The organism is Bacillus badius NBRC 15713, assembly GCF_001591605.1.
Lineage (GTDB): Bacteria > Bacillota > Bacilli > Bacillales > Domibacillaceae > Pseudobacillus > Pseudobacillus badius.
Map to the genome: position 1 here is coordinate 1 of NZ_BCVF01000032.1, position 48,969 is coordinate 48,969.

General features: G+C 44.7%; 52 protein-coding genes and 2 tRNA genes. 51 read left to right on the forward strand and 3 right to left on the reverse strand.

What is annotated here, in order from left to right:
• The first annotated feature begins 149 nt into the window (after nucleotides 1-149).
• The 11 genes from BBA02S_RS14715 to rsmI all read left to right on the forward strand — a co-directional run bounded on the left by BBA02S_RS14715 (nucleotide 150) and on the right by rsmI (nucleotide 7,676).
• The gene (locus BBA02S_RS14715) at nucleotides 150-341 is read left to right on the forward strand and encodes a sigma factor G inhibitor Gin (RefSeq protein WP_041101859.1); all 192 of its coding nucleotides are present in this window, start codon (nucleotides 150-152) and stop codon (nucleotides 339-341) included.
• 58 nt (nucleotides 342-399) lie between these two features.
• Nucleotides 400-1,830: an aminotransferase class I/II-fold pyridoxal phosphate-dependent enzyme gene (locus BBA02S_RS14720; protein ID WP_041101861.1), complete on the forward strand. Its 1,431-nt coding sequence runs from the start codon at nucleotides 400-402 to the stop codon at nucleotides 1,828-1,830.
• Between the two features lie 16 nt (nucleotides 1,831-1,846).
• Entirely contained in the window at nucleotides 1,847-2,488 is a 642-nt protein-coding gene (gene tmk / locus BBA02S_RS14725) for a dTMP kinase (RefSeq protein WP_041101863.1), read from the forward strand.
• A 112-nt stretch (nucleotides 2,489-2,600) separates the two neighbouring features.
• Complete coding sequence (locus tag BBA02S_RS14730; RefSeq protein ID WP_041101868.1) at nucleotides 2,601-2,930, forward strand: cyclic-di-AMP receptor; 330 nt, start codon at nucleotides 2,601-2,603, stop codon at nucleotides 2,928-2,930.
• Between the two features lie 14 nt (nucleotides 2,931-2,944).
• Entirely contained in the window at nucleotides 2,945-3,385 is a 441-nt protein-coding gene (locus BBA02S_RS14735) for a YaaR family protein (RefSeq protein WP_041101869.1), read from the forward strand.
• Between the two features lie 12 nt (nucleotides 3,386-3,397).
• A complete protein-coding gene (gene holB, locus BBA02S_RS14740; protein WP_041114447.1) occupies nucleotides 3,398-4,399 on the forward strand; it encodes a DNA polymerase III subunit delta' in 1,002 nt (333 codons plus the stop codon).
• Nucleotides 4,392-5,219 (forward strand): PSP1 domain-containing protein, encoded by an 828-nt coding sequence (locus BBA02S_RS14745; protein WP_041101871.1) that lies wholly within the window; start codon nucleotides 4,392-4,394, stop codon nucleotides 5,217-5,219. Before holB ends, BBA02S_RS14745 begins: the two co-directional genes overlap by 8 nt.
• A 13-nt stretch (nucleotides 5,220-5,232) precedes the next feature.
• On the forward strand, nucleotides 5,233-5,601 hold the full coding sequence (yabA, locus tag BBA02S_RS14750; protein WP_041101872.1) for a DNA replication initiation control protein YabA: 369 nt from the start codon (nucleotides 5,233-5,235) through the stop codon (nucleotides 5,599-5,601).
• A gap of 204 nt (nucleotides 5,602-5,805) precedes the next feature.
• Nucleotides 5,806-6,552: a tRNA1(Val) (adenine(37)-N6)-methyltransferase gene (locus tag BBA02S_RS14755; RefSeq protein WP_041114448.1), complete on the forward strand. Its 747-nt coding sequence runs from the start codon at nucleotides 5,806-5,808 to the stop codon at nucleotides 6,550-6,552.
• Nucleotides 6,536-6,811, forward strand: a complete 276-nt coding sequence (locus tag BBA02S_RS14760; RefSeq protein WP_041101874.1) for a GIY-YIG nuclease family protein — start codon at nucleotides 6,536-6,538, stop codon at nucleotides 6,809-6,811. Before BBA02S_RS14755 ends, BBA02S_RS14760 begins: the two co-directional genes overlap by 17 nt.
• The gene (gene rsmI, locus BBA02S_RS14765; protein ID WP_087903786.1) at nucleotides 6,804-7,676 is read left to right on the forward strand and encodes a 16S rRNA (cytidine(1402)-2'-O)-methyltransferase; all 873 of its coding nucleotides are present in this window, start codon (nucleotides 6,804-6,806) and stop codon (nucleotides 7,674-7,676) included. Before BBA02S_RS14760 ends, rsmI begins: the two co-directional genes overlap by 8 nt.
• A 186-nt stretch (nucleotides 7,677-7,862) precedes the next feature.
• Here rsmI and BBA02S_RS14770 read toward each other — a convergent pair whose 3' ends face one another.
• Nucleotides 7,863-8,147, reverse strand: a complete 285-nt coding sequence (locus BBA02S_RS14770) for an AbrB/MazE/SpoVT family DNA-binding domain-containing protein (RefSeq protein WP_041101882.1) — start codon at nucleotides 8,145-8,147, stop codon at nucleotides 7,863-7,865.
• Between the two features lie 409 nt (nucleotides 8,148-8,556).
• Between BBA02S_RS14770 and metG the strand changes: the two genes are divergently transcribed.
• From metG to BBA02S_RS14900, 25 genes are all read left to right on the forward strand, one after another.
• Nucleotides 8,557-10,590 (forward strand): methionine--tRNA ligase, encoded by a 2,034-nt coding sequence (metG, locus tag BBA02S_RS14775; protein ID WP_082040283.1) that lies wholly within the window; start codon nucleotides 8,557-8,559, stop codon nucleotides 10,588-10,590.
• 89 nt (nucleotides 10,591-10,679) lie between these two features.
• Nucleotides 10,680-11,450 (forward strand): TatD family hydrolase, encoded by a 771-nt coding sequence (locus BBA02S_RS14780; RefSeq protein ID WP_041114465.1) that lies wholly within the window; start codon nucleotides 10,680-10,682, stop codon nucleotides 11,448-11,450.
• An 8-nt stretch (nucleotides 11,451-11,458) separates the two neighbouring features.
• Nucleotides 11,459-12,016, forward strand: a complete 558-nt coding sequence (rnmV, locus tag BBA02S_RS14785; protein ID WP_041101883.1) for a ribonuclease M5 — start codon at nucleotides 11,459-11,461, stop codon at nucleotides 12,014-12,016.
• On the forward strand, nucleotides 12,013-12,891 hold the full coding sequence (gene rsmA, locus BBA02S_RS14790) for a 16S rRNA (adenine(1518)-N(6)/adenine(1519)-N(6))-dimethyltransferase RsmA (protein WP_041101884.1): 879 nt from the start codon (nucleotides 12,013-12,015) through the stop codon (nucleotides 12,889-12,891). Before rnmV ends, rsmA begins: the two co-directional genes overlap by 4 nt.
• 258 nt (nucleotides 12,892-13,149) lie before the next feature.
• Complete coding sequence (gene yabG / locus BBA02S_RS14800; protein ID WP_041101886.1) at nucleotides 13,150-14,028, forward strand: sporulation peptidase YabG; 879 nt, start codon at nucleotides 13,150-13,152, stop codon at nucleotides 14,026-14,028.
• Nucleotides 14,029-14,212: 184 nt separating this feature from the next.
• Complete coding sequence (gene veg, locus BBA02S_RS14805; protein ID WP_041101887.1) at nucleotides 14,213-14,467, forward strand: biofilm formation stimulator Veg; 255 nt, start codon at nucleotides 14,213-14,215, stop codon at nucleotides 14,465-14,467.
• 183 nt (nucleotides 14,468-14,650) lie between these two features.
• Nucleotides 14,651-14,827, forward strand: a complete 177-nt coding sequence (locus BBA02S_RS14810; protein ID WP_041114450.1) for a small, acid-soluble spore protein, alpha/beta type — start codon at nucleotides 14,651-14,653, stop codon at nucleotides 14,825-14,827.
• Nucleotides 14,828-14,990: 163 nt separating this feature from the next.
• Complete coding sequence (ispE, locus tag BBA02S_RS14815) at nucleotides 14,991-15,860, forward strand: 4-(cytidine 5'-diphospho)-2-C-methyl-D-erythritol kinase (protein WP_041114451.1); 870 nt, start codon at nucleotides 14,991-14,993, stop codon at nucleotides 15,858-15,860.
• Between the two features lie 67 nt (nucleotides 15,861-15,927).
• Nucleotides 15,928-16,761, forward strand: coding sequence for a pur operon repressor (gene purR / locus BBA02S_RS14820; RefSeq protein WP_041101890.1), 834 nt, complete (start codon nucleotides 15,928-15,930; stop codon nucleotides 16,759-16,761).
• A 12-nt stretch (nucleotides 16,762-16,773) separates the two neighbouring features.
• A complete protein-coding gene (locus BBA02S_RS14825) occupies nucleotides 16,774-17,148 on the forward strand; it encodes a RidA family protein (RefSeq protein ID WP_041101891.1) in 375 nt (124 codons plus the stop codon).
• A gap of 428 nt (nucleotides 17,149-17,576) precedes the next feature.
• Nucleotides 17,577-17,870 carry a septation regulator SpoVG gene (spoVG, locus tag BBA02S_RS14830; protein ID WP_041101893.1) on the forward strand — a complete coding sequence of 98 codons (294 nt, stop codon included), beginning with the start codon at nucleotides 17,577-17,579 and terminating at the stop codon, nucleotides 17,868-17,870.
• A 223-nt stretch (nucleotides 17,871-18,093) separates the two neighbouring features.
• The gene (gene glmU / locus BBA02S_RS14835; RefSeq protein WP_041101896.1) at nucleotides 18,094-19,467 is read left to right on the forward strand and encodes a bifunctional UDP-N-acetylglucosamine diphosphorylase/glucosamine-1-phosphate N-acetyltransferase GlmU; all 1,374 of its coding nucleotides are present in this window, start codon (nucleotides 18,094-18,096) and stop codon (nucleotides 19,465-19,467) included.
• A gap of 16 nt (nucleotides 19,468-19,483) precedes the next feature.
• Complete coding sequence (locus BBA02S_RS14840) at nucleotides 19,484-20,443, forward strand: ribose-phosphate diphosphokinase (RefSeq protein WP_041114453.1); 960 nt, start codon at nucleotides 19,484-19,486, stop codon at nucleotides 20,441-20,443.
• Nucleotides 20,444-20,658: 215 nt separating this feature from the next.
• Entirely contained in the window at nucleotides 20,659-21,285 is a 627-nt protein-coding gene (locus BBA02S_RS14845) for a 50S ribosomal protein L25/general stress protein Ctc (RefSeq protein ID WP_041101899.1), read from the forward strand.
• A gap of 137 nt (nucleotides 21,286-21,422) precedes the next feature.
• Nucleotides 21,423-21,989 carry an aminoacyl-tRNA hydrolase gene (pth, locus tag BBA02S_RS14850; RefSeq protein WP_041101901.1) on the forward strand — a complete coding sequence of 189 codons (567 nt, stop codon included), beginning with the start codon at nucleotides 21,423-21,425 and terminating at the stop codon, nucleotides 21,987-21,989.
• Nucleotides 21,990-22,059: 70 nt separating this feature from the next.
• On the forward strand, nucleotides 22,060-22,290 hold the full coding sequence (locus BBA02S_RS14855; protein WP_041101903.1) for an anti-sigma-F factor Fin: 231 nt from the start codon (nucleotides 22,060-22,062) through the stop codon (nucleotides 22,288-22,290).
• A 111-nt stretch (nucleotides 22,291-22,401) separates the two neighbouring features.
• Complete coding sequence (gene mfd, locus BBA02S_RS14860; RefSeq protein ID WP_041114454.1) at nucleotides 22,402-25,917, forward strand: transcription-repair coupling factor; 3,516 nt, start codon at nucleotides 22,402-22,404, stop codon at nucleotides 25,915-25,917.
• 131 nt (nucleotides 25,918-26,048) lie between these two features.
• Nucleotides 26,049-26,585 (forward strand): stage V sporulation protein T, encoded by a 537-nt coding sequence (gene spoVT, locus BBA02S_RS14865; protein WP_041101907.1) that lies wholly within the window; start codon nucleotides 26,049-26,051, stop codon nucleotides 26,583-26,585.
• A gap of 168 nt (nucleotides 26,586-26,753) precedes the next feature.
• A complete protein-coding gene (locus BBA02S_RS14870) occupies nucleotides 26,754-28,337 on the forward strand; it encodes a putative polysaccharide biosynthesis protein (protein ID WP_231557228.1) in 1,584 nt (527 codons plus the stop codon).
• Nucleotides 28,338-28,373: 36 nt separating this feature from the next.
• A complete protein-coding gene (gene yabN, locus BBA02S_RS14875; protein ID WP_041114455.1) occupies nucleotides 28,374-29,837 on the forward strand; it encodes a bifunctional methyltransferase/pyrophosphohydrolase YabN in 1,464 nt (487 codons plus the stop codon).
• A gap of 25 nt (nucleotides 29,838-29,862) precedes the next feature.
• Complete coding sequence (locus tag BBA02S_RS14880; protein WP_041101950.1) at nucleotides 29,863-30,123, forward strand: RNA-binding S4 domain-containing protein; 261 nt, start codon at nucleotides 29,863-29,865, stop codon at nucleotides 30,121-30,123.
• A 118-nt stretch (nucleotides 30,124-30,241) separates the two neighbouring features.
• On the forward strand, nucleotides 30,242-30,541 hold the full coding sequence (gene yabP, locus BBA02S_RS14885) for a sporulation protein YabP (protein WP_041101910.1): 300 nt from the start codon (nucleotides 30,242-30,244) through the stop codon (nucleotides 30,539-30,541).
• Entirely contained in the window at nucleotides 30,538-31,149 is a 612-nt protein-coding gene (yabQ, locus tag BBA02S_RS14890; RefSeq protein ID WP_041101912.1) for a spore cortex biosynthesis protein YabQ, read from the forward strand. The genes yabP and yabQ overlap by 4 nt, the downstream gene beginning before the upstream one ends.
• 16 nt (nucleotides 31,150-31,165) lie before the next feature.
• Nucleotides 31,166-31,564: an FtsB family cell division protein gene (locus tag BBA02S_RS14895; protein WP_041101914.1), complete on the forward strand. Its 399-nt coding sequence runs from the start codon at nucleotides 31,166-31,168 to the stop codon at nucleotides 31,562-31,564.
• Nucleotides 31,565-31,644: 80 nt separating this feature from the next.
• The gene (locus tag BBA02S_RS14900; RefSeq protein WP_041101916.1) at nucleotides 31,645-32,097 is read left to right on the forward strand and encodes a S1 domain-containing RNA-binding protein; all 453 of its coding nucleotides are present in this window, start codon (nucleotides 31,645-31,647) and stop codon (nucleotides 32,095-32,097) included.
• Between the two features lie 255 nt (nucleotides 32,098-32,352).
• On the opposite strand, the gene BBA02S_RS14905 is transcribed toward BBA02S_RS14900, so the two are convergent.
• Together BBA02S_RS14905 and BBA02S_RS14910 are read right to left on the reverse strand one after the other, a co-directional pair.
• Nucleotides 32,353-32,424 (reverse strand) — tRNA-Glu (locus BBA02S_RS14905).
• Nucleotides 32,425-32,492: 68 nt separating this feature from the next.
• Nucleotides 32,493-32,566: transfer RNA gene (locus BBA02S_RS14910), tRNA-Met, on the reverse strand.
• A gap of 254 nt (nucleotides 32,567-32,820) precedes the next feature.
• Here BBA02S_RS14910 and spoIIE point away from each other — a divergent pair.
• The 15 genes from spoIIE to lysS all read left to right on the forward strand — a co-directional run bounded on the left by spoIIE (nucleotide 32,821) and on the right by lysS (nucleotide 48,714).
• The gene (gene spoIIE, locus BBA02S_RS14915; protein ID WP_041101953.1) at nucleotides 32,821-35,316 is read left to right on the forward strand and encodes a stage II sporulation protein E; all 2,496 of its coding nucleotides are present in this window, start codon (nucleotides 32,821-32,823) and stop codon (nucleotides 35,314-35,316) included.
• An 87-nt stretch (nucleotides 35,317-35,403) separates the two neighbouring features.
• On the forward strand, nucleotides 35,404-36,138 hold the full coding sequence (locus BBA02S_RS14920; RefSeq protein WP_041101918.1) for a vWA domain-containing protein: 735 nt from the start codon (nucleotides 35,404-35,406) through the stop codon (nucleotides 36,136-36,138).
• A complete protein-coding gene (locus tag BBA02S_RS14925) occupies nucleotides 36,110-37,075 on the forward strand; it encodes a protein kinase domain-containing protein (RefSeq protein WP_041101920.1) in 966 nt (321 codons plus the stop codon). The genes BBA02S_RS14920 and BBA02S_RS14925 overlap by 29 nt, the downstream gene beginning before the upstream one ends.
• Before the next feature lie 75 nt (nucleotides 37,076-37,150).
• Nucleotides 37,151-38,530 carry a tRNA lysidine(34) synthetase TilS gene (gene tilS, locus BBA02S_RS14930; protein ID WP_041114457.1) on the forward strand — a complete coding sequence of 460 codons (1,380 nt, stop codon included), beginning with the start codon at nucleotides 37,151-37,153 and terminating at the stop codon, nucleotides 38,528-38,530.
• Between the two features lie 12 nt (nucleotides 38,531-38,542).
• Complete coding sequence (gene hpt / locus BBA02S_RS14935) at nucleotides 38,543-39,097, forward strand: hypoxanthine phosphoribosyltransferase (RefSeq protein WP_041101923.1); 555 nt, start codon at nucleotides 38,543-38,545, stop codon at nucleotides 39,095-39,097.
• 114 nt (nucleotides 39,098-39,211) lie between these two features.
• Nucleotides 39,212-41,209: an ATP-dependent zinc metalloprotease FtsH gene (ftsH, locus tag BBA02S_RS14940; RefSeq protein ID WP_041101924.1), complete on the forward strand. Its 1,998-nt coding sequence runs from the start codon at nucleotides 39,212-39,214 to the stop codon at nucleotides 41,207-41,209.
• Between the two features lie 254 nt (nucleotides 41,210-41,463).
• Complete coding sequence (locus BBA02S_RS14945) at nucleotides 41,464-42,228, forward strand: type III pantothenate kinase (protein WP_162301621.1); 765 nt, start codon at nucleotides 41,464-41,466, stop codon at nucleotides 42,226-42,228.
• A gap of 19 nt (nucleotides 42,229-42,247) precedes the next feature.
• Nucleotides 42,248-43,129: an Hsp33 family molecular chaperone HslO gene (gene hslO / locus BBA02S_RS14950; RefSeq protein WP_041114459.1), complete on the forward strand. Its 882-nt coding sequence runs from the start codon at nucleotides 42,248-42,250 to the stop codon at nucleotides 43,127-43,129.
• Nucleotides 43,130-43,279: 150 nt separating this feature from the next.
• Nucleotides 43,280-44,206: a cysteine synthase A gene (cysK, locus tag BBA02S_RS14955; protein ID WP_041101930.1), complete on the forward strand. Its 927-nt coding sequence runs from the start codon at nucleotides 43,280-43,282 to the stop codon at nucleotides 44,204-44,206.
• A 99-nt stretch (nucleotides 44,207-44,305) separates the two neighbouring features.
• A complete protein-coding gene (gene folP / locus BBA02S_RS14960; RefSeq protein WP_041114461.1) occupies nucleotides 44,306-45,121 on the forward strand; it encodes a dihydropteroate synthase in 816 nt (271 codons plus the stop codon).
• A gap of 4 nt (nucleotides 45,122-45,125) precedes the next feature.
• On the forward strand, nucleotides 45,126-45,497 hold the full coding sequence (gene folB / locus BBA02S_RS14965; protein ID WP_041101934.1) for a dihydroneopterin aldolase: 372 nt from the start codon (nucleotides 45,126-45,128) through the stop codon (nucleotides 45,495-45,497).
• Nucleotides 45,490-46,017, forward strand: a complete 528-nt coding sequence (gene folK, locus BBA02S_RS14970; RefSeq protein WP_041101936.1) for a 2-amino-4-hydroxy-6-hydroxymethyldihydropteridine diphosphokinase — start codon at nucleotides 45,490-45,492, stop codon at nucleotides 46,015-46,017. The genes folB and folK overlap by 8 nt, the downstream gene beginning before the upstream one ends.
• On the forward strand, nucleotides 45,969-46,181 hold the full coding sequence (locus tag BBA02S_RS14975) for a helix-turn-helix domain-containing protein (protein WP_041114463.1): 213 nt from the start codon (nucleotides 45,969-45,971) through the stop codon (nucleotides 46,179-46,181). The genes folK and BBA02S_RS14975 overlap by 49 nt, the downstream gene beginning before the upstream one ends.
• A gap of 13 nt (nucleotides 46,182-46,194) precedes the next feature.
• Nucleotides 46,195-47,193, forward strand: coding sequence for a tRNA dihydrouridine synthase DusB (gene dusB / locus BBA02S_RS14980; RefSeq protein WP_041101940.1), 999 nt, complete (start codon nucleotides 46,195-46,197; stop codon nucleotides 47,191-47,193).
• 36 nt (nucleotides 47,194-47,229) lie between these two features.
• Nucleotides 47,230-48,714: a lysine--tRNA ligase gene (gene lysS, locus BBA02S_RS14985; RefSeq protein WP_041101942.1), complete on the forward strand. Its 1,485-nt coding sequence runs from the start codon at nucleotides 47,230-47,232 to the stop codon at nucleotides 48,712-48,714.
• The last annotated feature ends 255 nt before the right edge of the window (nucleotides 48,715-48,969 follow it).

Consider the following 48,969-nt stretch of genomic DNA (forward strand, 5'->3'; position numbering starts at 1 on the left):
AACCGAAAAAGGTGATTCAAAAATCGTTTAAAAGCGATTTTTGAATCACCTTTTCTGTTAGGGCTCATATTTAAGAAGAAAATCAAAATCACTAGATTCGTATATTTTCCATACACAGGGGGCATACTAGCTTTCAGGAGGTGGAGAAGATGAAGGAATCAAATAAAATCAAAACCTGTATTGTCTGTGAAAAAGAAAAGAAAGAAGGCTTGTATCTCTATACAGCATTTATTTGCCATGAGTGTGAAAGAGAAATGGTCGAGACAGAGCCTGAATCGCCGAAGTATGCAGAGTTTGTAAAAAAACTAAGCAAAATAAGAAAGCCCCCTGTTTTTTCGTGATCCCGTTCCGTTAGTATGTTAGGCTAAGAGAAAAGTATAAGAAAAGGCAGGATGTTCATTGAAACAAACAGACACCCCAATTGTTGATGCATTACAGCGGCATATAAAGCAGCTCCCTCTGTCCTTCCACGTGCCGGGACATAAAAATGGTTTAGTGCCGAGGGAGAAGCTGCCTGCTGGCTTTCAGTCTTTCTTGCGCTATGATATGACTGAAATCACTGGAATGGATGATCTCCATTCACCTGAAGGCTGTATTTGGGAAGCACAGCAGCTATTAACGGACTTATACCAGACGAGAAAAAGTTACTTTTTAGTCAATGGAAGTACTGTGGGCAATTTAGCTATGATTATGTCCGTATGCAAAGAAGGAGATACTGTTTTCGTCCAGCGCAATGCTCACAAGTCTATTTTTCATGCATTGAAGTTGGCCAGGCTGAACCCGGTTTTTTTAGATACAGAGTATGATAGAGACCTGCAAGCAGCAGGCCATATAGGCCTTGATACATTAACAGCAGCCTATGACCGCTTTCCTTCTGCCAAAGCAGTGGTCTTTACGTATCCCACTTATTATGGAATGGCAGGAATGAAGGAGGATATCATTAAGCTGGCAAAGCAGCATGGCTCCTTTGTACTTGTGGATGAAGCCCATGGTCCTCACTTTATCTTGCCGGAGCCCTTTCCTGCAAGCTCTTTAGAATTGGGGGCAGATATCGTTGTTCATTCGGCTCATAAAATGCTTCCGGCAATGACCATGGGCTCCTATCTCCATGTGCAATCTGCCGATGTGCCGCTTGAAAAACTGGAGTTTTATTTACAGGCACTGCAGTCAAGCAGTCCCTCCTATCCTATTATGGCTTCTTTGGACGCAGCCCGTGCTTATTTAGCCGGCATGACAAAAGCGGATCAGTCATTTGCACTGCAAAGGAGAGACCTGTTAGCCTTGCTGCTGCACCGGAAAGGAATTGAGGTGATTTTTCCGGACGATCCGTTGAAAATGATGCTTAGAAAGTCAGGATACAGCGGTTATGAGTTGCAAAAGACGTTGGAGCAAGTACATATTTATACGGAGATGGCCGATGCGGCTCAAGTTCTCTGTACGCTTCCGCTAGTCAAACAAGGAGATGATGCTTTCTTTAATGAGGCAGCGCAAAAGCTCTCAGAACTTAAATTAGAAGAGAGACCCGCCTGTTTGTTTCCTGCGCCGATACTGTCTCAGCAAAAAGTGTCTGCGCTTGCTTTATCTTATAAAGAGCAGGAAACAGCGCCAATCGAATGGAAAGATATCCAGGAAGTGACGGGAAGAATTGCAGCAGAAACGATTATTCCCTATCCTCCAGGAATCCCATGTATTATGAGCGGAGAAAAGATAGCAGAAGAACAAACGCTGGCAGTGGAGGAGTGGCTTCAGCAGGGAGTTCATATACAAGGCGGACAAAAATTGAAGGAAAAGAAATTGGCTGTTTTCATCGACAACCAGATTAATAACTAATCAAGCGGAGGAAGATATGAAACAAGGATGGTTTATCACGATTGAAGGGCCGGAGGGGGCCGGTAAAACAAGTATTATCCAGCGTTTGACACAGGGCCTGGAAGAAGCCGGACAAACAGTTACCGCCACCCGTGAGCCGGGAGGCATTTCGATAGCAGAGCAAATACGGGAAGTAATTTTGAATAGGGAGAATGTATTAATGGACGGGCGGACCGAAGCGCTGCTGTATGCGGCTGCAAGAAGGCAGCATCTCGTCGAAAAGATCATGCCTGCTCTTGAAGAAGGCCGCATCGTCCTTTGCGACCGCTTTATTGATAGCTCTCTCGCTTATCAAGGATACGCAAGGGGATTAGGCATGGAGGCCGTCTATGACATTAACCGCTTTGCAATTGGAGATTTTATGCCCCACTTGACCTTGCTGTTTGATGTGCGCCCGGAGGTTGGCTTAGAGCGGATTAAAGCTCATAGGGAACAGGAAGTCAATCGCTTGGATTTGGAGGCTCTATCATTCCACCAAAAAGTCAGAGAAGGCTATTTGCAGCTGGCGAGCCAATTTCCTGAACGCATTGCCGTTATAGATGCAGAAGCATCTATTGAGTCCGTTTATCAGGAAAGTTTAAAGTTCATTTTGGCTAAGATCAAAAGCCGGCAAGAGTAAAAGAATTCCTGGAAAAGGAGTTCTTTTTTCATAATATTGTTTGTACAATTCAAAAAAACACTCTTTTTCTTGGTATAATAACAGAAAGAGGATAAAAAGAGGAGGAAAAGGAATGAAGTTAATTTTGGCAGTAGTGCAAGATCAAGATAGCCACCGTTTATCCCAGGCTCTGATAGAGAACAATTTCCGGGCAACGAAACTTGCTACAACAGGCGGGTTTTTGAAGGCAGGAAATACAACCTTTATTATCGGGACAGATGATATCCGTTTGGATCGGGCGCTTGCTATTATTAAAGAAAACTGCCAGTCACGGGATCAGATGGTCGCACCGGTTTCCCCGATGGGAGGCAATGCTGATTCATATGTTCCTTATCCTGTAGAAGTGCCGGTAGGCGGAGCGACTGTGTTTGTCTTGCCAGTAGAGCAATTTCATCAATTTTAATAGGGGATTAGACGATGAAAATCAACAAGGATTTGAACTTCAATATAGATAAGGTGCGGACAGATCAGAAGCCTGGACAGACAGGCTCTTCGAAATTTGCCGGACTTGTTCAGCATCAAGGCCACCAGATGAAAACAGAGCAGCTGGAGAAGCTGCTGGGCGATATTGAAGGGGCGGGAGAACGGTTGGCTCGTTCCCGGACATTTCAAGACATGGCCAAATATAAAACGCTCGTGCGGCGCTTTATTAGAGAAGCGGTCGACTTCGGCATGAACTTAAAGAATTCTCATACATGGAATCAATTTGGAGAAGGACGCAAGTTAAAAACGGTTGAAACGATTGATGAAAAACTAATCCAGCTAACAGAAGATATTATGAAACAGGAAAAATCATCTGTCGATTTGCTTGACCAGATCGGCGAAATTAAAGGATTAATTATAAATTTATACACATAGGCGGGGATGAAAGTGTCCGATATATGGAAAGATTTAAATGAACTGCAGCCTATTGTGCTCAAAATGATAATGAATGGCCTGGCAAAAGGCCGGGTAGCTCACGCTTATTTGTTAGAAGGAGATCCAGGAACAGGAAAAAAGCAAACGGCTCTCTACTTTGCCAAAAGCCTGCTTTGTGAAGAAGAGGGCATAATGCCTTGCAACGAGTGCAGCAATTGCCGGCGGATTGACAGCGGCAATCATCCCGATGTCCATATTGTTGAACCGGATGGATTATCTATTAAAAAGCAGCAGATTGTTTTTTTGCAGCAGGAATTCAGCAAAACAGCTGTAGAAGCGAACAGAAAAATATATATTATCAATCATGCGGATAAGATGACAGCTAGCGCTGCCAACAGTTTACTTAAGTTTTTAGAAGAGCCGGCAGCTGATACCGTTGCCCTGCTGTTAACCGAACAGGCACAGCGGATGCTGCCGACAATTATTTCCCGCTGCCAGCTTCTTTCTTTCAAGCCGCTGCCTCCAGATCTTCTTAAAAATAAATTGATTGAAAAAGAGGTTTCCCTGCCGATGGCTGCACTGGTTTCAAGGCTGACAAATAATTTTGATGAGGCGTTTCGGCTGGGCACTGAAGAGTGGTTTGCACAGTCACGCAAGATAGTGTTAAAATTATACGAAGTCCTGCTGAAGAACCCATTAGAAGCAATGGTAAAATTGCAGGAGGACTTTAACGGGCATTTTAAAGATAAACAACAAGTAAGTCTTGCATTGGATCTTTTATTGCTGCTTTTCAAGGATTTGCTGTCCATTCAGACAGGAAACGAACAAGGGTTGGCGTATCCTGATCAGCTGGCCTTGCTCAAGAACACAGCTCTTCATTCTTCCATTGTAAACACAACAGAGCAGATAACTGCTATTTTAGAGGCAAAGCGGAAACTTGATGCTAATATGAATCCACAGCTGCTAATGGAGCAGCTTGTGCTAAAATTGCAGGGGGGAGCATCCTTTGTATGATGTAGTAGGAGTACGCTTTAAAAAAGCGGGTAAAATATATTATTTTGATCCAATGGATCTGGGCGTTGAGAAAAACGACCATGTAATTGTAGAGACAGCTAGAGGCGTAGAGCACGGTGAAGTAGTCGTCGGGCCGAAAAAGGTAGAAGATGATGATATCGTTCTTCCTTTAAAAAAAGTCATCCGTAAAGCTGATCAGAAAGATCGGCTGATTGTGGAGGAAAACAAGGCGGCAGCGGCGGAAGCTTTCGATATTTGCTGCCAGAAAATCACTGAACATAAGCTGGATATGAAACTTGTTGACGTAGAATACACATTTGATCGCAACAAGGTGATTTTTTATTTTACAGCAGACGGAAGAGTGGATTTCCGGGAGCTTGTCAAAGATTTGGCAGCTATTTTCCGAACGAGAATTGAACTTCGGCAAATTGGTGTCCGTGATGAGGCCAAAATGCTTGGCGGGATTGGTCCATGCGGCAGAATGCTTTGCTGCTCGACTTTCTTGGGGGATTTCGAGCCAGTTTCAATTAAAATGGCGAAGGATCAGAACCTCTCATTAAACCCAACAAAGATTTCAGGTTTGTGCGGCCGGTTGATGTGCTGCTTAAAGTATGAAAATGATGAATATGAAGCAGCAAAAGAGCTTCTTCCTGATGTAGGGACGAAAGTGAACACCCCTCATGGTGCCGGAAAGGTAATCGGTTTGAATATTCTAGAACGGGTGCTTCAAGTAGAAGTATTCAACCACGAGCGGATCCTTGAATTCACTATTGATGAGATTGGGGCAGAAGGTGCCGTGTCAGTACAAGCCACAGAGTAATGGGGTGGAACGGGTGAACAAAAAAGAATTGCTTGATTCGGTCAGCGATATGGAAATGCAAATCAGCCAGCTGTACAAGCAGCTTGGAGATTTGAAAAAAGGTTTAGTGCATACGATGGAAGAAAATCATTCCTTGCGATTGGAGAATGAGCATTTACGGCGCCGGCTGGAAGAAATTGAGTTTTCGCATCAGCAAGCCGGCCGGGAGATGGACAAGGAGACCAGCGATAAGAGTTTTTCAAAGCTGATAGATATAGGCGAAGGTTATGATAACCTGGCAAGATTGTATCAGGAAGGTTTTCATATTTGCAATATTCATTTTGGAAGTCCGCGCAAAGACGAAGATTGCTTGTTTTGTTTATCATTTTTAAATAAAAAATAACTGAGTATGTTAGTGAGGCTGTCCACAAAGGCCGGTACCGAAGCTGTGCAGCATTTGGGGGGAAAGAGAATCTTCTTCCTGGATGAAGCGGCAGTGCGGCCTGTACGGACAGCTTTTCTTTTTGTAAATGCTTTGTTCACTAAGAAGGTTTGAGCCAACCTTCATACGATACTTTGCTTTTGGAAAAACAGGAGGAACGGAAGAATGGTTGTATTAAAGGATGATGAACGGCTTGATTATTTGCTGGCGGAGGAACTAAGAATTATTCAAAGCCCGTCTGTTTTTGCTTTTTCGCTTGATGCGGTGCTGCTTGCAAGGTTCGCCTATTTGCCGCTCAAAAAAGGCTCTATTGTCGATTTATGCTCCGGAAACGGGGTGGTGCCTTTGCTGATGAGTGCCAAAACCAATGTGCCGATCATCGGCGTGGAAATCCAGGAGCGTTTATATGATATGGCTGTGCGCAGCATTGAGTATAATGGACTCAATGAAAGAATTGCTATGGTGCATGGAGATTTAAAAGAGGCTCCGGCTCAATTAGGCTATGAAAAACATAGTGTCGTTACTTGCAATCCTCCTTATTTTGTCACGCCATCTAACAAAGAAGTAAATATGAATGAACACTTGGCTATTGCCCGCCATGAAATTTATTGTACGCTTGAAGACTGTATACGTTCGAGCAGCGAGCTGCTGAAGCAGGGCGGAAAGGCTGCCTTTGTCCACCGGCCAGGCCGATTGCTTGATTTGATCACCTTAATGAGAAAATATCGCCTGGAACCGAAGCGTCTTCGTTTCGTTTATCCGAAAATGGGAAGGGAAGCAAATACCGTATTGATTGAAGGAATGAAGGATGGAGCGCCTGATATCAAAATCTTGCCGCCGTTATTCGTGTATGATGAAAATGGCGAATACACCGAGGAAGTAAGAGAGATGTTATATGGAGAAAAGCACTGATCATTTTTTTTACGTGCTGGAATGCAGTGATCACTCCTTCTATGGAGGCTACACGACGGATTTAGAGAAGAGATTAAAAGCCCACAATTCCGGAAAAGGGGCGAAATATACACGAGGCAGAGGACCTGTGCGCCTGATTCACTGGGAAAGGTTTCATACAGTGACAGAGGCCATGCGGGCAGAATACGCCTTTAAACAACTGACACGAAAGCAAAAGGTGGATTATTTGCAGAGGGAGGGCAGCTGCTATGATAGATAGTCAAAAAAGTTTTATCCATGAGGGAGGGGCTCTTTACCTTGTCCCTACACCGATCGGCAATCTGGAAGATATGACCTTCCGGGCGATCCGGATAATGAAGGAAGCCAATGTGATTGCTGCTGAGGATACGCGCAATACAAAGAAGCTTTGCAATTATTTTGAGATTGCTACCCCGATTACAAGCTATCATGAACACAACAAGGAAACGAGCGGGCAGCAGCTGCTGGAGCGTATGAAACAAGGAGAAACGGTTGCTCTTGTCAGTGACGCTGGCATGCCTTCCATTTCAGATCCGGGATATGAGCTGACAGCTGCTGCTATCAGCCAGGGCATCACGGTGATCCCTTTGCCTGGCGCGAACGCCGCACTGACCGCTTTGATCGCTTCTGGTCTTGCGCCCCAGCCTTTTTATTTCTATGGCTTTTTAAGCCGGCACAAAAAAGAGAAAAAAGCGCAGCTGGCCGAGTTAAATAAAGCACGCAGCACGTTTATTTTGTATGAATCGCCCCATCGCCTAAAGGATACGCTTGCTCTCATGGCCGACGCTTTAGGAGCAGACAGGAAAATCGTACTATGCCGGGAGCTGACAAAGAAGTTTGAAGAGTTTTTGCGGGGGACAATTGAAGAAGCGCTGACTTGGTCAAGAGAAGAAGAAATCCTTGGAGAGTTTTGCTTGATTGTCGAAGGAAATGAAGCGCCGGAGGAGTTGGAGGAGAAAGAATGGTGGTCTTCTTATTCCATTGTCGAACATGTAGATCATTATATTCATGACAAACAGCTTTCCTCCAAAGAGGCGATTAAACAAACGGCCGTTGACCGAAGCATAGGAAAGCGGGAAGTGTACCAAGCTTATCATGTGGAGTAGCCGACTCGTTTCGGTTTAGCGACAAAAGGGGTTCGGAATGGCTTTATTCCGAACCCCTTGTTAATTTCCCGCCTGATTTGAAAGACAGACAGAGCTCTCTGCATAAAACCAAAGCGCTTGGAACGGGAACCAGCGACTTTCATCTATAAGCAAAATAAAAACGAGCCAGCGAGGCTCGTTTGTTTTTTATTTTTGAGAAGCAAATGACTCGGAAATTTCTTTTATAAGCTGTTCTGCACCCTCACGGCTAAGAATTAATTTTCCGCCTGCAAGTTTGATGTTATCGTCTGAAACTTCTCCTGTAATGTGGCAAGTCATGCTTGGTTTATACTTTTTAAGGATGATTTTATCATCGTCTACATAGATTTCAAGCGCATCTTTTTCAGCGATTCCTAATGTACGGCGAAGTTCAATTGGAATAACTACGCGGCCCAACTCGTCAACTTTACGAACAATACCTGTTGATTTCATTTTGTTTGCTCCTTCCAAAATGTTTTTATTAAAAAAACATAAAGCTTAATCGTCAATTTTCGACATATTTTTTACTTATGTCCTTATCATACCAGCTATTCCCAAGGTCGTCAACAAGAAAATGTAATTTTACCAAGGAATGTAAAGGTAATGAAATATTGATATATCAACGTTTCTGGGCTATTGGTTAAAATTGGAATGGTAAATTTCGAAAAAAATGTCGAATAGGACAAATGAAATGTCGAATCCACGAATTCAATGAAGATTAGGAGAGTTTAATATTTACAATTGGCTCTGAATAAGAGAAAATAAAAGAAGCGGTCCTTTTGCCGCTTGCTATGTATATTTTTTTTGTATAATAGTCATAATGTCAATAAATTTAAGTATGAATTGTCCGCTAGGGGCATGAATGGAAAAGAAAGCTCTCAACCGCCGGGTGAGGGCTTTTCTACATAAGAATCAGCGTTTTGAGGAGGGGTACAAAGTGAACGATCAAAAGAAAACTTTTTATTTGACGACACCTATTTATTATCCGAGTGGAAACCTTCATATCGGACATGCCTATACAACGGTAGCCGGTGACGCCATGGCGCGCTATAAACGGCTGCGCGGTTTTGATGTTATGTATTTAACAGGAACAGACGAGCATGGGCAAAAAATTCAGCGAAAGGCGGAGGAAACGGGAGTGACTCCGCAGCAATATGTCGACAATATTGTTTCCGGCATTCAAGAGCTGTGGAATAAGCTTGATATTTCCTATGATGACTTCATTCGCACAACGGAAGACCGGCATAAAGCTATCGTTGAAAAAATCTTTAAGCAGTTATTGGACCAAGGCGATATTTACCTTGATGAGTATGAAGGCTGGTACTGCACACCTTGTGAGTCTTTCTTTACTGAGCGTCAGCTGGAAAACGGCAATTGTCCGGATTGCGGCCGTGCGGTAGAAAAAGTAAAAGAGCAGTCTTACTTCTTCAAAATGAGCAAATATGCTGATCGCCTGCTTGAGTTTTATGAGGCCAACCCGGACTTTATTCAACCGGAATCCCGCAAAAATGAAATGATTAATAACTTCATTAAGCCGGGACTGGAGGATTTGGCTGTATCCAGAACAACGTTTGATTGGGGCATCAAGGTACCGGGTGATCCGAAACATGTCATCTATGTCTGGATCGACGCTCTTTCCAACTATATTACAGCGCTCGGTTATGGAACGGAAAATGATGAGAAATATCAAAAGTATTGGCCGGCCAATGTTCATCTTGTAGGGAAGGAAATTGTCCGTTTCCATACCATTTACTGGCCAATTATGCTGATGGCTCTGGATCTGCCTCTGCCTAAAAAAGTATTCGCCCATGGATGGCTGCTGATGAAAGACGGAAAAATGTCGAAGTCCAAAGGAAACGTAGTCGATCCGGTCACGTTAATTGATCGTTACGGCCTCGATGCGCTGCGCTACTATTTGCTTCGCGAAGTGCCATTCGGTTCAGATGGCGTATTTACGCCAGAAGGATTCATCGAGCGCATTAACTACGACTTAGCGAATGATTTAGGCAACCTGCTTAACCGTACAGTGGCGATGATCAATAAATATTTTGATGGCGTCATTCCAGTCTATAAAGGTTCAAATGGAGAGTTTGATCAGCAGCTCCAGCAAATGAATATGGAAACAGTCAGCCAATACGAGGAAGCTATGGAAAAAATGGAATTCTCCGTTGCGCTTTCTGCTCTCTGGCAGCTGGTCAGCCGGACAAATAAATACATTGATGAAACCCAGCCATGGGTGCTTGCCAAAGCGGAAGAGAAAGACAAGCTTGGCGATGTAATGGTTCATTTAGCCGAATCCTTGCGCCGGATCGCTGTTCTTCTGAAGCCGTTCCTAACACGTACGCCGCAGAAGATGTTTGAACAACTGAATATCCAAAGTGAAGAACTGCAGTCATGGGAAAGCCTGTCTGAATTCGGAATGATTCCAGAAGGAACGACAGTTGTCAAAAAAGGAGAGCCGATTTTCCCTCGTCTTGAGATTGAGGAAGAAATTTCCTACATCAAAGAGAAAATGCAAGGAGCTCCTGAGAAGAAGGAGGAGCCAAAAGAGGAATCGAAAGCGGAATTGGCGGATGAAATCAAAATTGATGATTTTATGAACATTGATTTACGCTCAGCGACTGTCCTTGCAGCGGAGCCAGTTAAAAAAGCGGATAAGTTATTAAAGCTTCAGCTGGATCTTGGCTTTGAAAAACGCCAAGTCGTTTCAGGCATTGCTGAATTTTATAAACCAGAAGAGCTTGTTGGACGCAAAGTGGTCGTTGTTGCTAACTTGAAACCTGTTAAGCTTCGGGGAGAGCTATCACAGGGCATGATTCTTGCGGGCAAGTCTGACGGCGTATTATCATTAGTCCGTGTAGACGAAAGCTTGCCGAACGGTTCACGGATTAAATAAATGATTAAATGGAAAAACATAGAATGTTTCACGTGGAACGATTATTCAACGGGAACGTCTATGTTTTTCTTTTAGAAAGGATGAAAAGATTGCTATTCGATACACATGTTCATTTAAATGCGGAGCAATATAAAGAAGATATAGAAGAAGTGATCGGGCGGGCTCAAGAAGCAGGGGTAGAAAACATGGTCGTTGTCGGCTTTGACCGTCCGACGATTGAGAAAGCAATGGAGCTCATTGAAAAGTATGACTTTTTGTATGCCAGTGTCGGCTGGCATCCGGTGGACGCGATTGATATGCAAGATGAGGATCTTGCTTGGCTGGAAGAACTGGCGGCGCATCCGAAAGTCGTAGCTTTAGGGGAGATGGGGCTTGACTACCACTGGGATAAGTCACCTGCCGATATTCAAAAAGAAGTATTCCGCAAGCAAATCCGCCTCGCCAAAAAAGTTAAGCTGCCGATCATTATTCACAATCGGGAAGCGACACAGGACATCGTTGACATCCTAAAAGCAGAGGGAGCAGAAGAAGTCGGCGGAATTATGCATTCTTTCAGCGGCAGCGTGGAAACAGCTCATGAATGTATCGGCATGAATTTTTACATTTCGCTTGGCGGACCCGTCACATTTAAAAATGCGAAAAAGCCGAAAGAGGTGGCTGCTGCTGTTCCTCTCGATAAGCTGCTCATTGAAACGGATTGTCCTTATTTGACGCCGCATCCATATCGCGGCAAGCGCAATGAACCGGCTTATGTGAAGCTGGTGGCAGAACAAATTGCTGAGCTAAAGGGCTTGGACTACGAAGAAGTAGCCAGCGCTACAACTGAAAATGCCCGTCAGCTTTTTCGCATCGGGCAGTGAGGGCTCCGATGAAAATCAAAGAGATTATTGTAGTAGAAGGAAAAGATGATACAACCGCCATTAAGAGGGCAGTAAACGCGGATACGATTGAAACCAATGGCTCGGCAGTTCCAGCGGCGGTGATTGAAAGCATCAAGCTGGCCCAAGAAACGAGAGGGGTCATCGTCTTTACAGATCCGGACTACCCGGGCGAGCGGATTAGACACATTGTGGCCGGCCATGTGCCCGATTGCAAGCATGCTTTCTTGCCTAAGCATGAGGCGATCGAGAAAAGAGGACGAGGCGTAGGGGTAGAGCATGCTTCTGCAGAAGCCATCCGTAAGGCGCTGAAAGATGCCCAGACAGTTGAGAAAGAAGCCGTCGAACAAATATCCAAGGAAGATTTAGTGGATGCCGGATTAATTGGCGGTGCACAGGCAAAAGAAAGAAGAAAAAGGCTTGGCGAAAAGCTGCGGATCGGCTATACGAATGGCAAGCAGCTTTATAACCGGCTGCTTATGTTCCAAATTACCCAGGAGCAGTTTGCCCAAGCTTTAAAAGAAGTGTTGCAGGAGGAAAGAACATGAAGGATATTGCTACTCCCACGCGAACGAAAGAGATACTGGAGAAGTATGGTTTTTCTTTCAAGAAAAGCTTAGGACAAAACTTTTTAATCGACCCTAATATTTTACGGCGGATTACTGAAACAGCGGAGCTGACGAAGGAGACCGGCGCCATTGAGATCGGGCCTGGCATTGGTGCTTTGACAGAGCATGTGGCCCGTTCTGCAGGAAAGGTCGTGGCTTTTGAAATTGATCAGCGGCTGCTGCCGATTCTCTCTGATACGCTGTCTCCTTATGATAATGTGAAAATTATTCATGAAGATGTGTTAAAAGCAGATGTCGCTCAAATAGTTGAGCAGGAATTTACTGATTTTGAACAGTTAATGGTCGTGGCCAACTTGCCTTATTATGTGACGACACCGATTATTATGAAGCTTCTTGAGGAAAAAGTCCCGATTAAAGGCATGGTTATCATGCTTCAAAAAGAAGTAGCCGACCGCATTTCGGCCAAGCCGGGCACGAAGGAGTATGGTTCCTTGTCAATTGCTATCCAGTATTACATGACAGCGGAAACCGCTTTTATTGTGCCGAAAACCGTCTTTATGCCGCAGCCCAATGTCGATTCTGCCGTGATCAAGCTGTTGAAAAGAGAGAAGCCGGCGGTTGAAGTGACGAATGAACAATTCTTCTTTACAGTTACCCGTGCGTCCTTTGCCCAGCGCCGGAAAACGATTTTAAATAATTTAACGAATCAGCTGCCTCAAGGCAAAGAGAAGAAGGAAGCGGTCATTGAGGCGCTCAGCCAGGCTGAAATTGAGCCTTTGAGAAGAGGGGAGTCCCTTTCTCTTGAAGAATTTGCCCGCCTTGCCAATGCCCTTTATCCTGTTTTTAAATCATAAATTGAGGATCGCTGGGGTGGCTGATTTCCACTCCAGTCTCTTCTCTCTGCGTTCTTGAAACAAACCAAGAATCAAAAGAGGTTCGGCGCAACACCTTTCCGGCCGCCCGTGATTGACAAACTGAGAACGGTCCTTCAGCCAAAGAATGGCTGAAGGACCGTTCTTTTTTGTTTTTCTCCCATTGCAGATTGGCATTCCCCAATTCCGGGCCTTTTGCATAAGATAATCGGAAGAGTAAAAATTAACGGGGATGATCACATGGTGATTCGTATTAATTCTATTGTCAGCCGCCCATCTTATGGGAATGACATACTGTTTCGGGTCATGGAGATTAAAGACACGGAGGAAGGCCAAATTGCTATTTTGTCGGGAGAGGACTATAGGCTGATCGCAGACGCCCCATTCTCCGATTTATTAGAAGTCGGACCTGATGAGCAGCAAAAAATGACGCGGGATACGAGAATGCGTGAAGAGCAGTCGCTGCATCTGTTCAGGCAAGAGCTGGAGCTAATCAAGGAAAGACAGGAATATCGAGCTACAAAATGCTATCGGAATGAAAATGATGTTTTTCAGATACCAGGCAGGGTTCTTCACATGGACGGCGATCCTAATTATTTAAAAAAGTGTTTAGACGCCTATGAAAAAATAGGTCTTCCGGTTTATGGCGTGCACTGTCTGGAAGAAGAAATGCCTAAGAAAATTTCCTCATTAATCGACGAATATCGCCCGGATATATTAGTCATTACCGGGCATGACTCTTATTCAAAAGTAAAAGGAAGCAAATCAGATATAAACGCTTACCGCCACTCTAAATATTTCGTGCAAACGGTCCGGCTGGCGAGGAAAAAGATTCCGCACTTAGACCAGCTCGTTATTTTTGCAGGCGCCTGCCAGTCTCACTTCGAGTCTTTAATCCGGTCGGGCGCCAATTTTGCCAGCTCGCCCTTTCGTGTGAATATTCATGCTCTTGACCCGGTGTATATCTCCTCGAAGATCGGTTTTACACCGTTCAGTGAAATGGTGGATGTCAGAGAAGTACTTAGAAATACATTAACGGGCAACAAGGGGCTTGGAGGAATTGAAACAAAGGGAGTTCTCCGGCTCGGCATGCCTTTTCAACAAACAGAAGAAGAATAATGGACGCAAAGAATAATTTTGTCATGGTTATTGGATTATTGGGAACGCTAAAAATATGATGAAAAAAGCAGGTTTTTGTAAAATAAAAAACGTTGACAAAAGGGGCTGCAGATTGATAAAATATTTTATTTATTTGACTTGCTATTTAAATCATGTTATCATAAAAATAGTGAGGTGGAAGCGGATGCCAAAAACATTAGCCGACATTAAGAAATCTCTTGACTCCAACCTGGGAAAAAGACTTTTGTTGAAAGCAAATGGAGGACGCCGTAAAACGATCGAGCGATCCGGGGTTCTTGCTGAAACATATCAAGCTGTCTTTGTAGTGGAGCTGGATCAAGAGGAAAACGCGTTCGAAAGAGTGTCATACAGCTATGCAGATGTATTGACAGAAACAGTAGAATTGACATTTGAAGATGCAGCAGGAAGTGCCGTTTAATTTTGCAGTAAACCACATTGTTTACTGCTTTTTTATTTGAAAAGAAAGTCCGGCTTGTTCGAAAGATGGTTGTCTGAAGGAGCCGATCAGGGCAACTTCACTTTTTCTGGTTCCCTTCATTTTCCGCTAATCGTTTTAAACTGGCTGGTTAAGCTATGAATAGCGGCAAAAGGAGGGCAACCAATGGGCAGAAGAAGAGGGATTATGTCTGGCCAATTGAAAGAAGAGCTTGCGAAAGAGTTAGGTTTTTATGACACGGTTCAACGAGAAGGCTGGGGCGGCATTACAGCCCGAGATGCTGGTAACATGGTGAAACGAGCAATTGAACTTGCAGAAAACCAGCTTGTCAACAAGCGCTGACACTGTAGCTGACTTCTAACTAAAAAGCCGCTAAGGGATCCGGGGAAACCCGGATCCCTTTTTGTGTAGAAATTTGTTCCATCATGCATCATATTTACAACTCCTAATGGACTTTGTGATAAAATAAGCTAAACTGTATTGTGCGCAAAGTAGGTGGCTTATTGTGAAGATAATGATGAAAGCACCAGCGAAAATTAATTTAACGCTAGATGTGCTGCATAAACGTGCGGATGGATATCATGAGGTTGAAATGATCATGACGACAGTTGATCTTGCAGACCGTATTGAACTAGAACCGCTTAAAAAAGATGAAATCAAAATCATCTCCCATAATCGCTTCGTTCCCGATGACAAGCGTAATTTAGCTTATCAGGCAGCTATGCTGCTGAAAGAAAGATATGGCATCCGCTCCGGTGTGTCGATCGGCATTGAAAAAGTGATTCCAGTAGCAGCTGGTTTGGCGGGAGGCAGCAGCGACGCCGCTGCGACCTTAAAAGGATTAAACAAACTTTGGAATCTGGGGCTCAGTTTAGATGAACTGGCGGAAATCGGAGCAGAAATCGGATCGGATGTTTCTTTTTGCGTGTATGGCGGGACTGCTCTCGCTACCGGGCGCGGAGAAAAAATACAGCATCTGCCGTCGCCCCCGAATTGTTGGGTGGTTTTGGCCAAGCCGACGATTGGTGTTTCCACAGCGGAAGTGTATAAGAACTTGAAAATTAACGGACTCCGTCATCCGGATACCCGGGCGATGATGGCTGCCATTGAAACGAAAAATTACGATGAAATGTGCGCACACCTTGGCAATGTCCTTGAGTCCGTCACACTAAAGCTCTACCCGGAAGTGGCCCAAATTAAAGAGCAGATGGAGCGGTTCGGCGCAGACGCCGTATTGATGAGCGGAAGCGGCCCGACTGTATTCGGCCTGATGCGGCATGACTCCAGAATGCACCGGGTTTGCAACGGATTAAGAGGCTTTTGTGATCAGGTATATGCAGTCCGGCTGTTAGGAGAAGGGATGCCTATTGATTGAATCCGTATATTAAGATATATTTAAAAATAAATATTCGGATTTACTCTTTAGGAGGGTAGAACAAAAGATGAAGTTTCGTCGAAGTGAACGGTTAATTGATATGACGCATTATTTACTCGAGCATCCGCAGCAGCTGGTTTCACTGACTTTTTTTGCTGAACGGTACGGATCGGCCAAGTCATCGATCAGTGAGGATTTATCTATTGTCAAAGAAACATTTGAACAGCGCGGTATCGGCTCGCTTCAAACGATTCCAGGAGCTGCTGGCGGTGTGAAATATTTTCCAAAGGTTGGCGAGATGGAGGCACGGCAGTTTATCGCCGACCTTTGTGAGCAAATTGAAAATCCGGAAAGGCTTCTTCCCGGCGGCTATTTGTACATGATGGATTTACTGGGCCATCCCCAGGTGATCCATCAAGTTGGCAAGCTCCTTGCCTCCGCCTATGCCGGAATGGACATTGATGCGATTATGACAGTTGCTACTAAAGGGATTCCTATTGCTCATGCAATTGCCTCCCACTTAAATGTGCCCGTCGTCGTCGTACGCAGGGACAGTAAGGTAACGGAAGGCCCGACAGTCAGCATTAACTATGTGTCCGGGTCCACGAAGCGGATACAGACCATGGTGCTGGCCAAGCGCAGCTTGAAGGAAGGCTCCAAAGTACTGCTCGTAGATGATTTTATGAAAGCAGGCGGAACCATTAACGGAATGATTAGCCTGCTCGCCGAGTTTAATGCCTCCGTAGCTGGAATTGCGGTATTAGTGGAAGCTGAGCATGATGAAGAACGTCTTGTAGAAGACTACATATCGCTTGTTAAGCTGCAAGATGTCAACGTTCGCACGTCTGCTATATCTGTAGTAGAAGGGAATTATTTCTCTAAAAATATACAGTTTTCATAAGGAGAGGGTAGAATGAAAGTAGTAGCGACTAATCAAGCACCAGCGGCCATTGGACCGTATTCTCAAGGCATCATTGTCAATAACTTGTTTTATAGCTCTGGACAAATCCCGTTGACACCTGCAGGGGAACTAATTGACGGTGATGTGACAGAACAAACCCATCAAGTATTTAAGAATCTGCAGGCTGTCCTGGCTGAAGCCGGCGCTTCACTTGATACCGTGGCAAAGGCTACTGTTTTCATTGCTGATATGAACGAATTTGCAGCTGTGAATGAGGTGTACAGCCAGTATTTTGGCGAACATAAACCAGCCCGCTCTTGTGTGGAAGTGGCAAGACTTCCAAAAGACGTGAAGGTTGAGATTGAAGTGATCGCACTCGTGAAATAATCGCCAGTATCGGTTTGTCGGCAAAAGGGGTTCGGAAGGTTCTTATTCCGAATTCCTTTTTTATTTTGTTTTATTTCAAGAGCGCAGAAAAAATAACCAATCCCTCCAAGCTCATGGGCCGGGCACCTCTAAACCCTTCCCTCCTTTGGCTCCCTCGGTCTTCAAACAGGTGCGGCTGTAAGTCTGTCCTATTCCTGTGAATCCTGCTGATTGAAATGAAGGGCACGAAGACTCCTGCGGGCTCACCGCCCGCCCTGCGGAAAGCGAAGCGCCTGGAAGACAAATCAGCCATCCCTCCGGCCATAGGCAGGATAAAAAGAATCTTCTTAAAATAAAGTAAATTTTTTTCAAAAAAAAGAAGGAATATTTTAAATATTATTGAATAGTTAGTTTAGGCTTTTTATATAGGGGAAAAAGGGGTGAACAGAATGGAAGTAACTGATGTGAGACTACGACGTGTCAATACGGATGGCCGCATGAGAGCGATTGCTTCTATTACGCTGGACAATGAATTCGTTATTCATGATATCCGCGTAATCGATGGCAATAATGGCTTATTTGTAGCAATGCCGAGCAAACGTACGCCAGATGGCGAATTTCGTGACATTGCCCATCCAATCAACTCCAACACACGCGGTAAAATCCAAGATGCTGTTTTAGCTGAGTATCACCGTCTAGGGGAATTGGAAGAAGTGGAACTGGAAGAAGCAGGAGCTTCATAAATTTAAGCGCAACAAGAGCCTACTTCATATGTATGGCTCTTTTTTAATTGAAAAAATCCCCAAGTTTCTCCTCTAATTGTCTAGTTTGGAATTTTCTTTCTTTTCTCCCTTTTTATTTATAGCTGATTCAATGACAAAAATTTGTCATTTTTTAAGCTGTCTTGAAATAAGAGACCTTTTAAGATATAGTCAATAAGGATAAAAGGTTATAGGGGGACCCTCAATGACGAATATTTATGCTGTCATTCTTGCAGCAGGCAAAGGCACTCGAATGAAATCCAAGCTTTACAAAGTGCTGCACCCTGTATGCGGTAAACCGATGGTAGAGCATGTAATTGATCAAATATCCGATTTACATACACATAAAATTGTGACGATTGTTGGCCATGGCGCAGAAAAAGTCAAAGGCTATCTTGGCGAAAAAAGCGAATTTGCTTTGCAGGAAGAACAACTGGGCACCGCCCATGCAGTGATGCAGGCAGAAGCAATTCTTGGAGAAGAAGACGGCTGCACACTTGTTGTCTGCGGCGATACACCGCTTATCAAGTCTTCTACTATGGAAAAGCTTGTAAACTATCACCAAGAGCAGCAAGCGAAAGCAACGATTTTGACGGCGTATACAGAGACGCCTGACGGCTATGGACGGATCATCCGCAATGAACAGGGAATGGTCGAGAAAATCGTTGAGCATAAAGATGCAACGGCTGAAGAACGTCAAGTAAAAGAAATTAATACAGGTACGTATTGCTTTGATAACCGTTATTTATTCGACACCTTGAAAAAGGTTTCCAATGACAACGCCCAAGGCGAATACTATTTGCCGGATGTCATTGAAATTCTTAAGAAGGCTGGAGAAAAAGTAGCAGCTTATCAGACAGAAGACTTTAATGAAACGTTAGGCGTCAATGACCGTGTGGCTCTAAGCCAGGCGGAGAAGATTATGCGTGACCGCGTGAATGAGCAGCATATGCGCAACGGCGTAACGCTCATTAGCCCGGAAAATACTTTTATTGGTCCGGATGTGGTGATCGGTTCGGATACGGTGATCCATCCAGGAACGGTGCTATCAGGAAACACGACGATCGGCGCCGGCTGCGAAATTGGCCCGAACAGTGAAATCAACAACTGCCAAGTAGGCGATGAAACCGTTATTCGCCACTCTGTAGCTGCTGATAGTGAAATCGGTGCACGCGTAGCGATCGGCCCGTTTGCTCACATCCGTCCGGCTTCTGAGATCGGCGACGAAGCAAAGATTGGCAACTTTGTTGAAATTAAAAAGACTGTTTTCGGCAAAGGCAGCAAAGCTTCTCATTTAAGCTATATCGGAGATGCGGAAGTAGGCAGCGGGGTTAATCTTGGCTGCGGCTCGATCACTGTGAATTATGATGGCAAAAATAAATTTTTAACCAAAATTGAAGACGACGTGTTCATCGGCTGTAACTCCAATCTAGTCGCTCCGGTGACGGTAGGCAAGGGAGCATATGTGGCAGCAGGTTCGACTATTACTGACGACGTACCTGGAGAGGCGTTATCTATTGCCCGTGCCCGTCAAGTAAATAAAGAAAATTATGTAGAAAAATTAAATTTTAAAAAATAAAGGCGGAGGTCCACCCATGCATAATCAGTATTTAGATCCGAAATTGAAACTCTTTTCCCTTAATTCCAACCGAAAACTTGCGGAAGAAATCGCTGAAATCATCGGTGTAGAATTAGAGAAGTGTTCCGTAAAGCGTTTTAGTGACGGAGAGATACAAATTAACATTGAAGAAAGTATTCGCGGCTGCGATGTATATGTCGTTCAATCGACAAGCGCGCCAGTTAATGAAAACTTAATGGAAATGCTTATTATGATTGATGCTCTAAAGAGAGCCTCTGCTAAAACAATTAATATCGTTATTCCTTATTACGGTTATGCACGTCAGGACCGCAAAGCCCGCGCCCGTGAACCAATCACCGCTAAATTGGTAGCCAATTTGCTTGAAACTGCAGGAGCAACCCGTGTGATTACACTTGATCTGCATGCACCGCAAAGTCAAGGATTCTTTGATATTCCAATAGATCATTTAATGGGTGTGCCAATTCTGTCTGATTATTTCAAAGGAAAAAATTTCAGCGGAGAAGACATTGTTATCGTTTCACCTGACCATGGCGGAGTTACGCGCGCCCGTAAAATGGCTGACCGCTTAAAAGCGCCGATTGCCATTATTGATAAGCGCCGTCCAAGACCAAATGTAGCTGAAGTAATGAATATTGTCGGTAACATCGACGGCAAAATTGCCATTTTAATTGATGATATCATTGATACAGCTGGCACGATCACACTTGCGGCTAACGCCCTCGTTGAAAACGGAGCGAAGGAAGTGTATGCATCTTGTACGCATCCTGTACTTTCAGGCCCGGCCATCGAGCGCATTCAAAACTCTAATATTAAAGAGCTTGTCATTACCAACTCCATTGCTCTTCCTGAAGAGAAAAAGACTGATAAAATCGTTGAACTGTCTATTGCTCCTTTAATCAGTGAAGCAATTATCCGCGTGCATGAAGAGCAATCTGTCAGCACACTATTTGATTAATAGAAAAGCGGCAGGACTGCCTTTGCACGAACAAAATAGCCTTCCCTCGAAAAAGCCCATATGACGGCTTCAAGAGGGAAGGCTATTTCCGTATGTGTTTAGAGAGAAGCGCTTGCCTGATCTTTTTCATGTTTATTTAGCAAGCAATGAGGGAATAGATGAATAAGACCAGATTTTCAGACAGAGATCATAATACAGGAAGGTGAGTTTCTCTAATGAATGCAGTACTTGAAGCAAAACAACGCAATCAATTTCAAAGGTCTGCCAAAACGGAACTTCGTGAAAATGGAAATTTCCCTGCTGTTGTTTATGGAAAAGATGTCGAGGCAAAATCTATTTTCATCAATGAAGGAGAGTTCTTCAGAGTCATAAAAGAGGTGGGCCGCAACGGCGTCATTTCTTTAACAGTAGATGGAAAAAAACAAAATGTGGTTTTACATGATTACCAGCAAGATCCAATAAAAAATGACATTGTCCATGCTGATTTTCTAGCGGTAGATTTATCATCCGAAATCACCTCCAATGTTCGGGTTGATTTGGAAGGAGAAGCCGCCGGAGCAACAGAAGGCGGTGTAGTGCAGCAACCGCTGTTTGAGATCTCGGTAACGGCAAAGGTAAGCGAGTTTCCGGAAAATATAAAAGTAGACATTTCCAACTTAGCTATCGGCGACAGTCTGTCTGTGGGCGATATTCGCGGCAGCCAGCCGTTCACCATCAACCATGAGGATGATGAAGTGATTGTATCTATCCTTGCTCCGCGTGTAGAGGAAGAGCCAGAGGAAAGCGATGCGGGCGAGTCGGAAGCAGGCAAGGAGCCGGAAGAAGCGAAAGAGGAAGAATAATATAACAAACGGCCCATTTAACATGGGCCGTTTTTTTATGTGTGAAAGCAGGGAGGAATATAATTAAGCGTATAATTTCTGCTTCATGTGCGTTATACTTAAATTAATTTAGTGAAGAAAAATTTGAGGTGCAGAAAATGAAGCTAGTTGTTGGTCTCGGCAACCCGGGAGCAAAATATGCAGGTACGAGGCATAATATCGGTTTTGATGTCATTGAAGAATTAGCCGAGCGTTTTCATTCCCCGCTTACAGAAGCAAAACACAAAGGCATTTACACAATTGTGCGGAAGGGAACAGAAAAAGCCATTTTGCTTAAGCCGCTTACATATATGAATTTATCGGGGGAAAGCATCGGAGAGGTCATGCGATATTATGATATAGCGACAGACGATGTGGTGGTCATTTATGATGACTTAGACTTGCCGGCCGGGCGCATCCGCCTCCGCCAAAAGGGCAGTGCTGGCGGACATAATGGGATCAAGTCAACTATTTCCCATTTGGGCACGCCAAACTTCAACCGCATCCGTATTGGGATTGACCGTCCGGTTCCGCCTATGAAGGTTGTGGATTATGTGTTAGGGAGATTTACGGAAGATGAGCAGCAAAAAATGAAACAGGCCGTTGCAAAAAGTGCAGATGCTGTGGAGGCTTGGCTGGAGAAGCCGTTTCTGGAAGTAATGAATGAATATAATATCCAAACATGAATAAATGGTGCCTTCTCTGCCTATACTAACGTTAATACATAACGGTGGTTAGCAGCAAAGGAGGACACACATGGCCATTCATTACGTTTGCCGCCATTGCGGCACAGCAGTTGGCAGCCTTAAACAGCCGGTCGTTTCCAGTCGGCAGCTTGGCATTCATGCCCTGACGGAGGACGAGAGGATCGAAATGGTTCAATATGATTCAGAAGGAAATGTGACGATCAAAACGATATGTGAAGATTGCGAGGAATCTCTGCAAAGGAATCCCGATTTTCATGAATATGATTATTTTATACATTAAAACAGCTTTGGATAGCGATCCAAAGCATTTTTCTGTTTTCCACCGGGGCCATATACAGAAAGCCCTGGCTGAACGGACAGTTAAGCGTCCATTTAAGGGGAGGAAGAAAGCGTGAATAGTTTACAACAGATTCTCTTACAGAACAATGACATTCAATCTATATTCGAGGGGATATCAGGAGGGCTAAAGGAGCAGCTGGCAGCGGGACTTTCAGGGTCATCACGGGCGCTGTTCATTGCGGCGTCCTATGAAAAAACAGGCAAGCCGATTATTGTAGTGACGTACAACCTGCTGCAGGCGCAAAAGCTATATGACGATTTGGTTCAGTTTATCGACGAACAAGAGGTGTATTTATACGCTGCTAATGAATTAATAGCAGCGGAAATCAGCGTGGCCAGTCCTGAACTGCGTGCCCAGCGGATTGAAGTAATGAATCATATGGTGCATCGGGAAAAAGGTGTCTATATTGTTCCGGTGGCCGGATTGCGCAAGCTCCTCCCTCCAAAAGAGAGATGGGCCAGTTTGCAGAGGACGATTGCCGTGGGTGAAGAAGTTCATTTAGAGGAACTGATTCATCAATTTGTCCAAATGGGCTACCAGCGTACCGATATGGTCTATGCTCCGGGTGAATTCAGTCTGCGCGGCGGCATTATCGATATTTATCCATTAACGATTGAGCATCCTGTACGTATTGAGCTATTTGATACAGAAGTGGATTCGATCCGTACATTTTCCATGGAAAATCAGCGTTCCATTGAGAACAAATCTACTATTGAAATTGGTCCGGTGACGGAAACACCTTATTCTCCAGAGCAGCTTGTGATCTTGTCTCAAAGGCTGGAAGAAGCTTTGCAAGAATCACTGAAAAAAGTAAAGAAAGCGGAAACGAAACAGCTGATTCAAGAAAACATCGGCTTTGAGATCGACCGGCTGAAACAAGGGATACCGATTGAAGGGCTAACGAAATATACTGCTCTGCTCTATGAAAATTCGATGAATTTAACCGATTACTTACCGCAAAACGGCCTTGTCTTTTTTGATGAAATTAGCCGGATCACTGAAATGAATGACTCCCTTCAGCAAGAGGAAGCGGAATGGTATACAGGTTTGCTGGAAGAAGGCAAGATCATCCATGATATTAAGCTTTCTTATCACTTTACAGAGGCTTTATCTACTATCCGCCAGCCGATTATTTATCTAGCTTTATTTTTGCGGCAAGTGGCTCATACGAAGCCGGAGAACATCGTCAATTTCTCTTCGCGGCCGATGCAGGATTTTCACGGACAGATGAATGTTCTCCATGCGGAGGTAGAGCGGTGGAAGAAGCTTGGAATGACTGTGGTGTTTCTCGGTGAAAATGAGGAGAGGATTGCCAAGGTTCAGCGAGTTTTAGCAGATTATGAGATTGAAGCCGCTAGTTCGCTAGAGAGAAACAGCATCATTCCGCAGGCAGTGCAAGTAGCCCGCGGCACATTAACAGCCGGTTTTGAATTTCCGGCTTTGCATCTTGCGGTCATTACCGAGCAGGAGCTTTTCAATAAAAAGCCAAAAAGAAGCAAACGCCGGCAAAAGCTGTCTAACGCCGAGCGGATTAAAAGCTATTCCGAGCTAAAGCCAGGAGATTATGTGGTGCATGTAAACCACGGGATCGGAAAATATTTAGGTATCGAGACACTCCAAATTAAAGGGGTGCACAAAGACTATTTAAATATTAAATATCAAGGAACAGACCAGCTTTATGTTCCGGTAGAACAAATTGAACTGGTCCAGAAGTATGTCGGTTCGGAAGGAAAAGAGCCGAAGGTATATAAATTGGGCGGCAGTGAATGGAAACGGGTAAAAAATAAAGTTCAGTCTTCTGTGCAGGATATTGCCGATGACTTAATCAAGCTTTATGCCGAAAGGGAAGCGGCTAAAGGCTATGCCTTTTCTCCTGATGGCGAAATGCAGCGGGAGTTTGAATCATCCTTTCCATATGAAGAAACGGAAGATCAGCTGCGCTCCATTAATGAAATTAAAATAGACATGGAAAAAGAGCGGCCGATGGATCGTCTTCTGTGCGGAGATGTCGGCTACGGGAAAACAGAGGTAGCCATCCGGGCAGCTTTCAAAGCGATTGCCGATGAAAAACAAGTTGCCTTCCTTGTGCCGACCACCATCCTTGCCCAGCAGCACTTTGAAACGATGAGCGAGCGTTTCCGCGACTTTCCTGTCGAGATTGGCTTGCTGAGCCGCTTCCGTTCAAGAAAGCAACAGACGGAAACGATTAAGGGGCTTAAAAGCGGCACGGTGGACATTGTGGTCGGAACGCATCGCCTTTTATCCAAGGATATTCAATACAACGATCTCGGCCTGTTAATCGTCGATGAGGAGCAGCGCTTTGGGGTAACGCATAAAGAGAAAATTAAGCAGCTGAAGACAAATATAGATGTCTTAACATTAACAGCTACACCTATTCCGCGAACCCTCCATATGTCGATGCTCGGCGTGCGGGATTTATCTGTCATTGAAACGCCGCCGGAAAACCGTTTTCCGGTGCAGACCTATGTCGCTGAGCTTAACCCTGCTTTAATCCGCGAAGCCATTGAGCGGGAGCTTGCCCGGGAAGGACAAGTGTTTTATCTATATAATCGCGTAGAGGATATTGAGCGCAAGGCTGACGAAATTGCCATGCTTGTGCCTGATGCCAGGGTGGCGTATGCTCATGGGCAAATGACCGAACGGGAACTGGAAACGGTTATTTTAAGTTTTCTGGAAGGAGAATTTGATGTTCTCGTCACCACGACTATCATTGAAACAGGTGTGGATATACCGAATGTCAATACGCTCATTGTCCATGACGCCGACCGGATGGGCTTGTCCCAGCTGTACCAGATCCGCGGCCGTGTCGGGCGCTCCAACCGGGTAGCTTATGCCTACTTCATGTACCGCAAAGATAAGGTGCTATCGGAACAGGCGGAGAAGCGTTTGCAAGCAATCAAGGAATTCACCGAGCTTGGCTCCGGATTTAAAATTGCGATGCGCGACTTATCCATCCGCGGCGCAGGGAATTTGCTCGGTTCTCAGCAGCATGGATTTATCGATTCCGTCGGCTTCGATTTATATTCTCAAATGCTGAAGGAAGCAATCGAACAAAAGCAAGGCACCGACAAAAAAGAAGCGGCGCCTTCATTCGAAGCAGAAATTTCAATTGATGCCTATATCCCGGATGCTTACATTAAAGACAGCCGCCAGAAAATTGAGATGTATAAACGGTTCCGCAGCATTGAATCCTTAGAAGAGGCAGAGGAACTGAAAGAAGAAATGATCGACCGCTTTGGGGATTATCCGCGGGAGGTGGAAGACCTCTTTAAAGTGGCTGAAATGAAAGTGTACGCTGCAGCTGCTCAGCTGGAATTAATTAAACAGGAAAAAGAATCCGTCTATATATTGATGAACGAAGCCGGCACGAAGGAAATCGACGGTTCGAAAGTGTTTGCAATATGCAACAAGCACGGCCGCTCAGTCGGCTTGGGCATGGAAGACAATAAGCTGAAGATGACCATCGACAGCCGAAATATGACAACCGATACATGGTTTGAAATGGCTTTTGATATCATAAAAAATCTGGAAACTGCGAAAAAATAGAGGGAAAAACACAACAAAATGTATAGAACTTCCCAGATGATAAATAATAACAATCACAGGGGCAATGCCATCGGTCTCGTGTCGCTGGTCCATTGTCAATTAATCATCTGAGGAAAGTGAGGCAACATAAGATGAAAGCAACTGGTATCGTTCGTCGAATCGACGATTTAGGACGGGTCGTCATTCCAAAGGAAATCCGCCGTACATTAAGGATCAGGGAAGGAGACCCGCTGGAGATTTTCGTTGATCGGGATGGGGAAGTTATTTTAAAGAAATACTCTCCTATTAGTGAACTAGGCGACTTTGCTGAAGAATATGCAGAGGCCTTGCATGACAGTCTGAACTCGGCTGTATTAATTTGTGACCGCGATGCGATTATTTCTGCTGCCGGAGTATCCAAAAAAGAATACGTGAATAAAAGCATTGGCGAAGTGATCGAAAAGGCAATGGATGATCGGCAAAGCATGCTGCACCATCCGCAGGCGCAGGTGTCATTCGTAGACGGACGTGAAGAAAAGGTGCAATCGTATACGCTTGCTCCCATTATTGCAGGCGGAGACCCAATCGGCGTTGTTGTTATTTTCTCTGATGAACGAGCGATCGGAGAAGTAGAGCGGAAATCCGCCGAAACCGCCGCCAGCTTTTTAGCTAAGCAAATGGAAAGTTAATCGGGAAGGGAAGCAGAAGAGAAGCTGCTTCCTTTTTTGATGAATGGCGATATAAAAGCGCCAAGCTGCCGAACATTTGTCTGTCTGGGCAGAACAAGGCACTTGCGCTTTTCAGGGTAAATATATTAAGTTGAAGGCAGTATGTTTTAGAAGGGCAGAGTGTTGATAGTGCCATTGAAAGAAAAAAATTCATTGATGCGGGGAGCCGCTATTTTAACGATGGCGGCTATCTTTATAAAAGTTTTAAGTGCTGTGTACCGCGTCCCGTTTCAAAATATAGTGGGGGATATTGGCTTTTATATTTACCAGCAGATATACCCCTTTTACGGGATTGCTACAGCCCTGGCTACATACGGGTTTCCGGTCGTTATTTCCAAGCTGGTAGCCGAATCGGGAGAGGACTTGCAGCGGCGCCGTGAGGTTATCCGGCTTTCTTACTGGGTGACAGCGGGCACAGGCATGTTGTTGTGGGCACTCGTCTTTTTTGGGTCAGAACGAATCGCCAATCAAATGGGAGACCCCTCTTTACAGCCGCTCCTTCAAATTGTGGCCTTCTCCTTTCTTTTTATTCCGTTTCTGACTGTATGGCGGGGAACGTTTCAGGGAGAGGGCAATATGGTGCCTACAGCTGTTTCACAAACAGTGGAACAATCTATCCGTGTCGGGGCGATCTTATTGTTTTCCTCTGTTTTGATTGGGAGAGGCGCTTCGCTTTACACGGCGGGAGCAGGCGCCTTTGCCGGCTCTATAGCAGGCAGTGTCGCTGCTGTAGGGGTCTTGTTTTACTTTACGCGGAAACAAGGTCTGTCGGCGGGAAGAAAGGCAAAGCTTGATCGTTTAATCACGGGGAGAGACATTCGGCTGCTTTTTATCCAATCGGCTGCTATTTGTCTTTCAAGCATAGGGATTGTTTTGTTTCAGCTAATTGATTCTTTTAATTTATACGATGGGCTTCTTAAAGCAGGCATGGATGAGTGGGGAGCAAAAATTGCCAAGGGCACTTACGACCGCGGTCAGCCGCTTTTGCAGCTTGGCACGACGGCCGCCGCTTCCCTGGCTTTAACCATTGTTCCGCTTGTGACATCCGCTTATCGCAGAAACCGGCAAGAGGAGCTCGACAACTGTATCCAGCTGGCGCTCAAAGCCAGCTTTGCCTTTGGCTTGGCAGCGACGGCCGGATTAATCAATATTATGGGAGCTGTTAATACCATGCTGTTTGAAAATAGCAGCGGCTCTTTTATTCTGTCTATTTTTTGTGCTTCTATTTTGTTTAGTTCACTTGCTCTTACATTGACAGGTATTTTACAGGGATTTGGAAATGATTTTATCCCGGCTCTCGCTGTATTAACAGGTCTTGTTTTCAAGTATATTGGAAATGCAGGGCTGATTCCCCGTTTCGGAGCAGCAGGAGCAGCCGCTGCTACGCTTTTTGCCTTTATATCGATTGCCGTTTTTCTGGGCATTTTTCTTAAGAAGAAGTGGAAGACCGTTTTGATCGAGAAAGCAGCAGCCGGCAAAGCTCTTTTTGCGGCTTTTTGCATGACGGCTGTGCTGCAGGCTTGGAAATGGCTTGTCGGCTATGCCTGGCCCCACGAAGAAAGCAGCCGGCTGGTCATGACGCTTTTGGCGTTAAGCAGTGTTGCGATCGGAGCGTTTGTCTTTATTTATATCATTTTAAAACTAAAGCTTTTTACAAAAGAAGAACTTCAGCAAATCCCGTTTGGCAGCCGGCTGAGCAAAAGGCTCAACTAAGCCATTCAAAAATCACAGTGGAAAGAGAGAGGAAACATGACGCCATCTATTACTATTGCCGGCCTTGGAGCCGGAGATATCAATCAGCTGCCTCTTGGCATATACAGATTATTATTAACAGCAGGAAAGGCTTTTGCCCGCACGCTTGACCATCCGGTGATTCACGAGCTCCAGCAGGAAGGCATCCGCTTTGAAAGCTTAGACTATATGTATGAAAAGCATGATCAATTTGAGGCGGTCTATGAAGAGATTGCCGCTTTTCTAACAGAGAAAGCCGAGGAGCACGGCCATATTATTTACACGGTGCCGGGCCATCCGATTGTGGCTGAAAAGACAGTCCAGCTCTTGCTTGAGCAGAAGCAAGCAGGGACATTAGATGTAACGATTGCCGGCGGGCACAGCTTTCTGGATGATCTTTTCGCTTCTGTTGGGGCAGATCCGATCGAAGGCTTTCAATTTCTTGACGGCACCGCTTTAAAAAAAGAAGACCTAAACATTTTTCAGCACATAGTTATTGCCCAAGTATATGATGCGTTCGTGGCCTCCGATGTGAAGTTGACATTGATGGATAAATATCCGGATGATTATCCTGTGACGATCGTGACGGCGGCTGGAAGTGCAAATGAACAAATAAAGCAGCTGCCTTTATATGAGCTGGACAGGCAAGTAACGCTGAATAACCTCACGTCTTTGTATGTGCCGCCTGTGCAAAAAGAAGAAGATACTTACAAAGAGTTTTCTGTACTGCGCCAAATTATTGCCGCCTTGCGCGGCCCGGACGGCTGTCCGTGGGATCGGGAGCAGACGCACCAATCTTTGAAAAAGTATTTAATAGAGGAAGCTTATGAGCTGCTGGAAGCAATTGACCGTGAAGACGACGATCACATGGTTGAAGAGTTGGGGGATGTCCTGCTCCAAGTAATGCTGCATGCTCAAATTGGCGAGGACGAAGGCATGTTTTCGATTGAAGATGTGATTCAATCTATTTCCCAGAAAATGATCCGCCGCCATCCCCATGTGTTTGGCGATGCGACGGCCGAAAATGCAGAGGCCGTCGTTTCGAATTGGCAGAAGATTAAAAGTGAAGAAAAAGGGGGAGCCCCGTCTTTTCGGCTGGATGAAGTCGCTAAAGGGCAGCCGGCGGTGCTGCGGGCTTATGAATTGCAAAAAAAGGCGGCCAAATCAGGATTTGACTGGGATGACGCTGCCGGTGCGATGGAAAAGGTAATGGAAGAGTGGCAGGAATTCCTGGATGAGGTGAAGAATGAGGATAGCAGCAAACAACTCGATGAATTCGGTGATATTCTGTTCGCGCTGATTAACGTTGCCCGCTTTTATGATATTCATCCAGAGGAAGCCTTAGCAAAAGTAAATGAAAAGTTTTACCGCCGTTTTAACCATGTAGAAAAGAGCGTGAAAGAGAGCGGCCGGCCATTTGAGGATTTTTCATTGGATGAGCTGGATGCTTTTTGGGACGAGGCAAAAAAATTAGGTTTATAAAAAGGGAGAGAAGCAGATGTCGACAATGAGACTAGATAAATTTTTAAAGGTTTCACGATTAATTAAACGGAGAACATTAGCAAAGGAAGTAGCGGATCAAGGGAGAATCACTATTAATGGGACAACGGCAAAGGCCAGCTCTAACATCAAAGAAGGAGACGAGCTGTCTATTAGACTAGGTCAGCGCGTGCTGACTGTAAAGGTAGAAAAACTCCAGGAAACGACAAGAAAAGAAGAAGCAGCCGGCATGTATCAATTGCTGAAAGAAGAAAGAATCAACGAATAAGCGAGGCCGGCCGCTTAAAAGACTGATAGGTTTAAATTTCTTCCTTCCCCTCATAGTTTTGCTCCTGCTTGCATACATTTAGTGGCAAAGCTTGTACTTTGCAGTGAGGGGGAGAAAGATGAATCAGGAGTATGATTCGGTTAATAATCGCTCAACTGATGGCCATGATATTGTCATGCAAGGCAGAAAGATCATGGAAATTACCGGAGTCAAACAAGTAGAAAGCTTCGACAGCGAGGAATTTTTACTGGTCACTGTCATGGGAATGCTCATTATAAAAGGTGAAAATCTGCAAATGAAAAACTTAGACGTAGACCGGGGGCTGGTGGCGATTAAAGGCCGCATCTCCAGCTTTGTCTACACAGATCAATCCACGGGCGATAAATCAAAAGGATTATTTAGTAAGTTGTTCAAATGACGCTAACCGTTCAATTTGAAACGTTATTGTCGATGATCGCCATGGGGATTTTCTTTGGAGCATTCCTGGACACCTATCAAAGATTTTTAAAGCGGCAGACCCGGCCGCGAATCATTTCTTTTTTCACGGATATTGTGTTTTGGTGTGTATTTGGATTGTTAATCTTCTATTGCTTATACCGGGTGAATTTCGGAGAGATCCGCCTCTATTTGTTTCTGGCGCTTCTTTGTGGCTACTCAGCTTATCAGGCACTGTTCAAACGACTGTATGCGCGGCTTCTTGAACAAGTTATTTTAACAGTAGTCAATCTTTTCTTATTTTTAAAGAAATGCTTTTATTTTCTCATTATCCTCCCAATTAAGCTCATCATCAAAGCAGTCCTTATTGTAACTGGTTTAATAGGAAAGACTTTGCTGCTTCTTGCCAAAACAGCCCTTTCCCTATTATTATTGGTAGGAAAGATTGTTTTCTCGCCTGTTTTCTTGGTTTGGCGCTTTTTTCCTGATAGAATACAAAAGAAAGCAGCTATTTTAAATGAGAAGCTGGCAGGATTTTTCTTATTAGTCAAGAATACAGTTATCAATAAAGCAAATCGCTGGAAAAAATGAGCCGGGAGGAAGGGAAATGAGCGGTTTAAACAAACAAAAAGTAACTGCCTTGAAAAACGCCTTTGTCTTCAGCCGTGCGAGAAAAGACTTGTTTCTGGCAAGGCACAAAAAAAAGCTTTACAGAAGGCTGGGGGCCTTTATGATCGTAGCCCTGATTCTTTCTATTGGCTTGATGTCGACTCTTTACTCACGAACGGCCCATCTTGAAGAGCAAAAGCTTGCAAAGGAAGAAGCAGAGGCAACACTTGCAGAGTTAAAGCAGCAGCAGAAGCAATATGAAGAAGAATTGAAGAGGCTGGAAGACGATGAATACATCGCCGAGCTGGCCAGGAAAAAGTATTTTTTATCGGATGATGGAGAGATTATCTTTAATATTCCTGAATCAGATGGGAACAGCGGGAAAAGTAAAGAATAAGAAGGTATATTGACACCTTTTTTTTTCGTAATATAATAAAGGTTAAAGTTTGATCATTTCTAAGGAGGAACATTTTTTTTATGTCAATCGAAGTAGGCAGCAAGTTACAAGGTAAAGTGACAGGGATCACTAAATTTGGAGCGTTTGTTGAACTGCCGGAAGGCTCAACAGGATTAGTACACATTAGTGAAGTGGCGGACAACTATGTAAAAGATATCAATGATCATTTGAAGGTCGGCGATGAAGTAGAAGTAAAAGTCATTAATGTGGAAAGTGATGGAAAGATTGGTCTATCCATCCGCAAGGCGAAAGACCAGCCGCAGCAGCAACAGCAACAGCAGTCCTATCGTCCCCGTCCAAGAAACAATGATTACCGCTCTAAAGGACCAAGAGGAGGAGGAAACTATTCAGCTCCGAAAGAAAACTTTGAACAAAAAATGGCCCGCTTTCTGAAAGAAAGCGAAGATCGTCTGTCTACCTTGAAACGCCAAACAGAATCGCGCCGCGGCGGTAGAGGAGCGAAACGGGGTTAATTGCTGTCTATTTAATTATATCTATGATCGGATCGGAAAACATTCAGCAGCAAAAACGGCTTTGCCCAGTTATAAGAACTGGGCAAAGCCGTTTTTTATTAACAGCCGTCTGTCGGGAGCCCCCGGCTGGACGGAAGAAGCTAAAAATGTGAATAATCCGAAACAATAGGCCAAAATATGCCACTAAATTCATAAATAAAAAACCAGATTTCAGACAGACCGCTTGGATCCTTTGAAATCTGGTTTTTTTGCCGATGACCCGTACGGGATTCGAACCCGTGTTACCGCCGTGAAAGGGCGGTGTCTTAACCGCTTGACCAACGGGCCTTTTTCGTGAACAGCAGCGGCCGGCCCATAAATCGGCGCCGGCAACCGGCTGTATTGGCTTTTCTTAGTAGCGGCGGAGGGGATCGAACCCCCGACCTCACGGGTATGAACCGTACGCTCTAGCCAGCTGAGCTACACCGCCATAATTGAAGTAGAATTGAAGCACAATGAATATAATACTTAGGTTGCAAGCAATTGTCAATTACTTTTTAATAGTTTATCAAAAATTATTTTATTCCGAGCCAATAAAAGGTCTGTATGCTCTCATCCGGCTGATAAAAAAAGTGGCTTTTCTTGCTGTCGAACGTTTTTTTGAGAAGTCTTCTCTTTTTGACAAACTTTGAAAGCATTGTTTTGTATAATTGCGGCAAAGAAACGTGGATGGGAGTTGTTAACATGGAGAAAGCGGAAAGAAGTTTGACGGAGCCGGTTAATCATGTGGCATTAGAGGAGACAAAGCTGGAGGTGTTTAAAGGGGTAAAGCAGGTTTTCGGCCATTTGCAGGTGCTGCTGCTTGAAAAAGGCTTTATCTTGCTTATTATTGGGTTTTTATTGGGACGGGCTTTAATCCTTTCTCATTTAACCCCGTTCGGCCTTCCTTTTTTCGCAGCTGCTTTTATGCTGCGGCGCGATTGTGCTCCACTTGCTTTAATTGGTTTGCTTGCAGGATCTTTAACCTTGTCCATTGAGCAAATGAGTTATTCCTTTTTTTCGATCGCCGTGTTCCTAGTTGTCTATCGAATGTTGAAAAATTTCCATAAGGAAGATGCTGTGTCACTGCCGTTCTTTGTATTCTTTACGGTCTTGGCGGTAAAAACTGCATTTTCCTATTTTCAAAGCGGCCAGCAGTTTGCTCCTTATGATGTACTGATGGCTGCCATTGAATCCTCCCTGGCATTCGTGCTCACTCTTATCTTTATGCAGAGCATACCTTTTCTATCACTGAAAAAAAGGATAAAGGCATTAAAAACCGAAGAAATTGTCAGTTTAATTATTATGCTTGCTTCCATCACGTCCGGTACGATTGGCTGGACGCTTTACGGTTTATCCATTGAACATATTTTTTCGAGGTATTTAGTGTTAATCTTCTCATTTATCTCAGGAGCGGCTGTCGGTTCTACTGTTGGCGTCGTCACTGGGCTGATTTTCAGCCTTGCCAGTGTGTCCAGCTTTTTTCAAATGAGCTTGCTGGCTTTTGCCGGCTTGCTTGGCGGATTATTAAAGGAATGGCGAAAAGCGGGCGCAGCCGGCGGACTGCTGATTGCTACATTACTGGCTGGCATGTACGGAGAACAGGGAATACCTCTTATGCAAACATTATACGAATCGCTGGCAGCGGTTGCGCTGTTATTTTTGACACCGAAAATTGTTACTGACCAGCTGGCCAAGCTTATACCCGGCACAGCCGAGCACTCCAATGAGCAACAGCAATATTTGCGCAAGATGCGAGACGTCACAGCGAATAGAGTAGAGCAGTTTTCTGAAGTATTCCAGGCTTTATCCAAAAGCTTTTCCCAATATAACATTGAAGCATTGGATAATTATGAAGAACGGGAGCTGGATATGTTTTTGAGCCATGTCACTGAAAAGACCTGCCAGACCTGCTTTAAAAAAGAGCAATGCTGGACGAAAAACTTTCATCAAACCTATCACTTAATGAAGGATGTGCTTTGCGAGCTTGATGAAGGCCAAGCCGGATTGACACAAAGGCTGTCGCGGGAGCTCGATGCCCATTGCTTCCGGCCTGGACGGGTAGAGGAAGCGATCAAGCAGCAGTTAACATATTATCAAGCAAATCAAAAGCTGAAAAAGCAGGTGCATGACAGCCGCAAGCTTGTAGCCGAACAGCTTCGCGGCGTTTCAGAAGTCATGAGTGACTTTGCCGAGGAAATTCAGCGGGAACGGGAAAATCATTATAACCAAGAAGAACAAATATTAGAAGCGATCGAAGCGTTTGGTTTGGAAATTGAATATGTGGATATATACAGCTTGCAAAAAAGCAATGTAGATATTGAGATTTGTCTTCCGTTTACTTATAACAGCCATGGAGAATGCCAAAAGGTGATCGCTCCGATGCTGTCAGATATTTTGGGTGACAATGTCATTGTGCATAAAGAAGAATGTGAGGGCGGTCCTGCCGGTGTCTGCCATGTTGTTTTCCGGTCCGCGAAAGCGTTTGCTGTCACTACAGGGGCAGCCCACGCGGCCAAAGGAGGCGGATTAGTGTCCGGAGACAGTTATTCCACCATTGAACTGGGGGCAGGAAAGTATGCTGTTGCGATCAGCGACGGAATGGGGAATGGGGAAAGGGCTCATTATGAAAGCCATGAAACACTCCGGCTGCTGCAGCAAATTTTAAAGTCAGGCATCGAAGAGAAGGTTGCTATTAAATCAGTCAATTCCATCCTTTCTCTGCGGACAACTGACGAAATTTTCTCAACTCTTGACTTAGTCATCATTGACCTGCAGGATGCCGTTGCCAACTTTTTGAAGGTAGGCTCCACCCCAAGCTTCATTAAGCGGGGCAATAAAATTATGAAGATAGAGGCGAGCAATTTGCCGATCGGTATTTTACAGGAATTTGAAGTAGATGTAGTGAGTGAGCAGCTAAAGTCCGGAGATTTAATTATTATGATGAGTGACGGCATCTTTGAAGGGCCGAAAAATGTAGAGAACAAGGATTTGTGGATGAAAAGAAAAATACAGGAAATGGAAACGGATGATCCGCAGATGATTGCTGATCTTTTGATTGAAGAGGTGATCCGGACAAGGTCCGGGGAAATTGAAGACGATATGACGGTAGTGGTAGCGAAGGTAGAACACAACTTGCCGAAATGGACATCTATCCCGATGCAGTTCGGCTTTTCAAAAAAGAAAAAGAAAATTTCTTGAGGGAAGGGGTTTGGGCTTTTATTCAAGTATAATTTTTCCTCTTTCTGGCGAGGCTGAAGATAACTCGTTAAGGTTGGAGGGGTTATGATGAATCAAGGAACGATCAAGCAAATTTTATTGTTGACAGACGGCTGCTCAAATCATGGGGAAGATCCGGTTGCCATGGCTGCTCTAGCAAGGGAACAGGGGATTACTGTGAATGTTATTGGAATTATAGATGATGATGCCGCAGATCAGCGCGGACTTCAGGAAATTGATCAGATTGCTTTATCAGGAGGCGGCATTAGCCAGACGGTTTGTGCTAAGCAGCTATCTCACACTGTTCAAATGGTCACAAGGCAAGCAATGACTCAAACCTTGCAAGGGGTAGTGAACGAACAGTTAAAGAAAATATTGCATAAGGAAACAGAGCTGGATGAATTGCCCCCTGATACCCGCGGCGAAGTGATGGAGGTAGTGGATGAGCTGGGTGAAACAGCCAACTTGGAGGTGCTGATTTTAGTTGATACGAGTGCCAGCATGAAAAGCAAGCTGCCGACAGTGAAGGAGGCGCTTCTCGACTTATCGCTAAGCATGAATGCCAGAATGGGAAGCAGCCGCTTCTCCTTATGGATATTTCCCGGGAAAAGAAAAGATACGGAGCAGCTGCTTGATTGGACGCCGCAGCTGGATTCACTAACATCTATGTTTTCAAAGCTGTCTCCCGGCGGGTTAACACCGACGGGTCCAGCGATTCGTGAAGCTATTTCCCGTTTCCAAACGAAGCGAAGCAGGAAAGGCTGGTTGTCAGGCGATGATGAATACATCGAAAAATCAGTTTAATATTAGCCGAGGGACGGTCATACACGGCAAATGGCACAAGCAAGCTTATTTAGTGGAACGGATGATCGGCCAGGGAGCTGCTGGTACAGTGTATTTAGTGAATGGAGCGTCTGGAGCAGCAGCGCTCAAGTTCAGCAATCCATTATCTATCACGGCTGAAATGAACGTTTTGAAGGCGTTTGCTAAGGTCCAGGGGTCTTCCCTTGGACCTTCTTTGTTAGATGCTGATGACTGGGAAAGCAGCTGGGGGGTACATCCTTTTTATGTAATGGAGTACATACAAGGACCGACATTATCCGATTTTGTCCAGGCAAGGGGGACCTCGTGGATTGGCGTCCTGCTGTTGCAGCTCCTCGAAAATCTGCAAACTCTTCATGAGGCTGGCTGGATATTTGGCGATATTAAGCCTGACAATTTAATTGTATCTGGACCGCCGTATGCTCTTCGCTGTGTAGATGTTGGCGGAACGACAAAAATGGGGAGAGCGGTGAAGGAGTATACAGAGTTTTTTGACAGAGGTTATTGGCGTGCCGGTTCCCGAAAAGCAGAGCCCTCCTATGATTTATTTGCTGCTGCCATGGTGGCCATCAACCTGGCTTATCCGCAAAGATTCGCACGAAGCGAAGCCGGGGTAAAGCAGTTGGAGGAGAAAGTCAGGCAAAAGAAAGAGCTGGAGGCGATGGCTCCTGTACTGATTAAATCACTGCAGGGCAAATATGCTGATGCAGGGACCATGCGTAAAGAATTGCTGGCCGCCCTCAGCAGCGAGGCCAAGAAAAGCGAGCCGGCAAAGAGGAGATCTCCCAGCCGCCAAAGCAGCGGCCGTGCGTCGCTTCAGCAGCAGAAGAGAAAAAGACAAGGGCTATATACCGTCACTCTCATTTTATTTGTAGCTGTCGTCTATGTTTTATATGTGCTGACAGAGTTGCTTGTGTGATTTCGGGGCTTCCTTTTGTTTAGTCACTTCAGAAAGTGTTAATATAGTCAGTAAAAAAGAGCAGGATGAGGAACAATGCTGACATATGAAGAGAACGTCAAACAATTTATTAATCGGCATCAGCTAATCGGCCAAGGCGACAAGGTGGCTGTCGGTGTGTCGGGAGGCCCGGATTCATTGTCCTTGCTTTCTTACTTGGCAAACAAGCGCAAAGAGTGGCAAATCGAGGTGTTCGCTCTTCATTTGGATCATATGTTTAGGGGGGAAGAGTCTTACCGGGAATTAAAGTTTGTTGAACAGTTTTGCCAAAGCAGAGACATTCCTTTTTATGCGGAAAGAATCCAGATTGAGAAGCAAATGAAAGAGACGGGAGGAAGCTTGCAGGAGGTGTCAAGGCGCGTGCGCTACCGCTTTTTCGAGAGAGGGCTTGAGCACTTTTCGGCCGATAAATTGGCTCTCGCTCACCACGGTGATGACCAAGTAGAGACAGTGACAATGCAATTAGTAAAGGGAGCCGGCAGCCGTACAGGCATCCCTGTCCGAAGGCCTTTAGGCAAATGGGAGGTGGTTCGGCCGCTTCTATATGTAAACAAAGAGATGATTGAGGAGTACTGTTTACACTACGAGCTTGATCCGCGTCGGGATCCGAGCAATGAGAAGCCCATTTATACCCGTAATCGCTTCCGCTCTGAGCTGCTTCCTTTTTTCAAGCAGGAAAATCGCAAAGTTCATGAGCATTTCCAAAGGTTCAGTGAAGAACTGTCTGAAGACAATCAGTTTCTGGAAGATTTAACAAGGGAAAAACTGCATAATATATGGCAAAAGGATGACAGCGGTTGTTCCCTCAAAGTTGAGGCTTTTCGGTCAATGCCTTTGCCTTTACAAAAAAGAGCGATTCATCTAATATTAAACTATCTTTACAAAGGAAAAAATCCCTTCTCTTTCGTACATATCCAACAGATTTTACACCTTTTAATGGAAGACAAATCCTCATGGAAACTGGACTTGCCTCATGGGTTAAAAGTCTGCAGGGAATATCAATTTTGTATTTTCACATTTAATATTCCGGATAAAAAAGAATATGTGTTTAAACTGGATGAAGGAGACCGGATCACCTGGCCATATGGAGGCCAGTTTGCACTGGCTGATCAACTTCCTGAAGCCACAGCTGCATACGAGTATATGATCCTTAATGATAAAGTCAAGCGTCCGCTTTATATCCGTACAAGGCGAACAGGCGATAAAATCCAGCCGAAAGGGATGGAGGGCTCAAAAAAGCTGAAAGACTTATTCATTGATGAGAAAGTTGTCCCCGCCAAGCGTGATCAATGGCCAATTGTAACAGATAGCGAGGGGAAACTGCTCTGGGTGCCCGGACTGAAGAGGTCCAGGCATGAAGAAACAAGCTCTGCTGGCAACCATTTAATATTAATTTATATACGCAATCACTTCTAGGAGGCTAACAAATTGTTAAACCAGGATATCGAGAAAGTACTCATTACTGAGGAAGAAATTCAAGAGAAAATTAAAGAGCTCGGTCTTGAACTCACAGAGGAGTATAAAGATAAGTTTCCCCTTGTTATTGGAGTTTTAAAAGGAGCTATGCCTTTCATGGCAGACTTGATTAAGCGAATGGATACTTATTTGGAAATGGACTTTATGGATGTTTCCAGCTACGGCCGTTCAACCACTTCATCCGGAGAAGTAAAAATTGTAAAGGATCTGGATACATCTGTTGAAGGTCGGGATATACTCATTATTGAGGACATTATTGACAGCGGCTTGACATTAAGCTATCTTGTGGAGCTTTTCCGTTACCGAAAAGCAAAGTCCATTAAGATTGTGACATTGTTAGATAAGCCGACAGGCAGAAAGGCGAAGATTAAAGCTGACATAGTTGGATTTAATGTGCCTGATGCCTTTGTTGTAGGCTATGGCCTTGATTATGCAGAAAGATACCGGAATCTTCCTTATATCGGTGTGTTGAAGCCGGAAGTATACACGAAAGCGGATAACGAATAAGAAAGGTTGATCACCATACATGAATAGGCCGATCCGCATGTCAAATAGTTGTAATGCCAAGATTTTCTATGATAGTATTGAATACAGTATTTTTACCGTGGGAGGAGGTAAGGGATGAGCCGGATTTTTCGTTATACCATATTTTATTTGTTAGTTTTCCTTGTCATTATTGGGGTTGTCAGCTACTTCAACAGCAATAATGAGCCTAATAAGAATATAACGTACAATGAATTTGTTTCCTATCTAGAAAAAGATCAGGTAAACTCATTTTCCATGCAGCCGGAAAGAGGCGTGTATGAAGTCCGCGGCCAGCTGAAAGGTGCGCGTGAAGGCGAGTTTTTCCTTACTTATGTAATGAACAGTGAGAACATGCTGAATCGCATTGACGAGGCAGCGAAAGATTCAAAAGTAGAAATTCTGCCTGCTAAAGAGACAAGCGGATGGGTGTCTTTCTTCACTACCATCATCCCTTTCTTAATTATTTTCCTTTTATTCTTCTTCTTGTTGAATCAAGCGCAAGGCGGCGGCAGCCGAGTCATGAACTTTGGAAAAAGCAAAGCCCGCTTGTACAATGATGAAAAGAAAAAAGTCCGCTTTAAAGATGTAGCGGGAGCAGATGAGGAAAAGCAAGAGTTAGTGGAAGTGGTTGAGTTTTTAAAAGATCCGCGCAAGTTCTCTGAACTGGGCGCACGCATTCCAAAAGGGGTTCTATTAGTCGGACCTCCAGGTACTGGTAAAACATTGCTTGCACGTGCAGCAGCGGGAGAAGCGGGTGTTCCGTTCTTCACAATCAGCGGTTCGGACTTTGTCGAAATGTTCGTCGGGGTCGGTGCTTCCCGGGTGCGCGACCTGTTTGAAAACGCGAAAAAGAATGCGCCGTGTATGATTTTTATTGATGAAATTGATGCGGTCGGACGTCAGCGCGGCGCTGGTCTTGGCGGCGGGCATGACGAACGCGAGCAAACATTGAATCAGCTGTTAGTTGAAATGGACGGCTTTAGCGCGAATGAAGGAATTATCATTATTGCCGCTACCAACCGTCCGGATATTCTAGACCCTGCCTTATTGCGTCCAGGCCGTTTTGACCGTCAAATTACGGTAGATCGTCCAGATGTCAATGGCCGTGAAGCGGTGCTCCGCGTCCATGCGCGCAATAAGCCTCTCGATGATTCAATCGACTTAAAAGCGATCGCAATGCGCACTCCGGGCTTTTCCGGTGCGGATCTAGAGAACTTGTTGAATGAAGCGGCACTTGTGGCTGCTCGCCGCAACAAGAAAAAAATTGACATGCGTGATGTTGATGAAGCAACTGACCGGGTAATTGCCGGTCCTGCGAAGAAAAGCCGTGTAGTTTCTCAGAAGGAAAGAAAAATTGTCGCTTTCCACGAAGCAGGACACACGGTCATCGGTCTTGTGCTTGATGAGGCAGAGATGGTTCATAAAGTAACGATTGTTCCGCGCGGCCAAGCTGGCGGTTATGCGGTTATGCTGCCGAAAGAGGACCGTTACTTGATGACAAAGCCGGAGCTTCTTGATAAGATCACAGGTTTGCTGGGCGGCCGTGTAGCTGAAGACATTATCTTTGGTGAAGTGTCAACTGGCGCACACAATGACTTCCAGCGTGCAACGGGTATTGCCCGCCGAATGGTGACTGAATTCGGGATGAGTGATAAGCTTGGTCCGCTTCAATTTGGTCAAACTTCCGGCGGCCAGGTATTCCTTGGACGAGACTTTAATAACGAACAAAATTATTCAGATGCGATTGCCTATGAAATCGATCTTGAAATTCAGCGCATTATGAAAGAATGCTATGAGCGCGCGAAGAATATCTTGACTGAGAATCGCGATAAGCTTGAGTTGATCGCCAATACTCTAATTGATATCGAAACGCTCGATGCTGCTCAAATTAAACACCTCGTTGACCATGGTACGCTGCCAGAGCGCAAGTACAATGCAGAGGACAAAGAAGGAAAGCTGGAGCTTTCTAAAGATGAACAGGTAGTTGTTAATGTCCAGAAGAAGGAAGAAGTGTCTGAAACGACTGAGTCAACAACTGATCTTGAAAAGAAAGAACAGCAGCCAAACGATCGGGAAGATGACCCGAAAGCTTAACGGAAAACGCCGATGAAAATCGGCGTTTTTTTCATGAGATGCACGCTTGGAGACTGCTCACTGCTGTTGGGAGGAACAACCTGCTTTCATAAGACCGGCCGGATCAAGAGAAGCTAAAACAGCCGCCGGTTATTCGCCGTCTTTTATTTAGGTGAAAATCCTTTCTTTTGGAAGTCGTGACATAATGATGTTACCGCTTTTATGTGATATGATGAATGGCAGCAATAAAAGTTTAAATGAGTGTGGTGAGAGTCTTGATATTTGTGTTGGATGTAGGGAATACAAATACTGTATTGGGCGTTTATGAAGAGGATGAATTGAAATTCCACTGGCGAATTGAAACGAGCCGCAACAAGACAGAAGACGAATACGGAATGATCGTGAAAAATCTTTTTCAGCACGTAGGGATTACGTTTGATCAGATCGAGGGAATTATCATTTCTTCTGTTGTTCCTCCCATTATGTTTTCGCTGGAACAGATGTGTCAAAAGTACTTTCATATAAAGCCAATGATTGTTGGTCCCGGGATGAAAACCGGTTTAAATATTAAATACGAGAACCCGCGTGAAGTGGGAGCTGACCGGATCGTTAATGCAGTCGCGGCTATTCATGAATACGGAAGCCCTTTGATAATCGTAGACTTTGGAACAGCTACTACGTATTGCTATATCGATGAAGACGGCCATTACATGGGCGGGGCGATTGCGCCGGGCATTAATATTTCTACGGAAGCTCTTTATTCCAGAGCCGCTAAGCTGCCCCGCATAGAAATTATCCGGCCGGATCATGTGGTCGGGAAAAACACAGTGGCCGCTATGCAGGCCGGAATACTCTACGGATATGTTGGCCAAGTAGACGGCATTGTCAATCGAATGAAGGAACAAAGCAAAAAGACGCCGACTGTAGTTGCAACCGGCGGTCTCGCTCCTCTAATTGGAGAAGAAGCTCAATCGATTGATATCATTGACCCGCTGTTAACCCTTAAAGGCCTATGCCTGATTTACAAACGCAACCTTTAGGAAGAAAGGAGTTTTCCTTATGAAGGATTATTTAGTAAAAGCTCTTGCTTTTGACGGGCAAGTTCGTGCCTATGCAGTGAATACAACAGAAACCATCAATGAAGCACAAAAAAAGCATTATACCTGGCCGACAGCTTCTGCCGCCATGGGACGGGCTATGACAGCTGGCGTAATGATGGGAGCCATGCTGAAAGGTGAAGAGAAAATTACCATTAAAATCGAGGGCGGCGGTCCGATCGGAGCAATTCTTGTTGATGCGAACTCCAAGGGAAAAGTCCGAGGCTATGTGACGAACCCGCAAACTCATTTTGACTTAAATGAGCATGGCAAGCTTGACGTCCGGCGTGCTGTCGGTACCGAAGGCATGATTACAGTCGTAAAGGATGTTGGGCTTCGCGACCATTTTAGCGGTCAGACACCGATTGTTTCCGGTGAGCTTGGGGAAGACTTTACGTATTATTTTGTTGCTTCTGAGCAAGTGCCTTCCTCCGTTGGTGTTGGCGTACTCGTCAATCCGGATAACTCTATTCTAGCTGCAGGCGGATTTATCATTCAGATTATGCCTGGAGCCGAGGAAGAAGTCATCTCTGTGATTGAGCAAAAAATCACGGCTATGGCTCCAATTTCCAAGCTGATTGAAAAAGGAATGTCTCCTGAGGAAATTCTCTATTATATTTTGGGGAAAGAAAACGTCAAGGTTCTTGAGGAAATGCCTGTTCAATTCGAATGCACTTGCTCAAAAGAGCGGTTCGGGAATGCAATAGTCAGTCTTGGAAAACAGGAAATCGAGGAAATGATTGAGGAGGATGGACAGGCGGAAACCCAATGCCATTTCTGCAATGAAAAATACATCTTCACAAAAATTGAACTCGAGCAATTGAAAGCAGCAGCTACTAGCTAATTGAATGAATGAAAAACCTGCTGACAAAAATGTTTTGCAGGTTTTTTAATAAGTAGCTCGTATAGAAATGAGTAAAAAGATTGACTTTTGTTGAAAAGATTGTTAAATTCTATATAACCAATAAAAATACTCGGTATTGAGGTGGATAAAATGGTACGTGTAGCAAATTCGGTAGCTGAGTTAGTCGGCCACACTCCTATTGTAAAATTGAATAACGTAACAAATGAAAACAGCGCAGACGTATACTTAAAGCTGGAATATATGAATCCGGGAAGCAGTGTGAAAGATCGGATTGCCCTCGCTATGATCACGGCAGCAGAAGAAAGCGGCAATTTGAAAGAGGGCGGCACAATCATTGAGCCGACCAGCGGAAACACAGGAATCGGCTTGGCGATGATTGCAGCAGCGAAAGGCTATCGTGCAATTCTTGTTATGCCGGATACGATGAGCATGGAGCGCCGCAACCTGCTTCGTGCTTACGGTGCGGAGCTTGTGCTCACACCTGGAGCGGAGGGAATGAACGGCGCGATTCGCAAGGCGAAAGAACTGGCTGAGGAGAAAGGATATTTTATGCCGCAGCAGTTTGAAAATGAAGCAAATCCAGAAATCCATCGGCAAACAACAGGGAAAGAAATTGCTGAGCAAATGGATGAACTCGATGCTTTTATTGCCGGTATCGGAACAGGCGGAACCATTACAGGGGCTGGCCAGGTGCTGAAGGAAAAGTTTCCGGGTGTCAAAATTTATGCGGTGGAACCTGCGGATTCGCCAGTTCTCTCTGGAGGAAAACCAGGCCCGCATAAAATTCAAGGAATCGGTGCCGGCTTTGTGCCAAAGGTGCTGGATACGAAAGTGTACGATGAAATTATCACCATTGCGAATGAGGAAGCTTTTGAAACAGCGCGAAAAGTTGCCCGCGAAGAAGGGATTTTGGGTGGTATTTCCTCTGGCGCCGCTGTAGCCGCTGCATTAAAGGTAGCTGAAAAGCTTGGAAAAGGAAAAAAAGTCCTTGCGATTATTCCGAGTAACGGCGAACGCTACTTAAGCACGCCGCTGTATGATTTTGAAGAAAATTGAACGGATGAAAAAACAGGCTGAGAAATCAGCCTGTTTTTATTTTTCGTCGTTTAGACATGTTAAAATAAAAACAGACTGAAAGATGGAAGGGGCAGAAAGATGAAAGTTGCAGCAGGGCCGCATGAGTTGGACTTCTCGAAGAAAACTTACATTATGGGGATTTTAAATACAACGCCCGATTCATTTTCGGATGGCGGGCGCTTTAACGAGAGGGAAACAGCTGTTCGCCATGCGGAGAAAATGGTACAAGAAGGAGCGGATCTCATTGATATTGGCGGTGAATCCACGCGTCCGGGCTACACGCCTGTTTCAGCAGACGAAGAGCTGAAGCGAGTTTTGCCTGTTATTCAGGCAGTAGCCGCTCATGTGAATGTACCAATTTCCATTGATACCTATAAGGCGGAAACAGCACGGCAATCGATTGAAGCCGGCGCTCATATCATCAATGACATTTGGGGAGCGAAGAAGGACCCCGAAATTGCGGCGGTAGCTGCTGAGAAACAAGTGCCGATTATTCTGATGCATAACAGGGACAATATGAATTATCACGCTTTTATCCGGGAGGTGCTTCTTGATTTGTATGAAAGCATCAATATTGCCATTAAAGCCGGTGTGCCCGAGAACCAAATTATTCTCGATCCTGGCATTGGCTTTGCCAAGGACATGAATCAGCATATGCTCATGCTGCAGCACTTGGATCAAGTGGCCGCTCTTGGATTCCCTGTGTTGCTCGGTGCTTCGCGCAAAAGAATTGTTGGGCATATTTTGGATCTGCCTGTAGAGGAGAGAATGGAAGGAACGGGTGCGATTTGCTGTTTTGGCATTGAGAAGGGCTGTCATATTTTGCGGGTGCATGATGTGAAGCCGATCAGCCGAATGGCGAAAATGACGGATGCATTAGTCGGAAAGGGATGAAATGATGGATAAGATATATGTAACCGGCATGGAGTTCTATGGATATCATGGCGTATTTCCTGAAGAAAATAAACTTGGCCAGCGTTTTCGGGTGGATGCAACGCTGGAAGTCTCCCTGCAAAAAGCCGGGCAGTCAGATGACTTGAATGATTCTGTTAACTATGGAGAAATTTATCAGGTGTGCAAAGAGATTGTGGAAAACCGGACATTTAAGCTGGTGGAGGCCATTGCTGAGCACATTGCTGCAGCGCTGTTAGATGCCTTTCCTAAGGCAGCTGCCTGTACAATCAAAGTAATCAAGCCAGACCCGCCCATTCCTGGACATTATGACCATGTAGCTGTAGAAGTTATGAGGAGAAGAGCGGAACATGAATAATCAAGCTTTTTTATCCTTGGGAACAAACATGGGGGACAGGCTGGCTAACCTGCAGGAGGCCCTTCGCTTGCTCCGCTCGCATGATGCGGTCACCGTGGCCAAGCTCTCCTCTATTTATGAAACAGAGCCTGTAGGCTATACAGAACAGCCGGCTTTTCTCAATATGGCTGTTCAAGTGAGCACTTCTTTATCAGCGCAGGAGCTGCTGGATCTATGCTTGTCGATTGAACAGGAAATTGGAAGAGTTAGGGAGTTCAGGTGGGGCCCGCGAATAATAGACCTTGACATTTTATTGTATAATCAAGACAATATTGAATCAGAGAAGCTTATCATTCCGCACCCAAGAATGCATGAACGCGCTTTTGTGCTCGTTCCTCTAATAGAGATTGATCCAGCCATTTGTTTTCCAGGGAGTAACAGACCGCTTGAAGAAGCACTTTCGAGTATTCAAGAAAGGAAAGGTGTTCGCCTGTGGAAACAGAACAATGGGGAAGAAGAATTCGAGCTTTCAGGAAGCTAAAGGGATTTACCCAAGAACAGCTTGCTCAGCAGCTTGGAGTGTCTTTGTCCGTGCTTGGAGAAGTGGAAAGAGGCAGTCGTCCGCTGACTGATGAGTTATTAAAGGAAATATCGCAAGCTTTGCATATATCAACTGATGAATTGTGTCCGCCGGAAAAAAAGTAGAAAGGTGAGGAATATGTTAAAGATCGGAAACATCGAGATGAAAAACCCCGTTGTACTTGCACCGATGGCAGGGATTTGTAATTCTGCTTTTCGTCTGACGGTAAAAGAATTTGGTGCCGGACTCGTTTGTGCTGAAATGGTCAGCGACAAGGGGATTGTTTTCCAAAATGAAAAGACGCTGGACATGCTTTATATTGATGAAAGAGAAAAACCGCTGAGTCTGCAGATTTTTGGAGGAGAAAAAGAATCGCTCGTTCAAGCTGCAAGCTTTGTTGATAAGAATACAAATGCTGATATTATTGATATTAATATGGGCTGCCCGGTTCCTAAAATTACAAAATGTGATGCAGGAGCTAAATGGCTGCTTGACCCAAACAAAATCTATGAAATGGTGTCAGCGGTCGTAGATGCCGTTGATAAACCGGTTACAGTGAAAATGCGTATGGGATGGGATGAGGACCATATTTACGCAGTAGAGAACGCCCGTGCTGTTGAGAGAGCAGGAGGAAAAGCCGTAGCGCTTCATGGCCGGACTCGTGTACAAATGTATGAGGGAACAGCGAACTGGGATATCATTAAAGAAGTGAAGCAATCGGTCGGCATTCCGGTCATCGGGAATGGTGATGTCCAAACGCCGCAGGATGCCAAGCGGATGCTTGAAGAAACAGGGGTAGACGGAGTGATGATTGGCCGTGCTGCTCTCGGTAATCCATGGATGATTTACCGGACGGTGAAGTATTTAGAAACAGGCGAGCTTATGGAAGAACCTTCAGCACGCGAGAAAATAGACGTTTGCCTGCTGCACCTTGACCGTCTTATCGCATTGAAAAATGAAAACATTGCTGTACGCGAAATGCGAAAGCATGCTGCCTGGTATCTAAAAGGCATTCGCGGCAATGCGCGTGTGCGCAAGGATATCAACTTATGTGAAACAAGAGAGCAGCTAGTGAGCCTGCTGTCTAATTTTGTTCAAGAAGCAGAAGAGAAAGAAGCAGCTATTCAAGCTGGATAATAGGCAAGGGTGACCATAGGAATAGGAGTGAGTGGAATGAGTGAGGAACTAAACGACCAGCTATTGGTGAGAAGAGAGAAAATGCAGGCGTTAAAAGATAAAGGACTAGACCCTTTCGGCAAACGTTTTGAACGCACCCATACAGCTAGCGGCATTGCAGCCGCCTATGATGGTTTTTCTAAGGAAGAGTTAGAAGAACAAGCTATTGAAGTGAAAATTGCCGGCCGCATCATGACCAAGCGCGGAAAAGGAAAAGCGGGCTTTGCTCATGTGCAAGATTTAACTGGACAAATTCAAATTTACGTTCGTAAAGATGCAATTGGCGAAGAAGCATATGAAGTATTTAATATGACGGACCTTGGGGATCTTGTTGGTGTCACTGGCACGATTTTCAAAACAAAAGTAGGCGAACTATCCATTAAGGTCAGCCACTACGAATTTTTGACGAAAGCTTTGCGTCCGCTTCCTGACAAGTTCCACGGACTAAAGGATGTTGAACAGCGCTATCGCCAGCGGTACTTGGATTTAATTACAAGTCCGGAAAGCCAGCAAACATTCATCACCCGCAGCCGTATTATTCAATCTATGAGACGTTATTTAGACGATCATGGCTATTTAGAAGTGGAAACACCGATGATGCATTCAATTGCCGGCGGCGCTTCTGCTCGTCCGTTTATTACGCATCATAATGCGCTTGATATGGAGCTGTATATGCGTATTGCGATTGAGCTCCATTTAAAGCGCCTTATTGTCGGCGGTATGGAGAAAGTATATGAAATCGGCCGTGTCTTCCGAAATGAAGGGGTCTCTACGCGCCATAACCCGGAATTTACGATGATTGAATTGTATGAAGCTTACGCTGATTACCAAGATATTATGCGCCTGACAGAAAACTTAATTGCCCACATCGCCGAAGAAGTGCACGGCACAACAACCGTCACCTACGGAGAATATGAAGTGAACTTGCAGCCGCAATGGCGCCGTTTGCATATGGTAGACGCCGTAAAAGAATATACAGGCGTAGACTTCTGGCAGCAAATGACGGACGAACAAGCTCGTGAGTTAGCTAAAGAGCATGGAATTGAATATAAAGAAACGATGCAGTATGGACATATTGTTAATGAATTTTTTGAACAAAAGGTAGAAGAAGAATTAATTCAGCCTACTTTCATTTATGGGCATCCGGTTGAAATCTCTCCGCTTGCCAAGAAAAATGAGGAAGACCCTCGTTTTACAGATCGTTTCGAATTGTTTATCGTTGGACGTGAGCATGCTAATGCCTTTACAGAATTAAACGATCCAATTGATCAGCGTGAACGCTTTGAGGCTCAATTAAAAGAGCGTGAGCAAGGAAACGATGAAGCTCATGAAATGGATGATGATTTCATTGAAGCATTAGAATACGGACTTCCGCCTACAGGAGGATTAGGCATCGGGATTGACCGCCTGGTTATGCTGCTGACGAACTCTCCTTCTATTCGTGACGTGCTTCTCTTCCCGCTTATGAGACATAAAGAATAGTTTACAAGGATCGCTTATAAGCGATCCTTTTTTTATCCTGGAGCTGCAGTTATCAAGCTTAAATAAAAAGTTGCCCTCTTCAACTAACTAATTTAAAAAAGTACTTGCATACAAGAAAGAGAGGTGGTATATTTATATTCGTTGCTAACAACGCTTGCTTGTTTGACAAAAAAACATCAAAAAAGTTGTTGACAACAAGAACTGAAAATGATATATTTAAGAGGTCGCCAAAAACGACCTAAGAAAAAATTGATC

Bases quoted from the DNA above. Each gene is read 5' to 3' on its own strand.
- spoIIE (WP_041101953.1), top strand. From the start codon at position 32,821: ATGGAGAAAGCGGAAAGAAGTTTGACGGAGCCGGTTAATCATGTGGCA.
- BBA02S_RS14840 (WP_041114453.1), top strand. From the start codon at position 19,484: ATGCATAATCAGTATTTAGATCCGAAATTGAAACTCTTTTCCCTTAAT.
- BBA02S_RS14735 (WP_041101869.1), top strand. From the start codon at position 2,945: ATGAAAATCAACAAGGATTTGAACTTCAATATAGATAAGGTGCGGACA.
- spoVG (WP_041101893.1), top strand. From the start codon at position 17,577: ATGGAAGTAACTGATGTGAGACTACGACGTGTCAATACGGATGGCCGC.
- BBA02S_RS14755 (WP_041114448.1), top strand. From the start codon at position 5,806: ATGGTTGTATTAAAGGATGATGAACGGCTTGATTATTTGCTGGCGGAG.
- BBA02S_RS14770 (WP_041101882.1), bottom strand. From the start codon at position 8,147: ATGAAATCAACAGGTATTGTTCGTAAAGTTGACGAGTTGGGCCGCGTA.
- BBA02S_RS14810 (WP_041114450.1), top strand. From the start codon at position 14,651: ATGGGCAGAAGAAGAGGGATTATGTCTGGCCAATTGAAAGAAGAGCTT.
- yabQ (WP_041101912.1), top strand. From the start codon at position 30,538: ATGACGCTAACCGTTCAATTTGAAACGTTATTGTCGATGATCGCCATG.
- veg (WP_041101887.1), top strand. From the start codon at position 14,213: ATGCCAAAAACATTAGCCGACATTAAGAAATCTCTTGACTCCAACCTG.
- BBA02S_RS14730 (WP_041101868.1), top strand. From the start codon at position 2,601: ATGAAGTTAATTTTGGCAGTAGTGCAAGATCAAGATAGCCACCGTTTA.
- ftsH (WP_041101924.1), top strand. From the start codon at position 39,212: ATGAGCCGGATTTTTCGTTATACCATATTTTATTTGTTAGTTTTCCTT.
- BBA02S_RS14845 (WP_041101899.1), top strand. From the start codon at position 20,659: ATGAATGCAGTACTTGAAGCAAAACAACGCAATCAATTTCAAAGGTCT.
- folK (WP_041101936.1), top strand. From the start codon at position 45,490: ATGAATAATCAAGCTTTTTTATCCTTGGGAACAAACATGGGGGACAGG.
- BBA02S_RS14760 (WP_041101874.1), top strand. From the start codon at position 6,536: ATGGAGAAAAGCACTGATCATTTTTTTTACGTGCTGGAATGCAGTGAT.
- BBA02S_RS14895 (WP_041101914.1), top strand. From the start codon at position 31,166: ATGAGCGGTTTAAACAAACAAAAAGTAACTGCCTTGAAAAACGCCTTT.
- BBA02S_RS14900 (WP_041101916.1), top strand. From the start codon at position 31,645: ATGTCAATCGAAGTAGGCAGCAAGTTACAAGGTAAAGTGACAGGGATC.
- yabP (WP_041101910.1), top strand. From the start codon at position 30,242: ATGAATCAGGAGTATGATTCGGTTAATAATCGCTCAACTGATGGCCAT.
- yabN (WP_041114455.1), top strand. From the start codon at position 28,374: ATGACGCCATCTATTACTATTGCCGGCCTTGGAGCCGGAGATATCAAT.
- cysK (WP_041101930.1), top strand. From the start codon at position 43,280: ATGGTACGTGTAGCAAATTCGGTAGCTGAGTTAGTCGGCCACACTCCT.
- yabG (WP_041101886.1), top strand. From the start codon at position 13,150: ATGGTGATTCGTATTAATTCTATTGTCAGCCGCCCATCTTATGGGAAT.
- hslO (WP_041114459.1), top strand. From the start codon at position 42,248: ATGAAGGATTATTTAGTAAAAGCTCTTGCTTTTGACGGGCAAGTTCGT.
- lysS (WP_041101942.1), top strand. From the start codon at position 47,230: ATGAGTGAGGAACTAAACGACCAGCTATTGGTGAGAAGAGAGAAAATG.
- BBA02S_RS14825 (WP_041101891.1), top strand. From the start codon at position 16,774: ATGAAAGTAGTAGCGACTAATCAAGCACCAGCGGCCATTGGACCGTAT.
- folB (WP_041101934.1), top strand. From the start codon at position 45,126: ATGGATAAGATATATGTAACCGGCATGGAGTTCTATGGATATCATGGC.
- rsmA (WP_041101884.1), top strand. From the start codon at position 12,013: ATGAAGGATATTGCTACTCCCACGCGAACGAAAGAGATACTGGAGAAG.
- BBA02S_RS14855 (WP_041101903.1), top strand. From the start codon at position 22,060: ATGGCCATTCATTACGTTTGCCGCCATTGCGGCACAGCAGTTGGCAGC.
- pth (WP_041101901.1), top strand. From the start codon at position 21,423: ATGAAGCTAGTTGTTGGTCTCGGCAACCCGGGAGCAAAATATGCAGGT.
- metG (WP_082040283.1), top strand. From the start codon at position 8,557: ATGGAAAAGAAAGCTCTCAACCGCCGGGTGAGGGCTTTTCTACATAAG.
- BBA02S_RS14920 (WP_041101918.1), top strand. From the start codon at position 35,404: ATGAATCAAGGAACGATCAAGCAAATTTTATTGTTGACAGACGGCTGC.
- BBA02S_RS14880 (WP_041101950.1), top strand. From the start codon at position 29,863: ATGAGACTAGATAAATTTTTAAAGGTTTCACGATTAATTAAACGGAGA.
- spoVT (WP_041101907.1), top strand. From the start codon at position 26,049: ATGAAAGCAACTGGTATCGTTCGTCGAATCGACGATTTAGGACGGGTC.
- tilS (WP_041114457.1), top strand. From the start codon at position 37,151: ATGCTGACATATGAAGAGAACGTCAAACAATTTATTAATCGGCATCAG.
- tmk (WP_041101863.1), top strand. From the start codon at position 1,847: ATGAAACAAGGATGGTTTATCACGATTGAAGGGCCGGAGGGGGCCGGT.
- rnmV (WP_041101883.1), top strand. From the start codon at position 11,459: ATGAAAATCAAAGAGATTATTGTAGTAGAAGGAAAAGATGATACAACC.
- folP (WP_041114461.1), top strand. From the start codon at position 44,306: ATGAAAGTTGCAGCAGGGCCGCATGAGTTGGACTTCTCGAAGAAAACT.
- dusB (WP_041101940.1), top strand. From the start codon at position 46,195: ATGTTAAAGATCGGAAACATCGAGATGAAAAACCCCGTTGTACTTGCA.
- BBA02S_RS14715 (WP_041101859.1), top strand. From the start codon at position 150: ATGAAGGAATCAAATAAAATCAAAACCTGTATTGTCTGTGAAAAAGAA.
- BBA02S_RS14925 (WP_041101920.1), top strand. From the start codon at position 36,110: ATGATGAATACATCGAAAAATCAGTTTAATATTAGCCGAGGGACGGTC.
- purR (WP_041101890.1), top strand. From the start codon at position 15,928: ATGAAGTTTCGTCGAAGTGAACGGTTAATTGATATGACGCATTATTTA.
- glmU (WP_041101896.1), top strand. From the start codon at position 18,094: ATGACGAATATTTATGCTGTCATTCTTGCAGCAGGCAAAGGCACTCGA.